General features: G+C 54.2%; 37 protein-coding genes (2 of these 37 only partly in view). 17 read left to right on the forward strand and 20 right to left on the reverse strand.

Annotated features, from left to right (window positions below; translation table 11 throughout):
* A protein-coding gene (locus tag HWX74_RS03205; protein WP_176012169.1) for a sigma-54 dependent transcriptional regulator crosses the window boundary here: on the reverse strand, window positions 1–717 show its start. It extends 795 nt beyond the left edge of the window; only the first 717 of its 1,512 coding nucleotides appear in the window; its start codon is at window positions 715–717; its stop codon lies off the left edge, out of view.
* Between the two features lie 245 nt (window positions 718–962).
* Here HWX74_RS03205 and HWX74_RS03210 point away from each other — a divergent pair, with 245 nt between their 5' ends.
* Window positions 963–1,244, forward strand: a complete 282-nt coding sequence (locus tag HWX74_RS03210; RefSeq protein ID WP_176012170.1) for a hypothetical protein — start codon at window positions 963–965, stop codon at window positions 1,242–1,244.
* Between the two features lie 187 nt (window positions 1,245–1,431).
* On the opposite strand, the gene HWX74_RS03215 is transcribed toward HWX74_RS03210, so the two are convergent.
* From HWX74_RS03215 to HWX74_RS03230, 4 genes are all read right to left on the reverse strand, one after another.
* Complete coding sequence (locus tag HWX74_RS03215) at window positions 1,432–3,018, reverse strand: glycoside hydrolase family 16 protein (RefSeq protein ID WP_176012171.1); 1,587 nt, start codon at window positions 3,016–3,018, stop codon at window positions 1,432–1,434.
* Entirely contained in the window at window positions 3,015–5,471 is a 2,457-nt protein-coding gene (locus HWX74_RS03220; protein ID WP_176012172.1) for a DUF4091 domain-containing protein, read from the reverse strand. The genes HWX74_RS03215 and HWX74_RS03220 overlap by 4 nt, the downstream gene beginning before the upstream one ends.
* A gap of 50 nt (window positions 5,472–5,521) precedes the next feature.
* The gene (locus HWX74_RS03225) at window positions 5,522–6,301 is read right to left on the reverse strand and encodes a hypothetical protein (protein ID WP_176012173.1); all 780 of its coding nucleotides are present in this window, start codon (window positions 6,299–6,301) and stop codon (window positions 5,522–5,524) included.
* Between the two features lie 116 nt (window positions 6,302–6,417).
* Window positions 6,418–7,524, reverse strand: coding sequence for a substrate-binding domain-containing protein (locus tag HWX74_RS03230; protein ID WP_176012174.1), 1,107 nt, complete (start codon window positions 7,522–7,524; stop codon window positions 6,418–6,420).
* A gap of 441 nt (window positions 7,525–7,965) precedes the next feature.
* On the opposite strand from HWX74_RS03230, the gene HWX74_RS03235 reads away from it, so the two are divergent.
* The 3 genes from HWX74_RS03235 to HWX74_RS03245 all read left to right on the forward strand — a co-directional run bounded on the left by HWX74_RS03235 (window position 7,966) and on the right by HWX74_RS03245 (window position 12,750).
* Window positions 7,966–8,658, forward strand: coding sequence for a type II secretion system protein (locus tag HWX74_RS03235; protein WP_217704834.1), 693 nt, complete (start codon window positions 7,966–7,968; stop codon window positions 8,656–8,658).
* 136 nt (window positions 8,659–8,794) lie between these two features.
* The gene (locus HWX74_RS03240) at window positions 8,795–10,234 is read left to right on the forward strand and encodes a CehA/McbA family metallohydrolase (RefSeq protein WP_176012176.1); all 1,440 of its coding nucleotides are present in this window, start codon (window positions 8,795–8,797) and stop codon (window positions 10,232–10,234) included.
* A gap of 56 nt (window positions 10,235–10,290) precedes the next feature.
* A complete protein-coding gene (locus tag HWX74_RS03245) occupies window positions 10,291–12,750 on the forward strand; it encodes a glycoside hydrolase domain-containing protein (RefSeq protein ID WP_176012177.1) in 2,460 nt (819 codons plus the stop codon).
* A gap of 239 nt (window positions 12,751–12,989) precedes the next feature.
* Here the strand turns inward: HWX74_RS03245 and HWX74_RS03250 are convergent, their stop codons facing one another.
* The 5 genes from HWX74_RS03250 to HWX74_RS03270 form a co-directional block, all read right to left on the reverse strand.
* On the reverse strand, window positions 12,990–14,312 hold the full coding sequence (locus tag HWX74_RS03250; protein ID WP_176012100.1) for an IS1380 family transposase: 1,323 nt from the start codon (window positions 14,310–14,312) through the stop codon (window positions 12,990–12,992).
* Between the two features lie 467 nt (window positions 14,313–14,779).
* Window positions 14,780–19,798, reverse strand: a complete 5,019-nt coding sequence (locus tag HWX74_RS03255; RefSeq protein ID WP_176012178.1) for a DEAD/DEAH box helicase — start codon at window positions 19,796–19,798, stop codon at window positions 14,780–14,782.
* Window positions 19,791–20,693: a hypothetical protein gene (locus tag HWX74_RS03260; protein WP_176012179.1), complete on the reverse strand. Its 903-nt coding sequence runs from the start codon at window positions 20,691–20,693 to the stop codon at window positions 19,791–19,793. The genes HWX74_RS03255 and HWX74_RS03260 overlap by 8 nt, the downstream gene beginning before the upstream one ends.
* Window positions 20,694–22,430, reverse strand: a complete 1,737-nt coding sequence (locus HWX74_RS03265) for a hypothetical protein (RefSeq protein WP_176012180.1) — start codon at window positions 22,428–22,430, stop codon at window positions 20,694–20,696. It abuts the gene before it with no gap.
* Window positions 22,411–24,021, reverse strand: a complete 1,611-nt coding sequence (locus HWX74_RS03270) for a hypothetical protein (protein WP_176012181.1) — start codon at window positions 24,019–24,021, stop codon at window positions 22,411–22,413. The genes HWX74_RS03265 and HWX74_RS03270 overlap by 20 nt, the downstream gene beginning before the upstream one ends.
* A 647-nt stretch (window positions 24,022–24,668) precedes the next feature.
* Between HWX74_RS03270 and HWX74_RS03275 the strand changes: the two genes are divergently transcribed.
* The 3 genes from HWX74_RS03275 to HWX74_RS03285 all read left to right on the forward strand — a co-directional run bounded on the left by HWX74_RS03275 (window position 24,669) and on the right by HWX74_RS03285 (window position 27,597).
* Window positions 24,669–25,274, forward strand: a complete 606-nt coding sequence (locus HWX74_RS03275) for an inovirus-type Gp2 protein (RefSeq protein WP_176012182.1) — start codon at window positions 24,669–24,671, stop codon at window positions 25,272–25,274.
* A 435-nt stretch (window positions 25,275–25,709) separates the two neighbouring features.
* A complete protein-coding gene (locus HWX74_RS03280; RefSeq protein ID WP_176012183.1) occupies window positions 25,710–26,174 on the forward strand; it encodes a hypothetical protein in 465 nt (154 codons plus the stop codon).
* A 100-nt stretch (window positions 26,175–26,274) separates the two neighbouring features.
* Complete coding sequence (locus HWX74_RS03285; protein ID WP_176012100.1) at window positions 26,275–27,597, forward strand: IS1380 family transposase; 1,323 nt, start codon at window positions 26,275–26,277, stop codon at window positions 27,595–27,597.
* Between the two features lie 493 nt (window positions 27,598–28,090).
* On the opposite strand, the gene HWX74_RS03290 is transcribed toward HWX74_RS03285, so the two are convergent.
* The 4 genes from HWX74_RS03290 to HWX74_RS03305 all read right to left on the reverse strand — a co-directional run bounded on the left by HWX74_RS03290 (window position 28,091) and on the right by HWX74_RS03305 (window position 34,680).
* Window positions 28,091–29,350, reverse strand: coding sequence for an autotransporter strand-loop-strand O-heptosyltransferase (locus HWX74_RS03290; protein ID WP_217704835.1), 1,260 nt, complete (start codon window positions 29,348–29,350; stop codon window positions 28,091–28,093).
* Window positions 29,351–29,438: 88 nt separating this feature from the next.
* Complete coding sequence (gene pepF, locus HWX74_RS03295) at window positions 29,439–31,238, reverse strand: oligoendopeptidase F (protein WP_176012185.1); 1,800 nt, start codon at window positions 31,236–31,238, stop codon at window positions 29,439–29,441.
* A 12-nt stretch (window positions 31,239–31,250) separates the two neighbouring features.
* Window positions 31,251–33,632 (reverse strand): hypothetical protein, encoded by a 2,382-nt coding sequence (locus HWX74_RS03300; protein WP_176012186.1) that lies wholly within the window; start codon window positions 33,630–33,632, stop codon window positions 31,251–31,253.
* Between the two features lie 31 nt (window positions 33,633–33,663).
* A complete protein-coding gene (locus tag HWX74_RS03305) occupies window positions 33,664–34,680 on the reverse strand; it encodes an IS110 family transposase (protein ID WP_176014518.1) in 1,017 nt (338 codons plus the stop codon).
* A 534-nt stretch (window positions 34,681–35,214) separates the two neighbouring features.
* On the opposite strand from HWX74_RS03305, the gene metG reads away from it, so the two are divergent.
* The 5 genes from metG (at window position 35,215) to HWX74_RS03330 (ending at window position 41,334) form a co-directional block, all read left to right on the forward strand.
* Window positions 35,215–37,131 (forward strand): methionine--tRNA ligase, encoded by a 1,917-nt coding sequence (gene metG / locus HWX74_RS03310; RefSeq protein WP_176012187.1) that lies wholly within the window; start codon window positions 35,215–35,217, stop codon window positions 37,129–37,131.
* Window positions 37,132–37,278: 147 nt separating this feature from the next.
* Window positions 37,279–38,307, forward strand: a complete 1,029-nt coding sequence (locus tag HWX74_RS03315) for a rod shape-determining protein (protein WP_176012188.1) — start codon at window positions 37,279–37,281, stop codon at window positions 38,305–38,307.
* Window positions 38,308–38,434: 127 nt separating this feature from the next.
* Entirely contained in the window at window positions 38,435–39,127 is a 693-nt protein-coding gene (locus HWX74_RS03320) for a response regulator transcription factor (RefSeq protein ID WP_176012189.1), read from the forward strand.
* Window positions 39,090–40,688, forward strand: a complete 1,599-nt coding sequence (locus HWX74_RS03325; RefSeq protein WP_176012190.1) for a HAMP domain-containing sensor histidine kinase — start codon at window positions 39,090–39,092, stop codon at window positions 40,686–40,688. The genes HWX74_RS03320 and HWX74_RS03325 overlap by 38 nt, the downstream gene beginning before the upstream one ends.
* 130 nt (window positions 40,689–40,818) lie before the next feature.
* Window positions 40,819–41,334 carry a hypothetical protein gene (locus HWX74_RS03330; protein WP_176012191.1) on the forward strand — a complete coding sequence of 172 codons (516 nt, stop codon included), beginning with the start codon at window positions 40,819–40,821 and terminating at the stop codon, window positions 41,332–41,334.
* A 78-nt stretch (window positions 41,335–41,412) separates the two neighbouring features.
* Here the strand turns inward: HWX74_RS03330 and secD are convergent, their stop codons facing one another.
* Together secD and HWX74_RS03340 are read right to left on the reverse strand one after the other, a co-directional pair.
* Complete coding sequence (gene secD / locus HWX74_RS03335) at window positions 41,413–43,983, reverse strand: protein translocase subunit SecD (protein WP_176012192.1); 2,571 nt, start codon at window positions 43,981–43,983, stop codon at window positions 41,413–41,415.
* Window positions 43,984–44,200: 217 nt separating this feature from the next.
* A complete protein-coding gene (locus HWX74_RS03340; protein ID WP_176012193.1) occupies window positions 44,201–44,617 on the reverse strand; it encodes a hypothetical protein in 417 nt (138 codons plus the stop codon).
* A 550-nt stretch (window positions 44,618–45,167) separates the two neighbouring features.
* Between HWX74_RS03340 and HWX74_RS19960 the strand changes: the two genes are divergently transcribed.
* From HWX74_RS19960 to HWX74_RS03365, 5 genes are all read left to right on the forward strand, one after another.
* Window positions 45,168–45,935: a type II secretion system protein gene (locus tag HWX74_RS19960; RefSeq protein WP_217704836.1), complete on the forward strand. Its 768-nt coding sequence runs from the start codon at window positions 45,168–45,170 to the stop codon at window positions 45,933–45,935.
* Window positions 45,932–47,920: a hypothetical protein gene (locus tag HWX74_RS03350; protein ID WP_176012194.1), complete on the forward strand. Its 1,989-nt coding sequence runs from the start codon at window positions 45,932–45,934 to the stop codon at window positions 47,918–47,920. The genes HWX74_RS19960 and HWX74_RS03350 overlap by 4 nt, the downstream gene beginning before the upstream one ends.
* A gap of 117 nt (window positions 47,921–48,037) precedes the next feature.
* Window positions 48,038–49,060 carry a LacI family DNA-binding transcriptional regulator gene (locus HWX74_RS03355; RefSeq protein ID WP_176012195.1) on the forward strand — a complete coding sequence of 341 codons (1,023 nt, stop codon included), beginning with the start codon at window positions 48,038–48,040 and terminating at the stop codon, window positions 49,058–49,060.
* A gap of 155 nt (window positions 49,061–49,215) precedes the next feature.
* Complete coding sequence (locus HWX74_RS03360) at window positions 49,216–49,800, forward strand: LemA family protein (protein WP_176012196.1); 585 nt, start codon at window positions 49,216–49,218, stop codon at window positions 49,798–49,800.
* A gap of 10 nt (window positions 49,801–49,810) precedes the next feature.
* Window positions 49,811–50,527 (forward strand): YgcG family protein, encoded by a 717-nt coding sequence (locus tag HWX74_RS03365; RefSeq protein ID WP_176012197.1) that lies wholly within the window; start codon window positions 49,811–49,813, stop codon window positions 50,525–50,527.
* A gap of 110 nt (window positions 50,528–50,637) precedes the next feature.
* Here HWX74_RS03365 and HWX74_RS03370 read toward each other — a convergent pair whose 3' ends face one another.
* The 4 genes from HWX74_RS03370 to HWX74_RS03385 all read right to left on the reverse strand — a co-directional run.
* Entirely contained in the window at window positions 50,638–54,456 is a 3,819-nt protein-coding gene (locus tag HWX74_RS03370; RefSeq protein ID WP_176012198.1) for a glycoside hydrolase domain-containing protein, read from the reverse strand.
* A 263-nt stretch (window positions 54,457–54,719) separates the two neighbouring features.
* The gene (locus tag HWX74_RS20415; RefSeq protein ID WP_303048082.1) at window positions 54,720–55,472 is read right to left on the reverse strand and encodes a type II secretion system protein; all 753 of its coding nucleotides are present in this window, start codon (window positions 55,470–55,472) and stop codon (window positions 54,720–54,722) included.
* Between the two features lie 13 nt (window positions 55,473–55,485).
* Window positions 55,486–56,601, reverse strand: coding sequence for a substrate-binding domain-containing protein (locus HWX74_RS03380; RefSeq protein ID WP_176012199.1), 1,116 nt, complete (start codon window positions 56,599–56,601; stop codon window positions 55,486–55,488).
* A gap of 771 nt (window positions 56,602–57,372) precedes the next feature.
* Window positions 57,373–57,671 carry the 3' portion of a hypothetical protein gene (locus tag HWX74_RS03385; RefSeq protein ID WP_176012200.1) on the reverse strand. Its footprint extends 145 nt past the window's final position, so the window shows 299 of its 444 coding nt (coding positions 146–444); its start codon lies off the right edge, out of view; it ends in the stop codon at window positions 57,373–57,375.

Raw genomic sequence — 57,671 nt, forward strand, 5'->3', positions numbered from 1 at the left:
ACGCAACGTGGCCGGATCGAACGGGATATACTGCGAAAAAGTGATCGCCCGGGCGACCAGCTCCTTGCCGGTACCGGATTCGCCGGTGATCAACGTGGTGATATCCTGCATTCCGGCATACAAACTGCGGTTATAGCGGTGAATGTCGCAACTGAAGATGGATTGCCAGATGGCGGCCCGCAGTTGTCCGGCCTGCAGCGTGCTGCCGATGATGAATTCAAAAATATAGAAGAAAGCGCGATGAATCTGGAAAAAAATGGCAAAGGTGCGCTCCGGCGTATACTCCTGCTGTTTGGCCGCCGGCAGAAAATGCAGCAGCCGCTGAAATTCGGCGAGAAATTCCCGGTAGAACTCGAACCGGTCCGGAAACGGTTGCTCACTGTCCTCCGGCGTCATCCTGCTCCGGTAGGCTTCGAACAAATGATAGAGCGCCACTTCGGCGTAAATCGCCAGTTCCGCTTCCGTCGCCCGGCACCCCGCCTGTTCCAGCCGCCGGTGAAGCGAAGCGGTCAGCTCGGCGGCGCGCTCCTGCAGGCGGGAAATGTTGCGCCGGGGTTCCCGGCTGCTACGGCGGCTCCAGACCGGACCGGAAAGCGCTTCCGATCTGCCGAGAATTTCTTTCTCCAATTCCAGCCGTTCCGGCATGAACGGATTGGTGTAGTTCAATTTGCCGATGGCGACGGCATTCTGGCGTTCCGTATCGTTGCAAAACAGCATGGCATTCTCCCCGCCGGTAAAATTTACGGTATCAACAGCATTTACTATAATTCAATATACATAAAATGTCCAGCATGTATACATAAAATGTATACAACCAAAAACAAAAACCTTTATCCTCCTTCTGCTAACCGATTCGCCATAAGCATATTGCTTCAGGATTGAAAAATATGGCATGCCGGATGCTAATACTTATGGCAACGGTGAAAATGATTTCGCCGCCGAATGAAAAAGGAATCGAAAAAATGAAACGAGCGATCAGATGGCACAACCGGTTGTACCGCTGGGGAAAGAACGGGCGCCTGGTCTGGATTGCCGCGCTGCTGCTCGGCGGCTGTTATGCCGGGCTCGGATGGCTTGGCCTGGAAATTCCGTGGTTGGCCGCCGGCCTCGGAGAAATCAATACAATGTGGGAAATGCTGCGGCAAGGACCGTCAATCTGGTATCTCGGCGGGTTGGGAGCGGTTGCGTTGGGCAGTTTGATTTTATGCAGTAACGTCGCCGAAAAGCGGCGAATCGACGGATAAGTCTGGGTTGCCATAAGACGTGCAAAACGAAAAGGAGGTTGTTTCAACGCCAAATATCACCGATGGCCGACCGGGCAAGAGAACGGGAACCGCACTTGGCTCAATGCCAGCCTGCCAAGCCGGTTTCAGGACCGTTCCGAACACTTGCCCGGTCGGCTGTCCGTTTTTATGAAACAGCCACCGGCCTTCACTCGTAAACCCGGACATAATCGACCAGGAACCGGCACGGGAAAGCGTCGTCATCAATCCCGCGGCTGCCGCCCCAGGCGCCGCCGATCGCCGTATTCAGCAACAGAAAGACCGGCTGGTCCGGGGTAAACGGCCACGGCGTCCCGCCGGAAGCACTCCCGGCCTGAGCGGCGGAATAACGCATGTAGACGCGGCCGTCCACCGCCAGCGCCAAACCGTTTTCGTCCCATTCAATCGCATAGCAGTGAAAGGTCAGATGCGGTTTGTCGACGACGATGCTTTCACCGTAAGAAGCCAGTTGCTGCGGTTCCGGCGTGCCGGCAATATGAACGGTGCCGTAAATCCGTTCCGGTTCATAACCGACATTCTCCATGATATCGATCTCGCCGCAGGCGGGATAGCCGACCGCATCGATGTTGTTGCCGAGCAGCCAGATCGCCGGCCAGGAGCCGCGGATGCCCGGCAGCATTGCCCGCACCTCAATCCGCCCCCTGCCCCAGTAAGCGCGGTTTTTGCTCTGAATACTGCCGGAAGTATAGGCGATGCGGTCCGGCCAGGGGCCGCCCCAGGGAGAAATTTTGGCATCGGGCGGCAGCGGCAATTCTTCCCGGCGCGATTCGATGATCAGGCAACCGTCCTCGATCCGGACATTTTCCGGCCGGCCGGCCATATAATACTGCTGCTCCTGGTTGCGAACAAACCCTTCCTCATAGCTCCATACCGTCGGGTCCGGCACCTCGCCGGACGCAAACTCCTCCGACCAGACCAGCTTCAACGTCCGGCCGTCCAGGCCGCGAATAACTTTCGGAGCCGGTTCGGTCTCCGGCCGGCGCAGCGCCGGGTCGCAGATCGCCGGGTAGTAACGGTCGCTGTTTTCCAGCTTCCAGGCCGCGAAGGTGTTGAGCAGCCGGTGCGCGTCCCCGGCCGTCGCCGGCTCCAGCTGCCGGCCGGCCTCCTGCAGCAACTCCCGGTAACGGTCGGCCTCCCGGCGCAGTTCTTCCGTCAATCCATCGGCGGCGGCAATCCCGCCGGCCAATCCGGCCGCCTCCTCCAACTGTTCGGCAAACGGTTCGCCGGTCAGCCGAACCCGATAAAGCACATAATCGATCGGCCGCTTCGGCCAGGGATGAAACAACGTAATTTCGGCTATCTCGCGGCGGTCGAACCGGACGCTATCCAGCGGAATCGACAGCACTTGCCGTTCCGCCCCCTCAATCCCATCCGGCGGCAGGTTGATCCAGCAGGATTCCCCGGCGGCGGAACGCACTTCCAGTTTGCCGCCAAACGCCTTGCCGAGCGGCGTCGACAATTCCAGTTCGACGGCCGAATAAACCGAAAAATCGCGATCAGGCAGCGAACGGCAATCGATCGTGACGCCGGGAAATGCTTCCGCACCGATGACAAACGCCGGGACGGCGACTTCGGCACCCCGTTCCGGCACCAGCGTCAATTCCGTCGACGCCCGGGCGACCAGCGGTAACGTCGCATCCTCCGAGATGTCGAACAGGGTCAGTTCCGGCGCCGGAGCGGCCGCACTGCAAACACCGCCGACCACCGCCAGCCACAATCCGAGCCGCCATTTCATTCTGTTTCCTCCAGCCGGTAAACGCTGCTCCCCCAGATATCGAGCGAACCGTCGTCAAGGTCGGCGATCCGCAGCGGAGACTGTTCGATCAATTCGGCCAGCGTCCGGCTCCACGCCTCCAGAACGGCCGGCTCGCGGTTGAATTCATACAGCGAAGGGACCAGCGTCTCCACCTGCCGCAATGCCGCCCGGGCGCGGGACAGCCATTCGGCATGGGCCGCACGCGACACCGGCTGCCGTTCGACGCGTTCGGCCATCAGCCGCAGCAGGGTGAAAAGCGTGTAGTCGTTCAAGCCGGCCCGGAAATTTTCCAGCCGCAGCGACGGCAGGAACCGGCCGTCGGCGGCCGGATAAAACCAGACGCCGTCGGCGTTGTAATCCTGAAAGGCGTGGGGATTCCAGTCCAGATAAGGGCCGGCGGCAATTTCATGGTTCTTCCCCCAATAGGTCGTTTCATAAAAGAGGAATCCGTCCGGGCGGTACCGGGCGGTCATCGCCCCCATCAGCAGCCGCGCTTCCAGCGGCTGGTCCTCTAGCTGCATGCCGGCGAACGGCGCCGACGGATCGCAACTGGTGTACCACCAGACCTGATCGCCGGCGGAGCGCGCCTGATCGACCAATTCCGGCCGGAATTTCGGCGTCAGCGGACACCACCAGTCGACCGATTTCAAATCGCTGGCGGTGCCGAGGCTGTAATCATAGGCGGTGGTCATGATTTTCAGCTCCGGAAATTCCCGGTGCAACGCGGCGGCGACTTCTTCGAATACTTCGAAATACGATTCCGGCAATTCGTCAAAACCGTACAGATAAGCGTGCCCGAGCAAACCGGCTTCTTTCAGCGCCTCGTAGTGCGGCCGGATGGCATCGATCAGATACCGCGTCTTGGCTTCGGCTTCGTCGGGGGCGGCCTGAATGTAACGAATGCAGATGCCGCCGAGCAGATTGCGCGCCTTGAGCTCCTTCAAGAGTTCCAGTTCGTTCGGTTCGCCTTTGTAGAGATGGTCGAGACCGATCTGATAAGCGGCCAGGAACTCGGCCACCCGGCGCCTGGCGGCCAGCGTTTCTTCCGGCGTCAGCTCTTCGGCCGGATGCGGCTTCTGCGGATAGGTCGTGGCAATGGCCAGCGGCAGCAACGCCCGGTCCGGCATCGAGAAATCGTAAACCCGCACCGACAACGGCAGTTCGGCCAGCAGCCGGTCTCCGGACTTGACGGTCACCAGGCCTTGATAGAAACCGGCCGGCTGATCGGCAGCGGTCCGGCAATCAAGGTAGAAAGCCTGGGCGGCGCCGGCTTCGACATCCGCCGCCGGCAGGGTATTCAAAATCGGATCGGGCGTCCAGCCGAGGTAACCGTAACGGTGTCGGGAATACGCCCCGACATTGACGAAGCCGACCGGCCCGATCGTAAAACAGTCGTCCGCCAGTTTATTGCCGGCCGCATCGGCCAGCTCGCCGACCGTCACGCTGACGTCGTCGCAGGCGTCGGCCAGCGGCAACACGACGACCTGTATCCCGGCCTTGTCATGGCGGGCCAGCCGCAAATCCAGGTCCACCGCCGGCGGCAGCGGCAAATCATGCGGATAAACCCGGTCCATCGCCGACGCGGCTTGAACGACGACGGGAGCGGCATCCGGCGGCAATTTTTCCAGCAATCGGGCCAGCCGGTCGGCACGGGCCAGCAGCCGGCCGGTTTCGGCGGTCGCCGCGCTGCGCTCGGACAGCGTCAGCGAAACGTCGTCCGTCCGGCGGCGCATGGCATCGAGCCCTTCGGTCAAGGCGGCGACTTCACGCCGCTGAAACGCGTTGACCGCCGCGTTGCCGGCAAACCTGGCCCGCGGCTCCCGGACGGCGGCCAGCTGCCGCGCAAGCGTTTCCAGCCGGCTGCCGGCAAGAGCCGATACGGCCTGTTCAAACGCCGGCGGCACCGCCACCGTTTCGTCGGCCGAACGCAAAGCGACGCGGTCAAGATACAGTTCATACGGCACCATCGGGCATTCGGTGAACAACGTCAAATGATCGACCGCAGTCCGGTCGAAGTTTTCCGGCAGTTCGGCGAAATCGATATCCAGTTGCCGATAGGAAAATGGCGCCAGTTCAAAGCTTTTCTTGAAGCCAACCTCTCCACCCGCAAATTCGACGATCAGTTTGCGCGGCACGGCGCCCGGATTGACCGCCTCAAGCGTCAAGCCGCCAAAATCACGCCAGTCGGACGGCGTCAGGTCATCCATATGGAACGCCGGCCACTCATACGGGTTTTCCCCCCAGCGCGGTGCGGCAAGGCGAAGCGCCGATGTGCCGTCGACAGCAAAGAGCGGTTCGCGGCTGAACTGCATATTGTCGGTCAGGCGGTATGACCGGTCCTGCTCGAAATCGTCCACCACCGTGAAAGCGCCGGCGGACAAGGCGGTAACCGCACAGGCGGCAACCGGCAGAAGAAAGGATGTGCGAAACATGGAAATTCTCCTTTAGCGAGATGTGAATGGTGATATTGTCAAGTTCCGGTTTATTCGGCCGGAACGTTTCCGGCCGGCGGCGACGCCTCGGGCAGCGCCGCCAGCCGGACCTCCTGCAGCTTCGCCCGATAGCGTTCCCATTGAACGACATCAAAGTGGCGGGCCGCCAAAATCGTGCCGTTCTCTTCGACCAGAAAGCCGCAGCCGGCGTCGAAATCGTACAGTTTCACCAACTTGAACTGCTCGTCAACCAGGGCGAACCGGTTGTCGTAGCAGCCCAGCAGATAGCCGTTTTCAGTGGCTTTGATCGACTGGACCCCGGCATAGGTCGGGCCGGTCGGAACCGCATGCCTGGCGATCAATTCGAAGTCGGGCGTATATTCATAGACCCAGTTGACTTCGGCCTCCGGATCATTGAAATCGGGCGCGACGGCGAACCCGGCCGGCGTATTGACGATGCCGTCGATGCCTTTGGCGTCGGAAAATGGATATTTTTTCACAAAAGCAAGGTCTTCCGGCCGGTAAACCAAAATTTCCGAATAATCCGCGCCCTTCGACCAGTCGGTGATGTAACAGACCGAAACGTAAAGCAGTCCGTCCCGAATGGTCAGGCCGCCGTGATGGCCGGGCACGGCGATGCCGCAGAGAAAATTGCCTCCGGCGTCGGTTTTGATCAGGCGATTGGTGAAGCTCCAGTAAAGCGAACCGTCGGCGCCGCGGCAGAGATCCTGCAAGTGCTGCGGATAAGTGCCCTCGCAGGTGATCTCTTCAGCCCCGGCCAGCAGCGGCGGCAGCAACAGCATTCCCAACAGGATAAGCCATTTTTTCATATTCATTTTCCTTTTATTTTCAGTTAACTCGGCAAACGCGGACACAACAAGCCCCCTTACCCGGAATCCGGCAACGCAACGCTCGCCGGAGCCAAGGTCAGACAGAGGAAAAAAATTCAGTTGGCCGCCAGCGCAACCGGTTCCGGCACCGATTGCGCCACAACCGCCCCCGGCGCCGGCGCCGTCGACTCCCGCCGGATGAATTGCGGTGAAATCCAGATCGGCTTGCCGTCGCTGTTCGGCTGAAGCTGCCGCATCACCGCGTCGAGAATCCGGTTGATATCGAGCCGCAGCGTCGTCAGCGGCGGCTTCAGGTAGCGGGCGATCGGGCAATCATCCATGCCGATGACGCTCAAATCTCCGCCGACCTGCCGGCCGCTGTCGGCCGCCGCCTGGTAGACCGCCTCGGCATGCTGGTCGCCGGAAATCACCGCGCTGACCTCCGGATGCTCCTTCAGAAGGGCGCACATCCGCGGGTAGACTTCTTCGCCAATCCCGCCGGCATCGAGGACATATTCCGGCCGGGCCACCAGGTTCCAGCGCCCCATTTCCTCATAGAAACCGAGCAGCCGCTGATACTGGTCGCGCTGCCAGAACTCACCGGGTTTGACATAAGCGATATGGCGGTGGCCGAGTTTGACCAGATGCTCCATGCGCAACCGGCTGATCAGCCGGTTGTCGTTCAGGATCGAGTGCGGCACATCATGCCAGAGATCCGGAAACAACAGCGCATAGCGGATATGGCTCTGTTCGAGGAATTGCGATACTTCATACTGCAGCAGCATGGTGATGACCAGGCATTGCGGTTTCAGCTTGCGGATCAGCGAAAGCAGATACTCCGACGACGAAAAGGTCGGGACGGTCGTCAAACGCAGATGCATGCGCCGTTCGCCGAGGTACTGGTTGAGCACCGTCAGCAGCGTTGGATAAAAATAGCTGCTGGTGAAGCGGTTGTCGACATTTTCCTCCGGCACATCCGCCGAAGTGATCAGGTCGATCGTATCGCAATTGAAGTCGTCGTCGGCCGCTTTGTACAAACCGCGCCCGCCGGGCTGCTGCTGGACGAAACCGCCGGCGACGATCAACTTCAGGGCGGTATCGACCGTCGCCTGGCTGACGCCGTATTGCGCCATCAGCACTTTGACCCCCGGCAACGGCATGCCCGGCTCAAGAGTCTTCAATGTTTTCAACAGCTCCTGAACGAGCCATTCGTATTTTTTCATTCTTTCAGCCTCGTTTCTGTCCGATGATTTGTTTTACTGTTTTAAGTATAGCGAAAAAACCGGAAGAAGTCAATAGCGGAATCCTAAAAAATCGATATTTTTTATAAAATCGATATAATAGAAAGCAATTGCCGTTTTTTCCTCACTTAAACTGTAAAAAATATCAATGCACCCTCCAGAAAAAGAAACGAACTATCAACACAATATATTTGTTTTTAATGAATTATTGATGAGATATCCGAGAGGGATGGATTTAAAAATATAATATTATCGATATTTTACAAAAAAAAGCTGAAACAGGGGTTGACTTTTCGATTTTTTTTTGATATACTTAAAAACAGCAATAATTAATCGGCGAATCAAAACGCCGGGAAATCATCAAGCAAGAGTATTTGAAAACATTTCATGACTCTGCTCAAATCAAAAGAAAGGACGATGAAGATGAAAAGAAGAATTTTCACCCTGATTGAACTGCTGGTCGTGATCGCGATCATCGCCATCCTCGCCAGCATGCTGCTGCCGGCGTTGGCAAAGGCCAAAGCGGCGGCGATGAACATTAAATGCGTCGGCAACCTGAAGCAGATCATGCTGGCCCAGCAGATGTACGCCGACTCGAACAACGACTATCTGGTCCACACCTTCAGCACCTGGGCCCATGCGCAGCCGACGGCGGAATTGATCAACGGCTACTGGTTCACCGCCCTGGCTGAATATGCCGGCACCCAGAAAATCACCTGGAACGACCAAAACAAGCTTCCCGGTACGATTTTTTCCTGTCCGCTCGCGGATGGCGGGGGTTTCCTTTCGTACAGTTTGAATGTCTATGCCCATCCCAGCAGCAATTATTCGCCGGGACAAGCCGATTTTAACAGTCGGTACATCAAATTGACGGCGGTCCGCCGCCCGACGATTCAGGGATCAATTGTCGACGGCAAGGCCCCCAACGGTTACCTGAGCTACAAACAGGCCGGCGGTGACGGCTACGATGACGGCAAATACTGGGTTTCCGATCGGCACGCCGGCTACAATTCCGGTTACTTCGACGGGCATGTGCAATCCCACCGGGGACTGATGCCGTTCACCTGGGACCCAAGCATAGACTGGATCTATCCAATCACCAGCGACACCTGGTAAGCCATCCTTTTCTGACAGGTTCTTTTACAAAGCATCGGAGGCGGCCGTTTCGTCCGGCCGTCTCCTGATTAAAATATCGAAAACGGATCGATATCAATGAAACTGCATATAGAGTAAAAAGAAAGTATGGCGAGATATGTTTCCCATCAAGAAACTATTGGCTTGGGCGGTATTGGCGGCGGTTGCCGCAGCCGTTTCCGGCAATCCGACGCCGCCGGACCGGGATTTCAATGCTTATCCCCGGGTGTTCCGCACCGGCAGCACCGGACAATTGACCATCGAATTCGCGCCGGGCGTTCTGCCGGAACCGACCGAATCGCTGCGGGTTCGCTGGGACCGGGAGGATCTTTACCACCCGGATCAGCCGGAACATTACCTGGGCTGCTGGCTCGGCAATGGTTTCCTGCCGCTGCCGTTCGAACGCGAGGGTGACCGCCTGACCGTGCCGCTGCAACTCGACGACGCGGAGCTGGAACGCCGCATTCTGGTCGAACAACTCGACGGCGACGGCGCCATCGCCCGGCAGCTCGCCAGCTTCCCGCTCTACGTATTGAAGCCGGATCTGTTTGCGCTGCGGCCGTTCCGCGGCGACCTGCACCTCCACAGCCGTCGTTCCGACGGCAGCATCCAGCCGGAAGAGGCGGCAAAGCGCTGCCGGGCGGCCGGTTACGATTTTTTCGCCCTGACCGACCACTACACCCAGCAGGGTTCGCGCGATGCGGCGGAAGCGTTGAAAAAATATGATACCGAACTGGTTGCCATCCCGGGCGAAGAGGTCAGTCCCTATGAAATCGTCCCGGATCTGTTCGGCCATTTCGCCGCCCTGAATGCCGCATCCGGCATTTCCGACCGGATCAAGACAGCTCCGGATGCCTTTCGAAACCGCGTCGCGGCGATCATGGCGACGCTGCCGCCGGAATGGCCGGCCCCCACCCGGCGCCATGTAGCCGGATGTGAAGCCGTAGCCGAATGGATTCATGAAGCCGGCGGCGTAGCGGTATTCTCCCATCCGTTCTGGGTCACCACCGGCACGAAATTCAACAGCCCGATCGAAACCACGCTGGCGGTGATGCGGCGCGGCAAATTCGACTCCATCGACATTTTCAGCGCCCGAAACAGTAAGGCGGCGGTGCTCGGTTCAAATTTTTATACCCTGCTATGCCGGGAAGGAATCGATATTGCGCCGAGCGCCAGCAGTGACGAACACGGCACGATGCAGGATGGCTTCGGCGTGGTTTACACCATTCTGTTCGCGGCAGCCAATACGCCGGACGAGTTGATGAAAGCCCTCAAGAACGGCAACTCCGTCGCGGTCAGAAGCCGGGCGCTGTTCACCCGGGAGGACGGTTCGCCGGAACGGCCGGAAGAGGTTTTCGACATCCCCCCTCAGCTCGCCGGAGAGTTCCGGCTGGCCAAATATGCCGAATTCCTGCTGCGCGAATATTTCCCGGAGCAGCGCCGGATCACCGCCTGGGAAAGTCTCAACATTTTCAAGCTCGACGCCGGAACCGCGCCCGGCCGCCCGCCGGCTTCGTCGGTATCAGAACTGCAGCGGCGTTTCTGGGCCCTGCCATAATCGGAACGGACCGTCGCACATTATTTCCCAAACAATCCATTTCACAGGACAACAGAATGAAAATCCGATTTTCGAGACAGAAAACGGCATTCATCGGAATAGTCGGGCTACTGCTCTGGTCATTGGCGGCCGGTGCAACGCCGGTCCAGAATAAACTGGTGCCAGGTAAAAACGGCGGCGCCGCCCATTTCGACGGCCTCGGCGACTCCCTGGTAATTCCGGGCAGCGAAACGCTGGATTTATCCGGTTCCTTTTCGCTGACAGTCTGGGTCAAGCCGGATCGCTGGATGCATGAAAGCACCATGATTCACCACGGCACCCTGTCGCTGGTCAAACGGGGCTACACCTCCGGCAGCATCTACTGCTGGGCACAACTGGGCGGCAAAAAATTAAGCCTGGTCTGGGCGCCGGAGGAGTTCCCGCTGCCGCTGGGCGAATGGAACCATATTGCTGTAACCTATGACGCGGAACAAGCACTGGCGATCGGTTATTACAATGGTGAGGAAGTAACGCGGATGGCCCTGGCCGAAAGCAATCCGGAGTTGACCACCCATCGGATCACACCGGGACATGTGCCGCTGCAATTCGGCGACGGCCTGATGCCTTACGAAGGGGCGCTGGACGGCATTTATCTCTATGACCGCCCGCTGACGCCGGAAGAGGTGAAAGCGACGATGACGGAACAGGGGCCGGATGGTGCGCTGGCAGTCTATCTTTTCAACGATACGCCAGGAAAACCACCGACGGACAGTTCCGGCCACGGGCGCAGCGGAAAATGGCTTCCGGGCGTCCATGAACTGGACTTGGACGAGCTCGGCCAAAGCTGCCGGACGGAAGCGTTATATCAGGATGAAACACTGACCGTCTGGCCCAAACACGCGCTGGACAAGGCAATGAAAGGCGACCGGCCGGCGGTCACCGCCATCAGGAATCCGGAAAATCCGTTGCTGCAGCTGGCGCGTAACGAAACGGAGTCGTTTCAGATATTGTTGACGCCGGAACGGCAACTGGACAATGTGACGCTGACCGTTTCTGATCTCAGCGGACCGGCCGGAGCCGGTCTGCCGGCGGCGGCAATAACGATAAACCGGGTGGAATACATCCCCGTCAACGAAATCAGCCGCACGTCCACCGACGGCACGGCGGTGAAAGGCGAAGCGGCGGTCGCCTTCGACGTCAACACCGCCCGTCCAGGGTATTATCCGGATCCTCTGCTGCCGCAGAAGGCGCCTTTGACGCTACAGCCGGGCCGCAGTTACGCATTTTTCCTCACGGCAAAGACCACCGACACCACAGCGGCAGGCATCTATCGAGGCACCCTGCAGTTGGTGACAGCAACGGAAACGCGGCACATTCCGTTCTGTATCGAAGTGTGGGATTTTGCTCTGCCCCAGGAATTTCATACAACCAATACCGCTTACTTTTCACCGTGGCGCACCACGATGGACGAAGATGTCGTCTACCGTTTCTTTGCCGAACGGCATCTGGCCAATACCCCATTGCGCGGTGAAGTGAAAGCAACAATCGCCGGTGATGGCAAAGTCCGGATCGATACCGCCGATTTCGACCGTTCGGCACAACTGGCCATTGAGAAATACGGGATGAAAATGCTGCAATTGCCGCTGATGGGCATTTATCAGATGCCGAAAGCGGTCAACGCGGTACGAACTCGCTGGTGCGGAGTGGAAATTTCTTCCGAACACGGTCAATTAACCGAAGAATTCAAACAGGCGTTCGGCGATTACCTGGAGCAGATTTCAGCACATCTCCGGGAAAAAGGCTATCTTGAACTGACCCGGGTAACGCTGGTGGATGAACCTTGGACTTGGCAGGATTTCACCTTAAGCGAACAATTGTCGGCATTGATCCGCCAGCGGGCCCCGGAACTGAAAATCATGGTGACCAAATGGCCGAAAGAACAGTTGTACGGTAAAGTCGATATCTGGTCACTCGGTTTTTTTCAACCCGATGAGATGACCAGAGCGCTGGCACGCGGCGAAACATTGGAATGGTACCCGAACTGGCATGTGATCATCGACCGGCCGTTGATGGATGCCCGGATGCTGGGCTGGGCGATGTGGAAATACCATTTGAGCGGGCTCTTCCTCTGGCATACCGCTAACGGTTGGGACAAAGCGGCCAAAATTTATCAGGCACCCCGCAGCGTCTATTCAGACGGACGGCTGATCTGGGGCCTGGGATTGCTGGTTTACCCGGACGAAAACTTCAACCCGTGCTCCTCGCTGCGGCTGGAAGCGGTACGGGATACGCTGGAGGATTACGAGTATTTATATCTGCTCGAACAGGCGAGCGCCGGCACGGCCGGGCAGCCGGAAACCCGGCAACGCGCCCGGGAATTGCTGACCGGCGCGGTCGAAGCAATCGTACCGTATTACGAAGCGGAAGCAAAAGAAGAAAAATGGAAGCAGCTTCAATGGGAAACCGACTGGCGGAAACTGGCGGAATTCCGGCAGCAGATCGCCGTAATGATCCTCGCATTACAATCGGAACAATAAAATGCAAAAAAATTCGGAGCAATAAAATGGCAAAAAAAATCTTGATCTGGTTATTATTCGCCGCCACAACCGGCATCCTAGCCTGAATGTTGCATGAAACTTTCGAATCGTCGAGAAATGTTCAGAAGATTCGGAAGTTTTTATTTTCAGAGTCGGATATTGTCGTTTTTTTGCAAATTGAGCATATTCCCCCTTTCCCCCGTTGTTGTTCGGCGAGCCGGGGACAGCTCTCCAAGGTTTTATTCCCAAGCGATGATTTTCGCAGCGATCAAGCGGAGGAGTTCCTGATTTGGACAAGCACTTGAAAGAGCAACATAAATTTTTCTGGTATTCCGCCGAATAATGGCACCGATTTTCACCAGGTATAAGCGAATGCTGCCGCAGGTAGCCTCGGCAAATTGAGTTCCTGTCAACAACAATGCCCGAAACCGTTCCATGAGAATATAAGCCAAACTTGAAAGCAGAAGCCGGAATTGATTTGCCGCAAAGTCATGGCAGCTCGTCCGATCAGCGAAAAGATCCAGCTGCTGTTCCTTGATCCTGTTTTCCATCTCACCTCGGGCGCAATAGACTTTTTCATAAAGATATTGTCCATCATCATCAAGATTGGTGACGATAAAACGATTATTCGGTCCGGGGGAGTTGAATTCCGCTTTGGCAATCACCCGGCGCGGGTATTTCCAAGTTCCTGCCGCATATTCGAACTGAGTAAACAGTTTTGCTTTTTCATGTGTTTCGTTGTAAAGTGCTTCCGCTTTCACTTGAAGATCTTTTGATAATTCCAGCAAACGTGGATTTTTCGCCAATCCGACAATATATTTGACCTCATTTTTATCACACCAGTTCAGCATTTTCTGCCGACAAAAGCCACTGTCTCCCCGGAAAATAATCTTAACCTTCGGCCATTTCTGCCGAAAGCGCTTTACCAGTAGCGAGAGAATCGCCCAAGCATGCTTGGCCGCATCAATTTTTGATGGACGCAAATAAGCCACAAGCAATTGATCCCCGCAGAAAACATACAACGGCAAAAAGCAATAGTGGTCATAATAGCCATGAAAAAAGCGATTTTCCTGCATCCCGTAAGTGAGGTCATCGGTAGCATCGAAATCAAGAATCAATTCTCGAGGCGGCGTGGAAAAACTTTCGATAAAGAATTCGACAAACAATCGGCTCAAATCTACGCAAGCACGACGATCGATTCCATTTTCGAATCGACATAAAGTGCTTGGAGTGGCGAGTTGACGATCACGACCGACAACAGTTTGAATCAGCGGATCAGTTCGCAATTCATGATGGTCATTGAGATCTTCATGGCCGGCAACCAAACCAAAAACTCGTTGACGAAGCATGCTCAGATAGGAATGCTCAACTTTTCCGGGCTGTCGAATATCAAAAGAATCCAGCAGGTTACCGGCGCGCCGGGTCAAACCGAGTTTGCGGTCGAATTCTTTCACAAAAAGCAACCCGCCGTCACTGCTGATATCTCCACCGGCGAAATTGAATTCAATTTTTCTGCTTTTCGGACCTTGAAAGACCGGAATCGAAACATTACATTTTGTCATTGGCAGACCTCGGCGTTATATTGTGATGTAAGATATTACAATATAATACGTTAGTCGAGAATCTGCCTCTTTGTTTTTGAAAATTTACGCAATATTCAGGCTAGGCAAAACCGATCGGGCTCTTTCAATATCATCGAGAAAATTAAAAAGATTGGTGGGCGATGAGTGGGCGACTCCCACCTGTAATTTAAGCTCAAAAAAGCGGCAACTCGCCCTTCTTGAACTCACTCCTGGCACTTTATGGCACTCCGTCAGCAGAAGCCCGACTTCCCCTTTTTGGGGAATTCACGGGTCTTTTTCCGTCGAAATGGGGAAAAAGTGGGGAACTTTTTTGAATGCAATTGAGCCATCAGCCAGCGGGATAATCACCAAGATTTTCCCTATAACCAACTGACAGAATAATGTAGCATCGCGAGTTTTTGATTACAAATCGGAATCGTGTTTCTCTCTGAACAAATACCGGTAGATTATCTTTCGTGAGAATTTTGGACAAAATCTTTCCAATTCTTATTTTCCGCAATAAACGTAAAGATCGATTCCGGGGAATAATCCGTCAGGCTGTTTTGATGTTTCAATTCTTCAATATACTTATTAGACCATAAAGGATGAACGATAACCGTCTTGCTTTGCTTGATTGCTATCGGCAGAGAAAAATCTGTTACCGATGGGAAATACCGGCGAATAAGTTCCTTCCAATGCGGCAAATCGAACCCGATGAAACAAGAGGAATCCTGAGCCAGATAAATCATGTCGAGCCCTAAGCGCCAGTTCAGATATTCATGGTAATAAAGATTGCTGTAATCTTTTATGCAATCGTAACAGGCCAAAAAGCAACCATGAGTATCAAATAACTTCTTCAAACCGGATTCAGACTTATCGGTATTAAAAACATCAAGCAGTTCCTTCTTCAGATGCGAGGCGTTATGAAATAAAAAATCACAAAAGCCGGAACCATTTTCCAGGGTATCCGATAAGAATAACTCTCCTACGGCCTTTTTACTTCCCTGGTTGCTCAAAACAACTCGATAATCGACATTCAGTTCTCCTAAATCAATGTCCAAATAATTACATGCTGCTTTTCTCAGTAAGTAACCCATTGAAATATAGGCCGACCGAACTGCCGGCTTCATCGGATCTAAGTCCAGTAGGTCTGGATGTTCGATAAGTCGGATGCACAAAATACCGGTGGTTCTGCTTGCCAGCAATCCGGCCTTTTGAACTTGATTGATATCGTAATCCGCGCTCTCGCCTTTTTGATTGTTATGGATACTTGGGACTACCCAGCATTTTGAATTTTTATCTTCAGCAAATTCAAATAAATCTCCCGCATTATCATTGAGCAGATAAATTTGAGCTGATGTGTTGGAGTAAATTCCCAGACTGGTTTCTGGTACCTTGTCAAAGCTTGTATCTTCTGTTTTGAATTCTAATTGCGTCGTGTAATTTTGAGCAACCCAATCGCCACCACCGTTATAGTTTTGAGGTGCCGCTTTAAAATTAACACAAAAACCCAACGGGGTAAATGTGATAATGGTCTGTTTCGACTTTCCGCAAACCGGACAGGTAAATGATTCATGTACGTCTTTTGTCAGTTCTATATAGCCGCATGGACACGAAAAAACATTGCGAATATATCCGCGTCCATCTTGCGGTAATATCTCCATGCGTTCCCGCCGCCAAGCTACCAAACCGGTGACAGTATGCAGAGCTTTGTCTTTTACGATTTGACTGCCTGGAGCGAATGAATTTATCGCCATTTCCAAGTTGCGGTCAATGGTATCATCTTGAGGCGGTAATTGGCGTGGCTTCTTTAAATAGAGGCTTCTCACTTTGGTTGGGAATCCGAACATCGGCAATACTCCGGCATTAGCTAGGCGTTCGCTAAGTTCCAACTGTGGAAATTCCTCCTTACGCTCCACGATATCGGAGATTTTAGAACACAAGCCATTTATGATGTAACTGGTAATGTCATTGCGAATACTGATGGATAAGGATGCTCCATTGGAAATGATATCAACCAGATTTCCAATGTCTTCAACATGCCGATTCAGATAATTTTGAATGCCATCCCGATAATTTTCCCATTGGTAAGCCTTCCCGAACTCGCCGTGAACCGATGTTCCATCAGATTCTACATCCAGATTTCCAAAAGCACGCCGCAAGATTTCCTTGGCGACCATCCGTTGGATGATTGTTTTATTTTCAATATCGATATAAAGCGGACTTTGCGGAGCCGAAATCATTCTCTCGGGCTCAATGAAGTGTGCATAATCGTGCGAGTTATTGCGGGCTACGGACAATGCGAAAGCCCAGGCATTTCCGCGTCGTCCGGCACGACCAACGCGCTGCTGATAATTAAAGCGTTGCGGCGGAATATTGCCCAGCATAACTGCATTCAGAGAACCGATATCGACTCCTGCTTCCATCGTGGTTGTAACACTGAGCAAATCTATGCTGAAGGCTTTCGCGGCAAACTGTTCATCATCTAAAAAAACATTTTGAAAGTACCGTTGACGCTGGATCGCATCCAAACGGTCTGTCTGTCCGGTAAGCTCTTCACAATGGAGCCGGAAATATTGTTTATTATGCGCCATCGCATAATAATAATTGTCTTCCATTCTCTCGTTGCGTGCCGCGTTTCCTGTTTTCGGCAAATGTTGTGTACAGTTGAGACAGCGGCCATTGTTGGAGTGCAGATGTAAAGTTCTGCATTGTGGACAACGCCACACCTGGCCTTCGGTCAAATTTAATAGGTTTACAAGCAAATTTCTGCCGGTTAAGACCAATGGATCAGCCAGCAGTGTTCCATCGTTTATCAATTTATCTTTCAGTTCGCTGAGTTCGTGTCTGCCAACTCCTATCATTTTAAAGTAGTGTGTGATATCGCGAGGAATTCCACTTGAAGCACGATCATTGCCACGCAGGCGATGCCTTTCTCCCAGCATTCGAATTAAAGTATTTGCTTTGGGGTCGTTCGGCATATTCCGATGTCGGACCATTCCCAGGCCAAGACCTTCAAAAGAACGGCGGGGGGCGGGAAACAGAACTGTCAATATTTCTTTGGACAGTTCTGCTTGCAGATTCTTTTGGTAAGTATTCAACTCTTCCGAGGAAGGAATGTCGCGATAATAGCAATCTCGCCAAGTCAAAGTATTATGATTATAGAAACTCGGTTTCGGTCCGGCTGGGCATATCCCTAATTGGGTCAAAATTTTTGTAATGGGGATAGATAACTCTTCGACAGATACTTCAGTAAGTTTTTCTTTCAGTGTCTCAACTGCAGTTGTATCATGATCTAACGCGCGCTCAAGGATATCATCCAATCGTTTTTCGTTGAAATATCGAACCAATTCACGTTCTTCCGACCGCGAAAGATCGTCAATACGTTCAAGAAATGAAGTATACTTCTGGTTTTGTGCTAAAATGTCTTTTGTCGATTGATAAACCAGCTGTCGCAGCAAATCACGGAAGTGGTCCAATTCGATTCCAGCTGCAAGTTTCGCTGCTCCTTGTCGGCTGTCTGAGAATAAAATCAATTTTTCATTTCGATTGGTAGAATCTTGCAGAACTGAATACAGTGAATCTGCCATAAGCTGATTCACCTTCTGCACACCGGTTCCATGCTTGTAGAATGGAGCCATCTGTTTCGGACCTCTTTTTTCCGCCTCACAGGATGGGCAATATTCCGGAAAATGATCATTGGAATCTCCGGAACAACTGATTGCCAGATAATCTCCTTCGCGACGAGATTCGGCGGGTTTTACTTCTCCGGAAAATGGATCGAATGAGCAACGTTTCCATTCTCTCAATTCCAACGTTTCTGAATCATTCGGCAGAGGTAAAAGGAATCTTTTCGTATACAAATGGTTTTCGCCCGGCGGAGCTGCGTCGATCAGTTCGCCACTTCGGTCTAAGCCTTCCAGGCAGACTTCCCCACAGGTTCTGCATATGGCCAGGGGATAGACCCGCCCGCCACACCTGCATCGTTTGATTGGTGACAGGTATAAACGACCGAATTTGCGGTTCTCATAACGGTATTGTTCGTCTACTTCGCCGCATTCCGGATTGCTGCAAGCGTACAGCATATCAATATTGCGGAAAAAATAGTGGATACGCAAGGGGATTTTGTTCGATCCATTCTCGCTGGATATCTTAGTCAGGCGCAGCAGCACCTGAAAAGCTTCTATGCCAAGTTCGGTATCATCGTCGAAAATGATTTTTGCTAGATCGGATAAAATGCGCGGAACATATTTTTCGCCGCTCCAGAAAGCGCTCCTTAGAATGGCCTCCAGGCGATGCTCACGAAACAGTCGGAGCGCCATATCCGAAGTAATATCCTGATTACGCAGTTCTTTGAATACAGTCGGATCAAGCTTGTCGGTTTCAGCAGGCGCTTGGATAACCGGGTTTTGAATAATAGAGAATTGATCAATCCCGCAACCGAAAAAATCACATATAAAGTCATAATTATCTTCCGAGAGCGATGCACTGGTTGCCAGAAAGCGAACTTGCTTTGAGTCGGATGCAATTCCCAGGCGGTGGATCAGCAGCCGCAGCAATTGAGCGACTTCCGTCCCCGGCGTCCCCCGGTAAGTGTGTAATTCGTCTATAACCAGGTAGAGAACATTTTCCGGCGATTCCTTCAGCCACGCCTTTGTCGCATCAAAAATGCACTCTTCTTTTTCGCGCATCAGCATAACATTAAGCATGGAATAGTTGGTGATCAGGATATCCGGAGGAGTACCTAGAATTTGGGCTCTATTCCAAAGTTCAGCCGAGTCGTTGTCGGTATTGATGAAGCGGGATATCCAGTCTTTTTGTTCTTCTTCCGTTTTTTCCGGAAGGCTCTCTTTTATTTTCTCCCAGGTTCTCTTTAAATCCTTGGCTTCCTGCTCCGTTTCCGTCTTGGGAGTTACGCCTGTATAACGCGCGAATGTCAATAAATTACCATTGCAATGTCCGGATATCCAGTTTCGGGCCACCGGAGTGTTGCATGCCTTGCGCAACCGGCCCAGTTGATCTTCGACGAGAGCGTTCAAAGGGTAAAGCATAATCGCCTTTACGGCATTCGCGGAAGCAGAACGCTGCTTTTCCCGAATCAGTTTGGCAAATAGGGGAAGCATAAAACACTCGGTTTTTCCGGAGCCGGTTCCGGTGGTTACAACGATATGCTTTCCTGCTTCCACCGCGCAAAGAGCATCTCCCTGATGTTTGTACAGGTTCTCGGGGAGGAATAAGCCAAGTTTTGCAAAATCTTCGAAACTTTTCGGCAAACCGTCAAGCTGAGACAGCTTTGCTCCGGCAGGATAAGAAGTCATCAGCTCGAAATAGGGTTGATGCCACAGGGTATCCATATTTTTCTCGATGTCATGAAAAAGCGCTTCACGCTCATCATCCAATTTGACGTTTGATAACGGGATGCCGGTTTTCAGATATCGCAAGTAATTACTCTTCAGATCATTCCAGATAGAGACGGGATCAGTCATGATGTTTTTCTCCTTCGAACTCCGATATGCAATCGCAGAATATGCGTTTTAATTCTTGCAGATGCTCTTCCTCAACATTTCCGTATTGTCTCGAATTTACATCGAAACGGTGAAAGAGTTGATTCTGGAAAAGGACGCGCCCCAACATAAAGGGCGGGTCAATAAGAAAATCCAACTCCTTGTCCTTCTTTGAATAATGCGCTACAGGGATTTCGTGATCAATGCAATGCATGATTTTAGACCAAAATTTATCGTCAATATCTTTTCCCAGACGATAGGTTTTTCCTGAGCGAAAATAAATCTGCCTGGAATAGACTTCTTCCGACAGACGATATAATCCCTGTGGTCTATCTTCAGAAGATAAAAAACGCCAGCCCTTGGAAGAAAATATCTGTGTATAAACAGAGATATTACTGTAATCCTCCTCAGCAAAGATATCGGGGGTGCATACAGGAAAGCATTTTAACAGCACGCTTGTCGATGGCGAACTGACTATAGGCAATTCCTCTCCTTGCTCTGCTTGTGAAGTATTCCAACGTACGACAGTAGCAAGTTGTTCCATGTCGTCTTCAACGAGGTCGGCGGGAATGCGGTCTTTCTGGCTTTCCGTCAGATTGATTCCAAGCCAGGAGCGGCCACCGGCCGAATCTTCGAAGAATACCATTGGCGGGGACAGTCGCCATACCGTTTTCCTGCCGACGATTCCGCATTCAACAATCCCGGCGCGAACCAAAGGGTAGAAATATAGATACAAAGAGTAATTATCGCGAGTTTTCTTGACTGACAAAACAGTTGCATTGCATACATCGCGTAACCTTTCGTGGCTTACCGCCTCGGATTGAGCGGCAAGCCATAACAAAAGTATATTCTGAATTTGCAATGTTTCGTTTGCCATTTATTTTACCGGATAAAAGTAATCTTCATTTACAGCCAGACCTTCTTTCCATGTATCGCAAAAATCATCCCAGTGCTTGTCCCACTTCTCCGAAATATTGAGTCTCTTCCAATTTTTCGCAATGTTGGTAGGAAGGCCAAGGTGGGACTGATCTTCCGATTCACTTTCGGCGAGGGACACAATCACGCGTAAGTTTTTGGGGAACTTCGAATTTGCAGCATAAGGAATTTGCATAGCTTTGCAGTCAAAAATATTCCATAGCGGCTTTCCCCAGCATTCCGGCAGGGCAATATTAAAATTTTCGATCAATAGAAAATGCCAGATATCCGGATGGGCATGTGCCGAATTCCAGATGACTTTTAACACCTCATACCAGAAATCTTTAAATTCCATCCATTGGGGAGAGGGTTGGCTGAGCAGGGAGATGCTATTCCCCAATACTGTAGAGAGGAAGAGACCTGTCCGTATATCATCGGTGACAAACGAATCATACTTCCTGATATCTTTAAGCAGTCGTTCCGTCATGAAATCTAACCCTAAAAGACCATTGACCTCATTTAAAAACTGCTCTCTGTTTGCCGAATTTACCGATTCTGCGTTCGGATTTCTCTCCACTCGCTCAAGCGGGTAGGAAGCTGTGGAATACTCCGGTTCGCGACAGGAGGGGGCAATTTCAGTCTGTATTTTGATCAACTCAATCACTTCATCGCACCGTTTGTGCAAACTGGTTAATTGTTCTTCTTTCACGCGCAATTCTTCGCTCCGGCAACTGAGTTGTTGCTGAAGTTTTTCCAAGTCCTGCGTCAGTTTCTTTTGAGCCGCGCCGCATCGTTTCCGTTCTTTCTCTAGCTCCGCAGTCAAATCGGCCTTGGCTTGTTCCATTTTCTTGCGTTGCTGGATCGCTTCAGGCTCTGTTTGTAAGATAGTGTCGATATTTGCTTTGACAATTTCATCGATCGTGATTTTAAAGCCTGGAACTCCTCGAAGGTTCTGAATTTCTTCCCAATCCAGTCCCAATGCAGTCAGGGAACGCCTGATTCTGGCAAAGCGATCTTTGGAGAGCCGTTCGTTTTCGTCGCCTGACTCGATATTTTTGATTTTAGCCTGAATCTGCTTTAATTCGTCGGAGCTCAAACAATTGGAAACTTTTCCTTTCAGCCACTCTTTCAATTGAATCGCAGTCATGCAATCTACTTGAAATTCTGCAGCTTTTTTCGTAAATTCCGTTGGTTCTATCAAATACGATTTTTCATTGATCGAAACCGTGTCGTAATTTGATCGAAATACCCACGCATTTACTTCTTTCCCTTTCAAGGGAGACAAATCGGAACTATGTAACGGACCGCAAATATAAGAAGTCGCCCCTTGCTTGCGGAAGAAGTAGATATGGTCTTTTATATCCGGATACCCAACGCGATTGAAAATATTCTCCGAAAGAAGTTCTATCACTTGCGGACATCTCCAAACCCGACCGCCTTCATTTTTGCGTGGAATGATGAATGCATCATGATCTTCCCGCTCGGACAATTTTTCGTTTTCTTTATAGTTGAAACAAATGATGTCATCAGCAGCTATTTCAGGGAAATCAGTACTGAAACTAGGAGCAAATACCTTGCCTGTTCTTGGAAAATGCTCCGGAATTGCCGCGGAATTCCAAAAACCGTTTTTCGGGTATGATAAAACTTCAATTCGGGCATGGCCAGTGACATATATTACTTTACCGATTGCGTATTCCATGCTTACCCCTCCTCAAAACTTGATGAATCAAATTTTCGTTGTCAATTTTTTCAACCGCTTGCCCAGTAGATAGCCGCAACCATTGCCGAATCGGGTTCCCTGTATTTGGAGAAGCAGCATATACCTTCAGTAATTCCGGTGGAATGCCGGAAAAATCAAGTCCTCGGATACAAGGAGTATCGGAAACATGAAAGCCATTCTCTTCCAATGCCCAGCCAAGATTGGACCAATCCGCATTTTCATATGGCAAAGGAGAGGCGATTTTAAAATGGATCAAAGCCGCATCCGGACTATATTGCAAAAAATAACGACCTTCTTTCAAATGAACGAGAGGCTGTTCCGAAATCTTCAGGGTCTTCCACTCTTTAGGGGAATTTTTTCTCAGGCAGCCAAGTAGAATGGATTCTCCCTGATAATGATCTGTGTCGATCATTGGCCCGGCATTTTCCATCCATATCCGATATCCCAATTTTATTCCCCCGGAAAGCCGTATCGCAGGTTGGAATGCAAACACATTTGGAAGAAATGTTGCCAAAATACCGATTTGAGCAGATGATAAAGTGTAAACCCTCAACGATTCATAGCAAAACGGCTCTATATCGAACTGCTCTTTCAATGCCTCGGTCAGTGAGGACGCAGTTATGCAAACGAAAGCATATTGGCGATCATTTTCGCTTCCGACTTGCTTCTGGGGTAGCAATTGCCAGTCTTTGGGATATCCCGGATCTTGAACAAAAAAACAGCCTCTTTTGTTCAACCCAGGGATATCCCGGTAAGGTATTTCTTTGTCATTACATAAAAATTCCGGGCAAGGCTCATCTCCCGCTGCCCAATACATTCCATATTCCCTGGCTTGTGTGGGGTTGTGTGATTTCCGCTTTTCATTCGTTTCAGCATAGTAACCGTCCCAAGACAAATAAGCCGCATACATTTGCTTCAGGGCGGCCTCTTCCCGGCCTTTATCAAAGCGCAACCATTTTCGCTGAAGCGGCGAAAAATTACGAATGCGATTACGAACAATTCTTTGAAACCATTCAAAATCAATTTCATCATCTGGAGCCAGCTTGCAGTCATGAAAAAAAAGTCCTAATGACTCAATATCTTTCCGATGCAGTAATGCCAAGCTCAAGGGATATTGACAATACCGGCCGGGACCGGATGTTATTCGACGGGATAAATAAATGGCCAGACTATGCCGGTTGCACCATTTTTCAAAATGGTCATAAATCCTATCTTGACCTTCTCCATATCTTCGCTGAAGTATATTGTCTGTTATGGAGAGCTTTTCCCGTAAACGCGGATTATAGGCGCTTGCAGAACATAGTTCATCATCCTGTCGAGCGGAAGCGGCCAACAGCTGAATTGCGACAAGCCCCAGATAGAGAGGAATTCCATCCTTCTGAAATCCGCATAAATGTTGCCAGTCACAAGTAGCCAGATAGGCATATGCATCTAAAATATTTTCATTCCCATTCGCTTTATCGATATCGATAAATACAGAGGCGACACTCGAGTATGACCCCAGGGCATGTTCAAAATACTCTTTGAATACCCATGTGTTAAAGTTTTGGTATCCTTCTATATTGATCATGCCTTAATTTTACCTGTTCCACCAATTCTGTTATTTTTAATCCATTTTCATATCCGCAGTTACATATGCAACAGTATTATACATGCTTGAGACCTTGAATTCAAATGCGCTTAGTTTAAAAATAGCCCTCGATTAAGACATTTTAATGGTGTTTCTATTATGCCTCCATCTCCATGATTATAACGTTCAATCGACTCAAATAGAGGCAATGGTATTATTTCGGATTTTGTGTACGGAATATGATTTCAATGATCAGGACGCGTTTCCATTGTTTCTGTCACAGCAATTATCTTGCCTAAGAGAGTCGGAAAGGAAGTGCTCTGAAACGTCCCTATCGCTATCTACAGAAACAGACTGAAATCGTTTTCTTGTTAAGCCTAAGTTAATTTTTACTCCCGGCTTCTACTATCCTATACAGTACCTAACTGTAAAATCCATGACCCCCTGTATCGCCGCATCCTGCGTCACGGAAAACGGCGGCAATACAGACGATATGTTTTCTCCTCCAAGTCGGTTATTAGAAATAGCATTACCTGTTTTATAGCAATACCTAAGAGTTGATTCCTGGCTATTGTTCGAGTTTACGAGGAGAACAATAATTGAACAGGAATCAATCATACAATCATTCAATGAAAGAGAATAGAATCATGCCGAAGAGACACCGCCACACGAAAAGCCAGTTAAACAATTTGTCCGTCAACGCCGATCCACAGCATCCCGTTTACCGGGAGGCCATGACCGCAATCCAGAAGCGGTTGCAGTATATGACGGATAAGCATTGTCAGGTGTTTGTGGGGCACCTGGAGTTTCGTTTCCCTCCTGAAATGGAACCTCAGGATAACAATCAACATATTTCCAATGCGATACGCAAATGCCGGATGAAGCTGAAACGGGAAAAGATCGACACCCAACTTGTTTGGGCCAGAGAACAGCGGACGTCCGAGCAGCCGCATTATCATTGTTATCCGATCTGCGACGGCAACGAGGTTCAGAGCGCGGTAAGGATCGCGAGATTCTTCAATGACGTCTGGGCTCGTGAGATTGGTTGCCCGTCTGATTCCAATTACGTGCGGTACTGTCCACCGCAAGGCCAGGCTGAAGGCGGAACCGGGATACGAATTCGTCGTAATGCACCGGATACGGAGAGTCGACTGAACGATGCTTCCCACTGGATGAGTTATGCGGCGAAGGTAAGCGAAAAAGAGAAGACTCCAGGGGGATGCCGAATGTTCGGTTTTACGGAGATTCCGTGAAGGTGAAGCGGATGTTCCGCCTTTGACGAACGAAGAACATCACAGAAATATTTCTAATATGATGAACATAATGTGCCTCGGACACGCTGAGGTAAAGAACCATTTAACGCCCCCCAGAAAGACAACACCCCGAAGCATCAATACGAACTCTTCTCGTCTCGGATACCAAAGGGATATCGTGCTGCTCTGAAGGAACGGCGTTTGCTGTTTGCTCGGAGCGATTGTTATCTCAAGGCACTGTCTCAGTAAAAAATAATGGGCCATATAGATTATATGTCGGTGAACGACATTCGGTGTTCACCACCATAACAAGCTCAAGCAAAAGGAGACGAAAATAAGCAACGATTACATTATCAAGTAGTAACACAAGCGTACACGTGAGGGAAGGACACGGAGTCCTTCCTAAACTCTAACCCCTCAACGAGGAACATTAACATGAAGAAAAACAGTAAGATCACTCCTGCGGAAAACGTCAACAATGATGCCGACGACAATCAGGTTCATAACACGACTGTTCCGACAGCCGCTTCACAAGAAGACTCGGGAACCGTTCCTGAATCGCCGGTCCGCGAGAACACGGATTGTTCCAATCACCGAGTTGAATTCGTCATGCAAATGCCCGATTGTGTGGTTGATCCAGCCAAGCGGGAACAGGCAATCCGTTACTTTCAGGAAGACGCAGGGGGAACCCAGTGTTGGAATGAAGTAAAAGAGTTCCTGAAGACTGCGGAATGTACGGTCGATGAACATGGTAACCCGCACTTTGTCAGCACGGTAGGCAATATGCAAGAATTGATGCTGCCGGAGGCCATAGACCAGCTCGATTGGGCTTGGCGCAACACCATGTTCGATGTACTTCTGAAGTCCGGAATGGTCAATCTGTCCGTAAAGCCCAACTAACCTGAATATTGCGTAAATTTTCAAAAACAAAGAGGCAGATTCTCGACTAACGTATTATATTGTAATATCTTACATCACAATATAACGCCGAGGTCTGCCAATGACAAAATGTAATGTTTCGATTCCGGTCTTTCAAGGTCCGAAAAGCAGAAAAATTGAATTCAATTTCGCCGGTGGAGATATCAGCAGTGACGGCGGGTTGCTTTTTGTGAAAGAATTCGACCGCAAACTCGGTTTGACCCGGCGCGCCGGTAACCTGCTGGATTCTTTTGATATTCGACAGCCCGGAAAAGTTGAGCATTCCTATCTGAGCATGCTTCGTCAACGAGTTTTTGGTTTGGTTGCCGGCCATGAAGATCTCAATGACCATCATGAATTGCGAACTGATCCGCTGATTCAAACTGTTGTCGGTCGTGATCGTCAACTCGCCACTCCAAGCACTTTATGTCGATTCGAAAATGGAATCGATCGTCGTGCTTGCGTAGATTTGAGCCGATTGTTTGTCGAATTCTTTATCGAAAGTTTTTCCACGCCGCCTCGAGAATTGATTCTTGATTTCGATGCTACCGATGACCTCACTTACGGGATGCAGGAAAATCGCTTTTTTCATGGCTATTATGACCACTATTGCTTTTTGCCGTTGTATGTTTTCTGCGGGGATCAATTGCTTGTGGCTTATTTGCGTCCATCAAAAATTGATGCGGCCAAGCATGCTTGGGCGATTCTCTCGCTACTGGTAAAGCGCTTTCGGCAGAAATGGCCGAAGGTTAAGATTATTTTCCGGGGAGACAGTGGCTTTTGTCGGCAGAAAATGCTGAACTGGTGTGATAAAAATGAGGTCAAATATATTGTCGGATTGGCGAAAAATCCACGTTTGCTGGAATTATCAAAAGATCTTCAAGTGAAAGCGGAAGCACTTTACAACGAAACACATGAAAAAGCAAAACTGTTTACTCAGTTCGAATATGCGGCAGGAACTTGGAAATACCCGCGCCGGGTGATTGCCAAAGCGGAATTCAACTCCCCCGGACCGAATAATCGTTTTATCGTCACCAATCTTGATGATGATGGACAATATCTTTATGAAAAAGTCTATTGCGCCCGAGGTGAGATGGAAAACAGGATCAAGGAACAGCAGCTGGATCTTTTCGCTGATCGGACGAGCTGCCATGACTTTGCGGCAAATCAATTCCGGCTTCTGCTTTCAAGTTTGGCTTATATTCTCATGGAACGGTTTCGGGCATTGTTGTTGACAGGAACTCAATTTGCCGAGGCTACCTGCGGCAGCATTCGCTTATACCTGGTGAAAATCGGTGCCATTATTCGGCGGAATACCAGAAAAATTTATGTTGCTCTTTCAAGTGCTTGTCCAAATCAGGAACTCCTCCGCTTGATCGCTGCGAAAATCATCGCTTGGGAATAAAACCTTGGAGAGCTGTCCCCGGCTCGCCGAACAACAACGGGGGAAAGGGGGAATATGCTCAATTTGCAAAAAAACGACAATATCCGACTCTGAAAATAAAAACTTCCGAATCTTCTGAACATTTCTCGACGATTCGAAAGTTTCATGCAACATTCAGGCTAAATGTTTCCTTTTCTACCCGAACGCCTGGAAAAAGTGAAAAAGCGCTTGATATATCGGACCATAATGATTCCTAAAAAATCATGGAGCTGTTCTCGTAGAAAATATCAAATCGCTCTATTGGCGTTTCGCCTATCCACATCACGGAACCTACCGCCCTCCTTCGCGCCGCGGTTAATCCCCATATATTACTCGCAGGCGATTTCTCCTCCGCTAGAAAAATACCCCGATCAGGCAACTCCGGACAGCCTTTGCCGGCACACTCCCGGCTGACGGCAAGTGCCCGCAGTGACGGTCTTTCTTCGATGTTACAATCCATGCCGACGTCCCTCCGTTACGTCGGCGACAGGCAAGCCGATTGAGGCGCGGGCGGCACTTTTACCTGATCACCACTCGCGGCGATATGCCGTTGAAAGGCCGGAATTTTGCGAATTGTCGAAATGACCTGAAAAGCGGAAATCAGCCGGGTACATTCGAATTGACGTGCCGTACCCTTGTGGCGCGGGCACCACAGGAAATCATAGTGATCGAAATCGATGCGCATGTCATTCCAGCAACTGTGGCAGGTGTGATAATTGATGACCCGGTAGGGCGTCGCGAATTCGTTGGTCGGATGTGTGAAACCGGAAATCATCACCACCGGCACACCGCAGCCCCAGGCAATCCAGCTCAATCCGCTGGACAAACCGATGAAAAAGTCGGCGTCTTTGATCAGATTGACCCGTTCCTGCAACGGCAGCGCCCCGGTGAAATCCTCGGCGCCATAGGGGATGAAGTTGTAATGGATGCCGTTGCCGTGCACCGCTTCCTTGTCGATGCACAACACCCGGTAACCGTTTGCTTTCAGAAACTTCACCACTTCCATCCAGCCATGCGGATTGTTCCAGTATTTCGCCTGGCTGGAGGATTGGGCAGCGATGCAGACATAAGGCTCGGCAATCCGGCGCGGCGCTGTCAAGTCGAAACGCGGCGGAATATCCGACGGATCGACGTCGAGAATGTATCCGGCAGTACGGTGCAGTCCGATATAACGAAAATCCACCGGCTGGTTGTCGACATTGCCGTGAAAGAACAACCCCATGTAATAGCTGGCATACGGGCGGTACTGCAGCGTTTCGTCCACCGTGATGAACCGGAAATCCGGATACTGATCGCGGACCAGATCGGCAATCCACGGCGTCATCACACAGACGATCCGGCACTGGTGCTTCTGTTGGAAACGCTCGATATAGCTGAACCAGCCGATCGAATCGCCGATCGTGCCGACCGGAAGCTGGATCATCACTTCACGATCCTTCGCGTCGTAATCGTGGACGAAAATCGGCTCCTTTTCGCCTTTGCGGAAAATCTGCAACCGGAAACGGATGAAGAATTTCTTGATGCTGGTAACCAGAGCGCCGGGCACCGTATCGGCATTGTACAATACGATGCCGGTATCCAGGTCCTCGAAGCAGACCCGGTATTCCCGGTCATTGTGCGGAAACGCGATCCGGATGCCGTCATTGAAATCGAAACGGATGCCCTCCACCGCTTCCAGTGTCGGAATTTCCGCAATTTTGCCGTAGGTGGAAGACGGCGGCGGGTTCACCGCCATCCCGGACGTTTCCGGCGACGATTCGGCACTTCGGCTTGAAGACTCCTGTTCCTGCATAAATAATCCGGCTCCTTTCCGGTTCGCTTGATCAATTCAATTTTTCCGCCAGCTGATCGACGACTTTTTCAAACTCTTCGAGCGCCTTTTCAATCGCCTCCGGGGTCGCCAGGTTCACTCCGGCATCGGCCATGATGTCCAGCACATCCTTGGAGTCGCCCGCTTTCAGGAACCCGAAGTAGCGCTCCAATTTTTCCGGATCGCCGCTCAGGATATTCTGCGACAGCTTCAACGCCGCCGACATGCCGGTGGCATATTTGTAAACATAGAAGTTGTAATAAAAATGCGGAATCCGCGCCCACTCCATCGCAATCAATGGATCGGACTTGACCGCGTCGCCGTAATAGAAGTCATTGAGCGCCTTGTATTCCTGCGACAGCCGGTCGGCGCTCAGCGGCACCCCCCTGGCGCTCAATTCGTGCATCAGCAGTTCAAATTCGGCGAACATCGTCTGCCGGTAGATCGTCCCGCGGATCTCGTCGATCAGATGGCAGAGCAGATAAGCCTGAAACTGCCGGTCGGCGGTATCGCGGTACAAATAATGGTGCAGCAGCAATTCGTTGGTCGTCGACGCCACCTCCGCGACAAAAATGCTGTAATCGGCATAATGATATTCCTGATGCCGGTTGGAATAATAGCTGTGCATCGAATGCCCCAGTTCATGCGCCAGGGTAAAAACATCGTTCAAAGTACCGTTGAAATTCAGCAGCAGATACGGATTGGTGTCATAGCAGCCGCTCGAATAGGCGCCGGAACGCTTGTTGCGGCACTCCGGCACATCCACCCAGCGCTCCCGGAACGCCCGGTCCAGCACCTGACAATATTCTTCGCCCAGCGGCCGCAGCGCCGCCTTGACCAGCCGGACCGCCTCCGGCCAGCTGAACTCCCGGCGGCAGTCGGACAACAGCGGCGCATAGATGTCGTACATATCCAGTTTCCGCAGTTTCAGCACCCTAGCGCGCAACTTCAAGTATTTGTGCAGCGCCGGCAGCTTGGCGTGCACCGCCTTGATCAGGTTGCGGTACACCTCCGCCGGCACGTTGTCATCGAACAGCGCCTGCTCCAGCGCCGACGGGTAATGCCGCAATTTGGCGCCGACGACATGTTTTTTGACCGTGCCGTCCAGCGTCGAGGCGAAGGTGTTGCGCAATTTTTCATAAGCCGTGAACATCGCCTTGAACGCCCGGCGCCGCACCTTGCGGTCGCCGCTCTCCAGAAATTTGATGTAATTGCCGTGGGTCAGTTCCACCTTCCGGCCGGCGGCATTGGTGATTTTCGGAAAAACCAGGTCGGCGTTGTTCAGCATCGAAAATGTTTTCGACGGCGTGCCGAGTACATCGGACAACGCGCCCAGCACACTCTCTTCCGCCTCGGACAACGTATGCCGCCGGCCGCGCAGCAGTTCTTCCATGCTGCGCTTGTAAAAGGCCATCTCCGGACTGTTCAGCAATTCCTCGATCCGCTCCGGCGCAATCGCCATGATCTCCGGCTCGAACCAGGCGGTTTTGGCGGAAATTTCGGCAAACAACGCCCCCGCCCGCTCGACCAGCGCCCGGTTCCCGCTGTTGGCGGTGTCTTCATCCGATTTCAAATGGCCGAAAACATAGACCTTCTCGCCGAGCCGCTCCATATCGTCCATCGCGGCGATCGCCGCCGCCAGCGTCTCCGCCGAGTCGGCCAGATGCCCCTTGAAGGTCATCACCTTGTCGACCAGCGGCATAATCTTCCGATAGTCGGCTTCCCATTCTGCCAGATCCCGGTAAACCACCGACAAATCCCAGGTCAACTCCTCGGGCAGTTCGGCCCGGCTCAACAGTTTATTGTTGCTCATCCGTACAACTCCTCAATTCTGATAACTGATCTTCCGGGCCGGACCGCCCAAAACATTCAACGGCCCGGCACCGTGTATGACAATTTCTTTTTCTTCCGGCAGGGCGATGAAAACCTGCTCCGCAAACGGCGCCAGCGGCGTGACCGCCAACCGGCCACCCGACTCCTCCACCCGGCAATTCAAGCCGATGACACCCAGCTCCGGCGACAAACCGAGCCGTTCCGGCGCAATCAGGGCAAACGTTTTCAGCCAACTGTCGACGCTGCGCGGCCACAGGTAAAAGGCCAGGCTGTTGTCCGGTTTTTTCGGATAACAGTGGCACAGCTCGAACCGGCGCGGCCGCTGCGGAAGGTAATCCGGCGTGAAACAGGAGTAACAGGTGCCGTCCGGCATGTATTTGCACAAATTGGTCCGGTAGCCGTTGTAGGAGTCCAGCAGCGCTTCGGGATCGTTGTCGCTCAACGCCAGATAAAACAGCGCTTCGGCCTGCCACAAGGTCCAGGCGTGGCCGGCATTGATCGCCCGCCCCTCTCCGTCATTTTCCCACTGGGTCTCCCAGTAGCGGTAACTCGATCCCTCCACCCGGGCGTCCGGCGCCGTCAACTGCCAGATGCGGTGAAACTCCATCACCCGGCGGGCCAGCTCCAGATAACGAACGTCCGCTTCGACATAGTGGTAAACGAACAGCACCGACAGCGCGGTGCAGGCGATCGAACCGTCTTCCGTCCAGCGCAGATGGCAACTGCACCCTTCGGTCGGAAATTCCAGATCGCGGGCCACCAGATAATCGGCGATTTTCAGGCAGATTTCCCGCAGCCGTTCCGACCGGGCATCCGCCTTGCGGCACATCGCCAGATACAGCTCCACCAAAGCCTGCAGCGGCGCGATGACCGTCGTGTAATCGATCGACACCCGTTCCCACTCCCGGACGCAGCGCAATGAGCCGTCCGGCGCCAGATGATCGGCGATCATCGCCTCGGCCAGGCGGATGGCATGCTCATAAAAGCCGTCTTCGCCATAGGCGTCGGCCGCCAGCAGGTAGGTTTGAATCAAGGCAAACTGGTCCTGAATGCGTTCCCATCGATACAGATGGAACGGCGCGTGCCTGATGCCGAGAAAGGTGTGTTCTTCCGGACATGGGACATACATGAAAAATTTCTCGCCGGGTTGGTAGACCGGATAATCCGGCTTCCCGGCCGTCAGCCGGCGCATCGTCTCCTCCCGCGGCGGCGCCGGCGGATTGGCCGGCGGTTCCACTCCCTGCATGCCGACCAGGCACAAAGCATCGTGCAGATAGTCGTCGATCCGGCGGTCCGGCCCGAACCAGCGCCGGGCCAGGGCGAATCCCTGCGCCCAGTACCAGCCTTCGGCACAGGCGCCAAAAGTCGGCTCGGCTTTCCGGCAGGCCCGTTTCAGCGTCTCCAGCCAGGGCAGCGACGCCTGCAGCACGATGTCCAGCGCGCCGCCGGCCCGGCTCTGCAAATGAAGCAGGTAAAAGCCGGGGTCCGGCAAACGGATTTGCCGGCAGTCCGGCGGCAGCGTTTCCAGCCGGCCATCCGGATGGCGCAGCGTCAGGCCGGCCACTTCACAGCCGGGCAGGAACGGCAGCGCGCCGCCGGCTTCGGTCGACAGCAGCGGCAGTTGCGGCAGCGGCATCCCGTTTTGCCGCTGCAGGCGATCCAGCGCCGCCGTCAGCGACGCCGGAAACGACACCCGCACCGCGAACTTGACCGGCTTCCCGGCCTCGGCGGCATGGGCGGCATCCAGCCGGCTGTCAAACCGCCGCAGCATCTGCAAACCGCGCACGACGAAATCGCCGCCGTAGCCGTAGAGCAGCCGCCAGCCGGCACATTCGGTCAACGAATGAATGAACATGCCGCAACCGGCCAGCTTGGCCAGATAAACGTAAGCCAGCGACCGGTCCTCGGCCACATAGAACGATTGCGGCGTGAACTGATATTCCCGGGCGTCGGTCTGGCGCAAATCCATAAAGGCGACATTCAAATCCAGGCCGATCTGGTCGGCGTCTTCCAGCGCGCACTCCAATTCGATGTCGAAATATTCCTCATGAAAACGATAGGTGACCGCCAACTGGCTCAAACCGTTCTCGAACCGGAAGGTCCGGCCGGACGCCGACTGCAGATTGGCGAACGAGCGGTATTCCCGCAGCCGGACGCCCGGCACGCCGATCGGACTGGCATATTCTTCAAAGGCCGGCGTTTCGCTGCGCCTGGTATAAACCAGATTGCCGAATCCCGCTTCGGCGTCGATGTGCGCCAGATTGACAAACTCCGGATCACCGGCGCCACGCATCGAGCCGATGGTGCCGGAACGGGGATTGAGACTGAGCCGATAACAGCCGGTCTGAATATCGATCATTAAGTGCGCTCCCATGATAAATTTCCACTTCGATGTCGAGAAAAACTCAATTTTTTACGAGCTTGAATTGAGTAAAATTCTCAAACATCCAATTGTTTTTTAATGTTCTATACACGATATCGAGGAATTTGCGAGCCAAGGCGATATTGGCTTTCGCACCTCCCCGCCGACTTTTTACCGATTCATGAAAGGCATTGAGATACGGGCTGTAGCGTTTGGCGATCAAAGCGCATTGCACCAAAGCGGTTCTGGCGATCTTGCTGCCGCTCTTCGTGATTCTTCCGTGGCAAACCGTGTCATTTGAATTGCTCACTCTGGGGACGATTCCGATATAAGCGGCCAACTGCTTTGCCGATCGGAAATCAGCGATATTGCCGATGGTTGCCAACAGGATCGCCGCACCTTTCGAGCCGATTCCCTTGATGGATTTCAGGTTGTCGAAGCCGTCCATCTTGCTGCCGTGATCCTCAATCGCCTTATCCAGTTTTTCAATGCTTTTGTTCAGACTGCGAATCTGTTCGACAACCACCAGCATTTCCGTGTCGGTGATCGGGTCGAAGTGATAACTCAATGCTTTCAAAAGCCCTTTCTCCGTGGACAGTTCTTCCCGTTTCAGCACGATGAAGTTAGCTGCTAACAGATTGTTGACTTTGTTTTTCAATACGGTACGCAACTGAACCAGTTTTTCCCTGGTCTGCGTCAGACTTGAAATTTTCGCCTGCAAATCGTCTTTCACTCTTACCTCCGGAAGCATATCCTTTTCCAGGAACTCCGCCAACACTTTTGCGTCATGTTTGTCCGTCTTTTTGGTGGACATGCTGATGACTTTGAACTGTGATGGATTCACCACCACCAGTCGCCCGACATGAGCTTTCAGCGAGCTGCAAAACATGAACGTATTTCCGGTCGCCTCCACCGCCATCGCCGTGTTCGGACCGAGCATTGCGGCAAAGCCCTTCAGTTCGGTAATCTCACACTTGCCGATTTTCCGTTCTTCCCCATTTACCCGGATGCAATAAGTAAAATTGTTCCGGTGCAAATCCACTCCAACAAAACTTGTCATCATTCTCTGCCTCCATTCGTTTTTCACGAATCGAAGCGGAACTGCTGTCACGGCCTCACCATCCTCCCATACAGAGTAGTCGATTAATCAGTCGCTCTCTACGGTGGCGCTCTGGTTTACAGATCTGACTAATCTCCTTTCCGGGGTCGTCATCGTTTCTGATGCGCCTCATTGAAACATTCAGTCTGCAACCTGTCCGCTTCCAAACGTGTAAGTTAATCGCCATAAATTACACGCAGAAAGCTGATTCCGCGAACGTCAGTTATTTATCATACCATCTCCTTTTTGACGGTTCCGAACCAAACGTTCATTTTCAGAAAGTTAATGTAGGTTTATCCGCAGGCAATGCCAAGCTGCCAAGCGCTTTTTCCGGGAAAAAAATGCCGAAACCGCGCCGCCGGCCGGCCGGACAGGCGGTTATTTGCCGGGAATGGACTTTTCACGGAAATTTTTGAATTGTATTTTTCCGGAAAAGACGGTAGAGTATCAGAATTGTATTGTAATATATCATTTTTGAAGGAAAGAGCATTTTATATGAATCCCGATAAATTTTATGTGACCACGCCGATTTATTACGTCAACGACAAACCGCATATCGGCCACGCTTATACGACGGTGCTGGCCGATGTCCTGGCCCGTTATCACCGTTCGCTCGGCATCCCGACTTTTTTCCTGACCGGCACCGACGAACACGGCCAGAAGGTGCAGCGCGCCGCCGAGCAGAACCACATCACGCCGCAGGAGCAGTGCGACAGTACCGTCGTGCGGTTCCAGGAGCTGTGGCACAAGCTCGGCATCACCAACGACCGCTTCATCCGCACCACCGGCGATTTTCACAAAAAAGTCGTCCGCGAAGTATTGCAGGACCTCTATGACCGCGACCTGATCTACAAGGCCGAATACAAAGGCTGGTACTGCGTGCCGGACGAGCGCTTTTTCACCGAAAAGGACCTCGTCGACGGCAAATGCCCGGAATGCGGCCGGCCGGTCACCGAAATCATCGAGTCGAACTATTTTTTCCGGATGAGCAACTATCAGCAATGGCTGATCGATTACATCAAAAGCCACCCGAACTTCATCCAGCCGGCATTCCGCGCCAATGAAACGCTCGGTTTCCTGCGGCAACCGCTCGGCGACCTGTGCATTTCCCGGCCGAAGGCCCGTTTGAGCTGGGGCATCGAGCTGCCGTTCGATCCCGATTACGTCTGTTACGTCTGGTTCGACGCGCTGATCAACTACATTTCCGGCGTCGGCTACCGGCAGGATGACGAGATGTTCCGCCAATGGTGGCCGGCGTCCTACCACCTGATCGGCAAGGATATCCTGACCACTCATACCGTTTACTGGCCGACCATGCTCAAAGCGATGAACGTCGAACTGCCGGAGAGCATCCTGGCCCACGGCTGGTGGCTGACCGGTCGGGAGAAGATGAGCAAATCGCTCGGCAACGTCGTCAATCCGATGGACATGATCAACCGCTGCGGCGTCGACGCCTTCCGTTATTTCCTGATGGCGGAAATGTCGCTCGGCCAGGACGCCTCGTTTACCGAAGAAGCCTTCGTCGGCCGCTACAACAGCGATCTGGCCAATGACCTCGGCAATTTGCTGAGCCGGGTGCTCAAGATGACCTTGCGCAATGGCGGCGGCGTCATTCCGGCGCCGGAAGCGCCGGACGCCGACGCCGAAGAGCTGCTGCAGACGGTCCGCGCGGCGCGGGAGGCGATGCGCAAGGCGCTGGCCGAAATGCGGCTGGAACAGGGTTTGGAGAGTATCATGAACGCGGTGCGCGCCGGCAATCGCTACCTGGAAAAAACCGCGCCGTGGACGCTGGCCAAACAAGGCGAAACCGGCCGGCTGCGGACTGTTTTGTATACCGCGTCCGAAGCGTTGCGGCAAATCTCGGTGCTGCTCCATCCGGTGATGCCGGAAAAAATGACCGAATTGCGGCTGGCGCTCGGCTTGAACGCCGCGGAAGCGGCCCACTGCTCCATCGTCGAACTGGAAAATGACGCCAACGTGCTTTCCGGACGGCAGGTGCAGGACAGCGCCGGATTGTTTCCGCGCATCGTCGATGAACCGGCGCCGGCAAAACCGGCGCCGGCCGCTCCGCCGGCGGAAAAGCCGGTCAACCTGATCACCATCGATCAGTTTTTCCAGACGGAGTTGAAAACGGCCAGAGTGCTGGCGGCGGAGAAGATCGACGGCGCCGACAAACTGCTGAAGCTTCAGATCGAAATCGGCGCGGAAAAACGTCAGTTGGTCGCCGGCGTCGCTCAGTTTTACACTCCGGAGGAGATCGTCGGCAAAACCATCGTCGTCGTCGCCAATCTGAAGCCGGCCAGGATCCGCGGCATCGAATCGCAGGGCATGTTGCTGGCGGCCAAAAAAGGCAAGGAACTGCGTCTGGTTACCGTCGACGGCGAAATCGGCTCGGGCGCTTCGGTCGGCTGAGTTTTGCCGGACAATCCGGCAACCAAAAAGTCGCTTGAAAACACCATTGCAGTGTTGACTTTTCGTCAAATGGTTCTTTATTAATAGTGAATGGAGTAATTTTCCAAAATTTAGCATGAATTTTACAGAATAAAGCAGGGAATTTTGATGTTTACGCAACGGTTGGCCAAATTTTTTACGACGGACATCGGTATTGACCTGGGTACCGCGAACTGTCTGGTTTACGTCCGAGACAAAGGGATTGTCCTGTCCGAACCATCCGTGGTGGCGATCACCGAAAACACCAAAGAGGTTCTTGCTGTCGGCGAAGAGGCCAAGCGCATGCTCGGCCGGACGCCAAGCAACATTCAGGCCATCCGCCCGATGAAGGACGGCGTCATCGCCGACTTCGACATCACCGAAAGCATGTTGCGCTATTTCATCCGCAAGGCGATCAATTCGGTGCCCTGGCGGCAGCAACTGCTCGGCCCCCGGGTGCTGGTGGCGGTGCCGTCCGGCATCACCGAAGTGGAAAATCGGGCGGTCAAAGAGAGTGCCAAACGAGCCGGCGCCGGCGTGGTATCGCTGGTCGAGGAGCCGATGGCGGCAGCGGTCGGCGTCGGGCTGCCGGTGGCGGAACCGTCCGGCAGCATGATCGTCGACATCGGCGGCGGCACGACCGAAGTGGCGGTCATTTCGCTTTCCGGCATCGTCGGCGCCAAAAGCGTCCGGGTCGGCGGCGACGAACTGGACGCCGCGATCGGCCAGCATATGAAACGGGTTTACAATTTGATGATCGGGTCGCGGACCGAAGAACGGATCAAAATCGTCCTCGGCAGCGCCTATCCGACCAAAGATGACGCCGAAATGGAAGTCAAAGGCCGCGACCTGGTGTCCGGCCTGCCGAAAACCGTCCGGATCAACGCCGGTGAAATCCGGATCGCCCTGCAGGAGCCGATCACGACGATCATCGAAGCGTGCCGGGCGACGCTGGAACGCTGTCCGCCGGAATTGGCCGCCGATTTGATCGACCGCGGCATTATGCTCGCCGGCGGCGGAGCGTTGCTCGACGGCCTGGACCGGCTGCTGGTCGAAGAAACCGGCTTGCCGGTGTTCGTCGCCGAAGATCCGTTGCTCGCCGTCGCCAACGGGACCGGCATCATGCTGCAGGAAATGGACAGCATCACCCAGGCTTGAGCGGAACTTGCCAAGGCGGGATGGACTGGAAAGCGGGCGCCGGTTTCTCCGGCGCAATTTTATTTTATGGCGGTTTCCATCAAACGATTTCATTTTTTTCATGCAAAAATGCTGATCGGGACAATTTATGAGAATTCTTTTGGTCGAGGATGACGCCAGAACGGCGGATTTCATTCTCAAGGGCTTGCAGCAGTCCGGCTACAATACGATCCATGCCGCCGACGGGACGGACGGCCTGTTCAAAGCCCGCACGGAAAGCTACGATCTGGCGATCATCGACGTCATGCTGCCGGGGCTGGACGGCTTCACGCTGGTCGAAAAACTCCGTGCCGGCGGCAACAGCCGGCCGATCATCATTCTGAGCGCCAAAAACTCGGTGAAGGACAAAATCAAAGGACTGGAAAACGGCAGCGACGACTATCTGGTCAAACCGTTCTCCTTTTCCGAACTGCTCGCCCGACTCCAGGCGCTGTTGCGCCGGGCCAACACCAACCTGGAACCGACGACGCTGAGGGTCGGCGACCTGAGCGTCGATCTGTTGAGCCACAAGGTGTATCGCGGCGATGTCCGCATCGACATTCAGCCGCTGGAATTTTCCCTGCTGGAATATCTGGCCCGCAACGCCGGCAGGGTGGTTTCCAAAACGATGATCATGGACCACGTCTGGGAATACAATTTTGATCCGCAGACCAACATCGTCGAAACCCGCATGTGCCGGCTGCGAGAAAAAATCGACAAACCGTTCGACAGCAAATTGATCCATACGATCAGGGGATTCGGCTATGTCTTGGAGCCTCAGGCGGATTTCGAAAACCGTTAAATTCCGGATTGCCGTCTGGTACGCCGCTCTCTTCGCCATTTCGGCGATTGCCGGTTTGGCCTTGCTCTACTTCTGCCTCGGCCGCGCCCTGTACGACGCGGTAGACCGGCAACTGAAAAACAGCGCCCGCGAACTGGTCTATGAATACCTGACCGGCAAACGCTTCCAGAAATTCGACCGGGAGCTGCCGCTCGCCGCCGTCAAGCCCGGCACGCTGCAGCGTTTCCGGCAGAAACTACCGACCCTGCAGCCGCTGGTGGCCTTCGAACGCAACGTCTCGGACGACCAGTTTCAAATTCTCTACGGCTGCGCCGACGGCAAACTGTACGAATTGCGGCTGGGGGCCGACAATACGGTCTATTCTCAATTGCTCGATCCGGCCAATCATCTCGCCGCTTTGCAGAAGACGTTCGAGGACCGGGAAGTGTCGGAGGGACGCAACAACCTCGTCCTGCGGCTGTATGCGGCGGACGGACGGCTGCTGGCCCATTCGCTGACCTCGAACCTGTCGGAATCGACCGGCCCGCTTTCCCGGGAACGCTACAGCACCGTCTCCGGACCGACCGCCGACTTCCGGTTGCTGGAACTGCCGTTGTTCGACGGCAGCCGTCTGCTGATCGGGCGCAACCTGCAGCCGACCCAGACGCTGATGCACCAATATCTGTTGATCTGCCTGGTCACTTTCGCCGGCATTCTGCTGGCCGGCAGTCTGTGCGGCTGGTTCATCGCCAGCCGTTTTCTCTGCCGGGTGCAACGGGTCAGCGCCACCGCCCGGCAAATCGCCGCCGGCGATTTCAGCCGCCGGGTGCCGGTCGGCAACGACGGGACGGAAATCGATGAGCTGGTCCACACCTTCAACCGGATGACAGCCAATACTGAAAAATTATTTCTGGAACTGCAAAGCGTCACCGACGACGTGGCGCATGATTTGCGGACGCCGCTGACCCGTATTCGCGGACTGGCCGAAATTACCGTCAGCGGACGTCAGGAGTTGTCCGCTTACTGGGAAATGGCAGCGATCGTCGCCGAGGAATGCAATCAGATGTTGCAGATCATCAACACCATGCTGGAAATCACCCGGATGGAAGCCAATTGCGATAAACTAACCAAGGAAGAGTTCGATTTGAACCGGCTGCTGGCCCGGGCGGGCGAATTATTTTCCGCCTCCGCCGAAGCCAAGTCGATCGAATTGCACCTGCATCTGCCGGCAACACCGGTGCCGATCGTCGCTGAAAAACTCAAAATTCAACGGGTTTTCGCCAATTTGCTGGATAACGCGCTGAAATTCACCGCCCCCGGCGGCAGCATCGACGTGGAGCTGACCACCGCCGGACAGGCCGTCGTCACCCGCATCCGCGACAACGGCTGCGGCATCAGGCCGGAAGACCTGTCCCGCGTCTTCGAACGCTTCTTCCGCAGCGATCCGAGCCGCAACTGTCCCGGCAACGGCCTGGGTTTGGCGTTGGTTCGCGCCATTGTCCAGGCCCACGGCGGCACCATTCAAGCCGACAGCAAATTCGGTCAGGGTACCGAATTTACCGTCTTTTTACCGCAAAAATAAGTCTTTTTCGGCCAGATTGCCAAATTGTAATCTTCCGGCAATCTTCCGGTTATCTTCATTGGTTATACTATTGGGTAAAGAAAGCAACCGGAATAGGCCGGCTGCCGAATCCAAAAAAGGAGTTTGAAAAATGAGACAAATCATCTGGTCAACCCTGGCCCTGGTCACGGCTTTCGCCGTCACTTACACCGTTGCCAGCGACCTGCCGGACGCTGCCGCCGACCCCGTCGCCGCTGGAGACAGCACCGTCTGCCCGGCTACTGCCGGTCAGGCGACCGTGACCCCGACAGCGGAAGACGAGCCGGCAGTGGCCGAACCGGCAAACGAACCGGCAACGAAGAATGAAGCGGAAACGGCAGTTCAGCCGGAAGACGCCGAAACAAACGACAAAGCGGTGGAACCGGCGGCGGATGCGGCCGGAACGGATGACGAAGCGGTCAAGGACGGCAACGACAAAGCGGTGGAACCGGCGGCGGATGCGGCCGGAACGGATGACGAAGCGGTCAAGGACGACAACGAAGAGACCGACGAAGTCAGCATTGAGGCCGAAGTTCCGGCCGAAAGCGAGGAAACGCCCGAAACGAACGACGACAATGGAGCGGACCAGCCCACCGAGGCGCTCTATTTCAACGATCTTGCGCTGTAAGCGTTAAGATATTCCCGTTTTCCCTAATCCCGGCGCCCGTCATCCGTTGAGTGCGGATGGCGGGCGCCACTTTTCAGTTTACTTTTCCCGGGCGACACGCATGCCGATTTTACGGTGCCAGAACGACACTATCGGACTGGCGATAAAGATCGAGGAGAAGGTACCGATGACAATTCCCAGCATCATCACCAGGACAAAATCGTTGATCGCGATGCCGCCGAAGCAGAACATCACCACGACGACCAGCAGCGTCGTCACGCTGGTCAAAATGGTCCGGCTCAAGGTCTGATTGATGCTGATGTTGATGATTTCCGAATAGGTTTTGTCCGGAATCAGCTTCACTTCTTCGCGGATGCGGTCGAAGATGACGATGGTATCGTTGATCGAATAGCCGATGATCGTCAACAGCGCCGCCACCACCGGCAGCGACAATTCCCGGCCCATCAGCAGGAAAATCCCCAGGGCGATGAGCACATCGTGCGCCAGCGCGATCATTCCGGCGATCGCGTAGGAAAATTCGAAACGGAGCGAAACGTAAATGATCATGCCGACGACAGCCAACACGATCGACAGCAGCGCCGACTTGCTCATCTCCCAGCCGACCAGGCCGCCGACGGTGGATTCCTGCCCGTCGGACAACTGCAGTTGCGGGAAATCCCGCGACAACTTCTCCAGCACCCGGCTCTTGATGTCCGTCGCCTGCTGATCACCGCTCAGGTCGATCTCCCGGATCAGGAACTCCACTTTGCGGTTGTCCGACATCGAGGCATTGGCCTTGTAACCGATCCGGGCCTCGAGATTGGCCGCTTGCAGCGAAGTTTCCAACTGTTTGACCGGCACTTCTTCGGCGTAATTGAACGACAACATGGTGCCGCCGGTGAAATCCACCCCCAGCATCGAACTGCCTTTGACCAGGCAGACGATGACACTCAGCACCAGCAATGTGCCGGATAACGGAAACGCCCAGCGGCGCGCTTTGATGAAATTGTAGTTCGGCTTGCTGAAAAAACGGCACATTTTCAACGTCTTCCATTGCCGGAACCGCAACGCATAATCGAAGATCAGCCGGGTCATGAACAACGCGGTAAACATGCTGCTGGCAATACCGATCGACAAACTGACCGCGAAACCTTTGACCGGCCCGCTGCCGAAATACATCAGAATCACGCCGATCAGCAGCGTGGTGACATTGCCGTCCAGCACGGCGGAGAACGCTTTCTCATAACCGAGCGGAATGGCGGCCGCCAGATTCCTGCCGCGGTTGAGCTCTTCACGGATCCGCTCGAAGATCAACACGTTGGCATCGACCGCCATCCCCAAAGTCAGGATGATCCCGGCAATCCCCGGCATCGTCAGCGTCGCCCCGAACGCCGCCATCGCGCCCATGATCAACACGACATTGAGCGCCAGCGCCAACACGGCGATCACCCCGGCCCGACGGTAATAGACGCACATGAAAACCGTCAGCAGCGCCAGCGCCAGCAGACCGGCCCAAATACCGTTCCGGACGTTGTCCGCCCCCAGCGACGGCGCCGTGTCATACACGGCGTTGATCTTGATCTGAAACGGGAAACTGCCGGCCGTCAGCGCGTCGGCGATATTCTGCGCCTCCTCATGGGAGAAACTGCCGGAAATGGAAGCGTTGCCGTCGACGATCGCCGCCCGGATATACGGCGCGCAATACAATTTGCCATCAAGCACAATCGCCAACTGCCGGTTGATATTTTCGCTGGTAATCCGGCCGAACTGTTCGGCGCCGGCGGCATTGAACGACAATGAAATCCGCAACTGTCCGTAACTGTCCTTTTCCGCCGCCGCGGCAACGATGTCCCGGCCATCCATCTCCGCCCGTCGGGACACAAAGTAGTAATTGACGACCTCGGTATCGGCATCCGGTATTTTTTCCGTGCTGCTCAACAGCATATAGCCGGGCGGCGGCATGAAGTTGGCGGGATCGCGCCGGTACTCTTCGACCAGCCGGTCATTGTCCGGGTGGACCAGCCGGAACCGCAGCTTGCAGCTCATCTGGATGATGCTCTGCAATTTGTCCTTCTCATCCTTGGAGACGATCGGCGCCTTCAAAGAGATTGAACGGCTGCCGAACGGCGAAATTTCCGACTCGAAGATATTCTGGGTTTCCAATCGCTTCCGCAGCGTTTCGATCGCCTGGTCGCGGTAATGATTGAACTCCCGCTCAATGCGCTTCTCCAGTTCCGCCCGGTCGCTCTTATCGCCGTCATGCTCGAATTGCGCCAGAAAATCCGCATCCGGCACCAAATCCAGCACAAACTCCACACCGCCGTTCAAATCGAGCCCCAGCCGGATCGAGCCGGAGGCCTTTTTGCGGATCATCGCGACGACGTCGCTGTTGTCGCCGCCCTTGGCCCCCTCCACCAGCCGGTTCAACTTCACCTGCCTGGCCTCGGCCACTTCCAACAGCGCGACCGCCGGATTTTTATCCGGACTGTTCGTCTGCAATTCCCGGGCCTCCACGATCAATTCTTCGCCGGCTTGCCGGTTGGCGGCATTGAGCGTCTTCCGGAACGTTTCGTAAAAATCCTGCGGCGTCAACGGGTAAATCGCCCAGGCAAATATCAGTGTGACCACCGCCAGAATGGTGGTTCTCAGCTTGAAGTGCATGTTATCCATCAATGATTCTCTTCCTCAAAACAATTTCGGCATCCCCGGATCATGGTCGATAACCGCCGGCAGTGCCGGCTTCCCCCGCTCCGGAGTCCCCGCGATACAATCGGAAGCTCGAACCGCTTCCCAGACGGGAAACATTCGAACCAGCAAGCGCAAGGTACCGGTGTCACACCGATTCAACGGCGCGACCGCATCAGACGGCGCCGCACCGGTACCGGGATCAAGCCGGCGGACCGGCCCGGACGATGATCTGATCGGCCAGCAAAGTTTGAGGTTGGAAGATAAATTCACCCGGACGGGCGAAAGCGCAGTAAATTTCAGGCGGAACCGGCAGCATCCGTTCCGGCGGCAGTACCGGACTGCGCACCGGCGGCTTGCCGCAGGAGCTTTTCATCGGCACCCGCTTGACGGCGAAACAGTGCTCGCCGCGCACCGGCGGTTCCCAATACGGTTCCGCGCTCACCGGGCTGTCCTGGCGCAGAATCGTCGAATTCCGGAAGCTGTCAAACGGCTGGAACAAGGACGGCAACGGCTCGTTCCCCGCACCGATTCCGGGCGCCGAAGCCCCCCAGAGTGCCGCCGCTCCGCCTCCCAGCGTCAGCAGCAACAGCAAAACCAGCCAGCTCGTTTTTTTCATTTCATTCCGTCCTCGTTCAAAGATTGGCAACTAATATACGCAATTCTCCGGAAAATACAATCGCCAGCCCGGCAAATTCCGCTCCAGTTTCTCCCGCCGGTCAACTCCCTTGCCATCGGTTTTCCGCCGGCCGGTAAAAATTTGGCCACTTAAAAAAATAAACGCACATTTGTCAAATTACCCCCCCACCCTCAAAAATTTGTGCATTCAGTTAGCCTAAAAGGTTGAGATGATTATTTTCCGCATGTCCCTTCTGCCAGGAAGAATAGGGATTGCAGTAAAAGATTCTCGTGCGCGGTTTCATATTGTTACGCCATCGCATTTGTCAAACTTCATAAATGCAAGCTGTCTATTTTCTGCGGTGCGTTTACTTTTTCAATTGACCCAAAGAAATATTTTTCAAAAAAATGCGGTTGCCCTATTGACTTTTTGGGAAAAATTCAGTATAATTAAATCATGATTGATAGATCGGTTTATCAAAATGTTTATCAAAAGAACGGCGCGGCCGGAAATGATGGTCGCGGCAAAATTGAAAAAAAAGGAATGGAACATGAAAGTGCGCAAAGGGAAATTTCAGAGATTCACATTGATTGAATTGTTGGTCGTGATTGCGATCATCGCCATTCTTGCCAGCATGTTGCTGCCGGCGCTGAGCAAGGCCAAGGAGAAGGCGGTGGCAATCAAATGCACCAGCAACTTCAAACAGCAGGGATTGGGGTTTGCTTTGTATGCCAACGACTACAACGACAATATCATGACGATGTGCTGGGACAATTCCTGTACGTTTTACTGGGCGGATATTTACGCGTCGGAGAGTTCGATCGCCGGGGAAGGCAGCAACTTTATGAAGTATTTCCAGGATCAGGGGTATCCGGTGATGCTCGGCTACTCCAGCACCAGTGATAATTTCATTTTTTGCGGGCAGACTTCGGTAAGAAATCGTGGAACCACTTATGCTGCGGCCGCATTCTGGCAATCCACGCCGGAAACCTGCCGGATTTCCAATATCGACTCCAAGGGATTTGCGACGATGGGATTGAAACAGGGGGCGATGCGCAATCCCTCCGCCGTGATCATGATGACCGAGGCGGCGAATGCCAGTGGCGGTTCGGTCAACTGGTTTTATATCACCGATGCCAGTGATTGCGACAATTTGATCGATTTCCGGCATTCCGGACGCGGATTGTTCCTGTTCGGTGACGGGCATGCTGCCGCCGGCGGTGATGAAGCCGTCCTGGGGACGGTGGATGCGCAGGATTATTTCTGGGAAAATACGCGTTTTGTCTACAAAAACGGCGGGCGGAGAAAAGTCAATTGAATCGGGACTGCTTGACCATGATGAAACGGTTGTTGCGCGGAATATTGTTGGGGATGCTGCTGAATGCCGCGGCGGTTGCCGGAGAGAACCTCTTTCCGGCGGCCGCGCTGCGACAGGCCGAAGCCTGGTACCTGCCGGAAGGCTACCAGTGGCGTTTGAGTGAAGGCAAGGATGGCAGCGGGGCGGTATACTATTGCCGTCCTTCGGCGGATTCCTATGTGCTGGCGACCGTCGAATTGACCGGTTTGCAGCCCGGCGAACTCTATGAATATGGCGGTTGGGTGAAAGCAGCGCAGCTTGGCAACGGCGCCGAGGTTACGGCGGCGTTCTGTGTGGAATTTCACGATGCCGACGGAAAATACTTGACCGGTGATTATGGCGCGATGGCGGCGGGAGAACGCGATTGGACGCTGCTGAAGGGTGAATTTGCCGTTCCGGAAGAGGCGGTGACGGCGACTTTCACGCCCTATTTGCGGCCGGATACCACCGGCGAAGCCTGGTTTTCCAACTTTTTCCTGCACCGGAAAGATGAAGTCCGCTGGGTGACGGCTCTGCGGGATTATCGCGGCAGTCTGCCGGTCAGGCAGGCGGCGGTTCATTTGACCGGCACCGTTTACAATTTACCGGAAAATCTTCGAAATCAGCCGTTGACCTGCAAAGCATCGTTTTTAAATGCGGCCGGAGAAGAACGGCAATCCCGGTGTTTCGAATGGTCGGAAGGGGTGACAGAACTGGCATTGCCCGACGATTGCGAACTCCTGGCGCTGGAATTGTATGCGCCGGACGGCGCGACCCTGCTGGGCAGGAGTTCCCATCGGTTGCGGCGGATCGATTCGGAGCGGCGGCCGGAAAATGCCTGCTGGATCGATGAACGCGGACGCGCCTGGGTCAACGGGGCGAAATTCCTGCCGATCGGGCTTTATATCGACCGGTGCGGCGGCCGGAATATCGGTGCGGAGATTCCGGCGATTGCCGCCGGCAGTTTCAATTGCGTCATGCCGTATGATACGTTGGTCTGGCAGTCGGATGACGGTGCGGCCGGTGCAGCGGCGATTCGCGGCGAACTGGACCGGTTGGAAGCGGCGGGATTGAAGATCATTTTTTCACTGAAAGATATCCGTGACAACGGTTGGATCCGGGAATGGGAAGGCACGACCGGCGAGTTGGCGGTCCTGGATAAGGTGGTCGAAACGTTTCGGAATCATCCGGCTCTGCTGGCCTGGTATATCTGCGATGAGGACGGACCGGAGATGTATGAACGACTGAAAGTGCGCCGTGAGCTGGTCAACGGGCGCGACCCCTGGCATCCGACCTGGTTGGTGACATGTCACTACGACACGCCGAAGGTATATATGGCCGGCGCCGATGTCTATGGCATCGATCCTTATCCGATCGGCTATGCCGGCAGCGACATCGCCAGCGTCGAATCGGTGTTGCGCAGGACCGTGGCCGGGCTGGGGGAAAATATGGCGCTCTGGGCGGTGCCGCAGATTTTTAATCAGGGCGTCTATTGGGCCGGTGCCGATTGGGAACGTTACCGGAAATATGTCGATCCGACCGAAGAGGAAATGCTGAGCATTGTTCTATTGGAAGCAATTTACGGAGCCAAAGGCTTTGTGATGTATTCTTACTTCGATTTGAAACGGGGACCGGATCGGGAACTGTTCGACCGTCAATGGCCGAAAGTCTGCCGGGTGGCGGCGGAATTGGAAAAACTGGCGCCGTATCTGCTGGGCGATCCGGCCGGGCCGGCATTTGACTGCCGCATGCTCGATGGACAGCTTGCCGTCCAAAGTTTCACCGCCGATGACGGCCGGCAGGCGGTGGTCATCGTGGCGCCGTCGAAGGAAGGCGGCCGGGCGGAACTGGACCTGCCGGAATCCGGGCGTTTCCATTCCCGCTTCGGGCGGACCGTCCGGCAGCCGGACGGCAGTTGGCGTTTTGCCAGTGAAGGAGTCGGGTGCGACATTCTCTATGCCGAATAGAAGAATTCGTCACAAAGTCAGCGGCAAGGATTGAAAAGCGGTCCCGGCGCCATTAAAGTATTTTCATTGAATTGGGTGGAAACAGGGCGCCGGGTGCCGCGGAAGAAGAAACATGTTATGGAGACGAAAGTTAGATTAGTGGATATTGCCGAACGGGCGAAGGTTTCCCGTGCCACCGTCAGCCGGGTGCTGTGCGGCGGCGGCAAGGGGTCGATCCGGGTTTCGGAGTCGACCCGCAAACGGATTATGGATTTGGCGAAGGAGATGAATTTTTCTCCCGATCCTTCCGCCCGGTCGCTGGCCGGCAAGAACAGTTATATCATCGGTTGTTTGATCGACACCCAGGCCTCTTTGCAGAAGAACGCCATCCTGTCCCGTATCGAGGAGATGCTCAACGAGCGGAATTACCGGCTGATGATCGGCCAGGCGCACGACAGCTACCGGCGGCTGGTCAAGTATCTGGCAGATTTCCGTTCTTACCATGTCGACGGCTTGATCTGCTTTGCCCATGACTATCAGGAATTTTCCCTGGCCGATTGTTTCCGGCCGGAAGACAACGTCGTCTTCATTGACGAGCCGAATGTGCCGATCAGTCATTTTGTCTCGTCGGATTTTCACCAGTGCTATCAAAATCTGGTTCTGCAACTGGTCGATGCCGGCCGTTCCCGGATCGGTTATACGACCTTCTACAGTTCGCTGCGTTGCAACCTGAGTAAGATCTGGGGCTACCGGGCCGGCATTCACGCCCGTCGGCTCGAATCCTTTGAACTGAATATCGAACAGATTATTTCACCGAAAAAACTGGCCGAGCAGGTGGTCGCTTATGTCCGGCAAACCCAATTGGATGCGATGATTCTCTTTTGCAACGATCTTTTCGCCATGGCGGTTTGCCGGGAGTTGGCCGCCGCCGGTTTCCGGGTGCCGGAGGACGTGGCGGTGATCGGTTGCGACAATTCGGCGTTCTGTGAATATTCGACGCCGCGCCTGAGCTCGGTCGAACTGTTTCCGGATACGCTGGCGGAGGCGGCGGTCGAGCTGCTTTTTTCGGTCATCGACAAGCGGCCGGTGCCGCCGAAAGTGTTGGTGGCGCCGGAGGTGATCTATCGGGATTCGACGCCGGAATCGCTGAAAAACGGCTGAAAGCAAATGCCGGAATTCCCGGTGTTCGCTGCGGAAGTGACCGGGCGCAATTTTTTTCTTTCAAAGTTGTATTCCGTGAAAAGGTGTTTAGATTATGCGCTGGATGGCGCGTAAGGAAACGGCCGGCAATTTTCAACCAGAATTGGAGAAGGAATATGACGCAGACGGCAAAAATCAGTTTGGCGGTGGTCGGCGGTTTGATTGCCCTGGTGGTGATCGGGGCGATTTTCGTGATTTCGGTGCGGAACGGCCTGATCGACCGGCAGGAACGGGTGAGAGAGAATTGGAGCCAGATTGATACGCAATTGCAGCGCCGGGTGGACTTGATCCCGAATCTGGTGGAGACGGTCAAGGGATATGCCGCGCACGAGAATAAGATTTTCTCCGAAATCGCCGAAGCCCGCAGCCGTTTGCTGACCGCTTCCGGCCCGGAGGCCAAAGCCGAGTCGGGCGCGGTGCTGGAATCGGCTTTGGGCCGTCTGCTGGCGATCGCCGAGAATTATCCGGACCTCAAGGCTAATCAGAATTTCATCCGGTTGCAGGATGAACTGGCCGGGACTGAAAACCGGATCAGCGTGGCCCGGACCCGTTACAATGATTGCGTGCGGGATTTCAATGCGGCAATCCGCAAGTTTCCCGGTTCGTTGTTCGCTTCCGGCATGGGGTTGACGGCGGCGGAATATTTCCAGCCCCCGGCCGGTGCCGCCGCAGTGCAGACGCCGCCGCAAGTGCGGTTCTAATGGTTTACCGATGAAATTCCGGATCATTTGGGCCGTCGTATTGATATTTGGTGCCTTCCTGCCGTCGTTGCAGGCCGCTTTGACGGTGCCGCCATTGACCGGCCGGGTGGTTGACCGCGCCCAGGTATTCTCGCCGGAAGGCGAAGCCGCATTGGAACAGGCGATTCGTCGACTGGAGAATGCGACCGGCGGACAGATGGCGGTGCTGACCATTCCGTCGCTGGAAGGGGACAATCTGGAAACGTTCGGCATCAAAGTGGCGGAAAAGTGGGAAATCGGCAGCAGAAAGGAAGCGAATGGCGCCATTCTGCTGCTGGCGGTCAGGGACCGGCAAATGCGGCTGGAAATCGGCTACGGCTGGGAAGGCGTCATCAATGACGCCCGGGCGGGAGATATCGTGCGGGGCATGACCGGTTTTTTGCAGGATGGCGACTATGATACGGCTGCCAGGTATGCGGTGAACCGCGTGGAAGAACTGGTGACCGGCAAGCCGGTGGCGGATCTGCCGGTGCCGCCGCGCCGGGCGAAAGAACAGGATGGCGGCGCCGGGTGGGGCGCAATTGTTTTCTTCATTATTCTGTTGCTGATCTTCAGCCGTTCGCGCGGTTTTTTCTTTTTTGGCGGCGGCGGCGGCGGATTTCGCGGCGGCGGCGGTGGTTTTGGCGGCGGCGGATTTCGCGGCGGCGGTGGCGGTTTTGGTGGTGGCGGCGCGTCCGGCCGCTGGTAAAAAGGGGGGATAAAAACATCGGTCACTCCCGTTCTTTTGAAGTGGCCGATGTTTGTTTGAGCGGTTTCGACCGATAGCCGTCAGAACTGAGGCTTTCGCGGATGCGTCGGTTATCGGGCGGACACGGTTTGCGCCGGACCAAGGGCGATCAGCCGGACGTCCCGGGCCGGAATGTCGATGGTGATTTTGCCGTCATTCACCGGCAGGTCCCGCCGCCATTCCATTTCGGCGGCGGAGAAGGTGTTGCCCGGAAATTGCAGCAGCGCCGGATCGATTTCCACCGAAACACTTTGCGGTTCGTCCGTCAAATTGCCGACGACGGCCAACGCCGATTCTCCCGCATTCAAATACAGACTGCAGACGATCCGCGGATCCTGCGGCGAAAGCCGGACCTGCCGCCGGTTGTGCCAATACGGCAGCCATTCGGCGTTTTCACAATTCATCCGGTCGAAAATCCGCCAGACCGGCACCAGCCCCTCTAGCGCCTCAAGGGTGAACGCACTGTAATTGATGTCGTGCAGCAGCGTGTATGCCAGTCCTTCCCGGAATTGGAACGGGTTGTTCAAATAGACCAGGAATTCCACCGGCGCACCGAATTGCCGTCCGTAGAATTTGGCACGGAAATCCGGCAGGTCGACCTGGAAGCCCGGTTGGTGAATCATGTACTCCTCGCCGAGCAGCAGCCGATGGCTCCAGGCGCCGGCCAGCGGCATCAGGTTGCCGGAATAGTGGTTGAAGATCAAGCCGTCCGCTTGACGCGACATCAGAATCTGATAGAGACGTTTGCCGTGCCGATGGAGTTTGCGCAGCGGGAAGCTGTCGCGTAAATTGCCGTCTCGGTCGATCCAGCCGCAGCCGTGGGCGGTGTTGCGGCAATCGCCGGAGAACATCGCGCCGTCATAATAATAGCCGTCGGTGCCGAATTCCCGGATCATTTTGTCGGCATGAAAGGCGATGAAATCCGTCCAGCAATCCGCGCCGACGCAACTGGCGGAAAAGGCGTGATCGAGGTAATTGATCCAATCGCTGTTCCAGTTGGAATCCGGCACCCAGCGGCTGTCCGGTTCCGACATCCACAGATCGTGGAAGTAACGGCTCATCGGCGCGTTGTCGCCGAGTCCACCGCCGTAATAGAGCCCGAGCTGGCCGCCGCGGCGGTGGAAGTGGTCGACCAGTTCATGCAACGCTTTGATGCGCCGTTCATCGGCCGGGTAGGGATCGCCGTAGTTTTTACCCCAGTCCTGATGCATATTAGCGTAGCGCGCGCCGCTGCCGAGCCGGTAATCGGTGAAGGTGTTGAACAGTTGCCAGCACTTGACGCCGTCGATTTCGACTTCGGAGAGCACGCCGAACCGTTCGCCGCCGCCGGGCGTCCGGTATTGCTGAAATGCCGCGCCGGCATTTTCGCAGAGGACGACGCCGGCGGTGTCCGGCGAGAGCTCCTGCCATGCCGCCGGTTCAGTCGTCCGGTTGAACAGCGCCAGGTCGCGCAATTGAAAGCTGCTGTCGGCCTGTACTTTGGTCGTGCCGAAGCAGAGCCGGATTTCGGTATTTTCCGCCGGGCGGCCGAACAGGCCGCTGGCCGCGGCCTGGCCGATTTCCCGGCCGTTCTCGTAAAGCCGGACCGTCCCGGCATCCCAGCAGAGCGCCAGCTGCGTCCACTGTCGGTTGATTCGATCGGCCGGCAGGCCGAGGTCCGCCGTATCGAACAGCAATTTGTCCCCGTCTGGCGTGGTCTGTTCGCCGACCCAACTGCCGGTGCCGCCCTGCCGGAACAGCCGGAACAGGCTGCCGTGGGAGTCGGAAACGGAGAAGATTTCCGTATTGCCGCCGGGGAATTCCGGCCGCAGCGTCATGACCAGCGTTCCGGCTTCCGGATTGAACTTTTCGGCGGGGGTGTAGACCAGGGCGCCGGTGCCGAGGTGGTCGCGAAGGTTTTCGTCGTAACCGGCCCAATGGGTCAGCCGGCGGCGGCGTTCCCGCGCGTCATATGGCTTCGGCGGGGTGATCTGCAGGCCGAAACCGATCTTCAGCGGCCGGTCGATGACGGTCGGCTGATCGATCAGGGCGACGCTGAATACGCTGCCCTCTGCAGTCGGGCGCAATTGCAGCGGTTCGGCGGCGGCGCAATTCCAATTTTCCATCGATTCGGCATACCAGGCCAGGCCGCGGTCGTCGTTGTAAACCGTGACGACCGGTCTGAAGGCGGAATGCCAGTCGCCGTCCAGCGTCCGGGCGTAATTGTTCCAGGTGAAATCGATCGGATAGATGTATTCGGCAATTTCCGGGCGGAACGGAATCTGCAGCGCCAGGCGGTCCAGGGTCTGCGGCCGGTCCGGCAGGAGGGTCAATTCATACCAGAGAAAACCGTCCTCCTCCATCGACAGTTCCGCCCGGTAGGCCAGGCCGTCTATCGCGTTGGAGCCGGCCAGTTCGATCCGGTCCTCGGCGGCCTCGCCGGGCTGAAGTCTGCCGGCGGACAGGTCGATTGTGGCGCCGTTCCGGTCGGCCAGCAGTTGAATCGGAGCGGCCAGCAGCGGGACGCCTTCGCTGCTGATCTGGGTCGGCAGATTGGTGTTCCCAAACTGGTAACTGCCGGCCAGGCAGTGCAGCGCCTCGCCGGTGAACGTCACCGGCGTATAGGGCGGCATGACCTGATGGGCCAGTCCGCACTGGTTGCCGAGCCATTCCGGGTTTTTCAGCACCGGCAGCTCCTGGGAGAACGTCGCCGGGGAACCGTCCGGCAGCACCGCTTCCGCCTGCAGCCGGTAGTCGCCCCCTTCGGTCACGGTGACGGCGAATTCGGTTTCCCCATTGTGGTTGCGGACGGTGAAATCGCCTTCGGCCGCCGTTTGGCCGGAAGGGGTCAGCAACCGGTAGGCGACGACGGTCTCGTCGGGCAGCCGGCTGGAGGCGATCAGCCGGCAGCGGCCGGCCGGCAGATAGTTTTTCGCAACCAGCGAAATCGGGTAGTCCGGCAGATATTCCAGCGGCGCTTGGTAATAGAAAACTTCCCGGTTGCCGGTCAGGTCGGTCAGCGAGAGTCTGGCTTCGACCGGTTCGCTGAGCTTCAATTGCGGGGACAGTTCCAGTTGGGCGGTGCCGTGCGGTTCGACCGTCACCTCCCGGGTGATCGGCGGATAATCGTCGCGGATGATGCCGCTGCGGACGAAATCCAATGTGGCCCGCGCGGCGTGAGGACGGTCGTCCGTATTGCGGAGCTGCCAGGTCAACTGCGGCATTTCATCGGCAAAAGTGACCGGCTCCAGGCTGCCGGTCAGGCCTCCGGCATTAAAGGCAACGGACGGATAAGCGGTGATATTGTGGAAATTGGTCAAAGGCTGACTCCAGGTGTAGCTGCTGATTCCGCTGTCGGTCGTCGCATTGTGGACCACCAGCATCCTGGCGGTATCCGCCGGCGGCGATTCCAGGCCGAGCGAAGACCACGGAATGCTCAATTCCAGATTCCAGCCTTGCTCGTTGAGGGAGGTGCGAACTTGCCAGTCGCCGTTCCAGGCGACATCGTTGCCGCGCTTGTCGAAAATGATTCCGGCCGGATTGACGACCAGTTGGATTTTGTGTTCCGCCGTTCCATCGAAGGCGAGGTGCAGTTCCATTGATTCTTCGGAATAAATTGCGGCGTCGCGTTCGGTCAGCGAAGTCGATATTTTGGTCGGATTCTGGCCGGAGGTTTGAAACGCGAGATAGAACCGTTCGGCATCGGCGGTCAGCCAGGCCCGCTGGCGTACCGCGCCGGCCGGGTGGAACGCATTCAGTTGGCCGGATACCTCCCATTCGCCGGGAGAAAGTGTCCCGTCGATCGTCGGTGGTTGCGGTGATAATGGAACGGTCAGGAAATTTTCGGCGGTTGCGGCGGAAATTCCGCACAGTATCAATAAAACGGCAATGCAGCTGGCAGGATTTGTCATAGTCATGGTTCCGATTGTTCGTTGGAATACACCAACCGGGCAATGTTGCTGGGCGATTTGAACGTTACCGTCAAGCGAGTGATAACCTGGCTGTGGCGAATGGCCGTAGACGGAACGGAATGCTCCTGGCGATTTTCATTTCATTCTTGAAAATCGTTTCCTATTGCCCGGCAGGCGGAAATATCGGCCGCTCCGGCTGAAGCGAAGTGGCCGAGGTTTTTGTATGTGATTCCCCTGTGTTGTTCCTTTTATCTGATTGAGAATTACCAGCGGTTCAGTTTATAAGCGCCGGCGCCGCCGCCGTCCACCCAGGGGGCCCAGTGATAATTGATGTCATCATTGCCCCAATAAAGCACATCCTGCGCGGGAATGCTTTCGGCATGGCCGTCGAAAGCGGTCATGTTGAGACGGTTTTCGTGCCGGGCGCTGACGGCGACGTCAATCCAGCCGCTCGGCCAGCCGGGCAGTACGCCGCCCTGGTGTCCGATGGCGTTGGTGACGCCGGTGGTGGCGCCGCTTGAACCGGAAACCGGCGAGTCGGCGAACACCATCAGTTTGCTCGACTGAGCCAGTGCCAATATCTGCGACGATTTGTGACCGTAAAAAGGATTGTCGCCGCCGCCGTAATTTCCGCCGCCCATCGACTGCCAGTTCATTCCGTAAGTCACTTTGGAGTTGAGAATCAGATTTTCAATGTCTCCGGCCGGCCGCTCCATCGGGCAGAACATCATCTCGTAGGGCAGGTAATTCAACTGATCGCCGTTGATACCCGGACCGATCTTGTAATTCCAGGCTTCCGGGGTATCCTTGCCCAGCACCCAGTCGTCGTTGTCCAGCATGTACAACTGGCCGGCCAGGCCGAGCTGCTTCAAATTGGAAATGCATTTGATGCCCTGCGCTTTGGCCTTGGCTTTGGCGAGCGCCGGCAGCAGCATGCTGGCCAGAATGGCAATAATTGCAATCACGACCAGCAGTTCGATCAATGTGAATTTTTTTCCGATTTGTTTGTTCATCATTCCGTCTCCTATTTTATGGGTTAGTGCATAATGGCTGGTTCTGCTTTGCCGGTGAAATATCTTTCATGCTGCTTCCGTCGATAAAGGCGTAAGGCGAAAAGTAGCTGCCGTAACGCAGTTCACCGAGCCGGATTTGCTCGACGACCTCGCGGACGCAGGCTTCACCTTCGGCGTTGGCGTTGGTGTCGATCCGGGCCAGATCCAAGATCCTGGCGTAAAAATCGAAACTGCCGCCGAACATCATCACACTCAGGTCCTCCGGAATGCGGATCCCTGCTTTTCGCAGTTCGTGATAGATTGCCAGCGCGTTGATATAACCGAACGTCACCAGCAGACCGGTATAATGCCCGGCCTGCCTGACAATGGTGTTGATATTGCTGTGGTTGATGCTGCCGGCATGGGTTGTGGTGGTAAAGGTGATGAGCAGGTCGTCGGAGAAGGGACGGTGATGGTCCTGGAAAATTTCTTCGACGAGTTTGCCCAGCATCGTTGAATTGCAGGCGATCATGATTTTTTCATGGCCGAAATCCCAGAATTTCTGCAGTGCCGCGGTGAGCACTTCCCGATCGTTGAGCCGGAAATCGACGAAACGGCTGCGTTTCAATGCGGCATATTCCCGGTACCAGCCGAGCGCGACGCACGGCACCATCGACGACTCCAGGAATTTGTGCAGTTTGACCGATTGTTCCCCGGTGATGATATAGCCGTCCGCCTTGATGCCCGGATGGAGGTAACTCAGCGAAGCGACTTTGTCGATCAAATTGGTCTCGGTGATCTGCCGGATGACCAGATTGACGTTTTCGACGCTGGCCTGGTGGATGGCGCCGGCCAGCATGTCGCACTGGTGCGGGTCCTGCAGGCCTTTGCCGACGGTGAACAGCACGATGTTGATGCCGGTGTTCCGGCGCCGTTCGAGCTGCTGCCGGATGGTGGCGTGGTTCAATACATGCCCTTTGGGAGAGCTGGTGCTGATCAGATTGCTGTCGCGCAGGTATTGGATGGCTGAACGGATGGTCGAGCGGGCGCAGATATATTTCTCCGCCAGGGTGCGCTCGGCCGGCAGCACTTTGTGATGAGCGAAATCATTGCAGATCCGCTCGGCGATTTCCTGAAACAAAAAAGACTGCATATTCCGTTTCCTGTACATTCCTGTTTTGGTATGTCGCAATACCAGTGCCATACCATCATAAAGTATATCAAAATATCGGCAGAAAGTCAATAGGCAATCGAAAATAATTTGAAAATTTTTACCGGGGGTCAATTGAAAAAGTAAACGCACCGCAGAAAGTGTTTCGTTTGACAAATACAATGGCATAACAAAGAAAATCGGGAGGGCCAGAAAATGTCGCATCTAACAGAACACTTTTTCCTGTAATTCTGACTGACAACGGTTCTGAATTTTCCACCCCCGGCACACTTGAAGGAAGCCCATTTTCGGAAAAGTACGAACGAAAACCTTTTATGGCAATCCCTATTCTTCCCGGCAAAAGGGGAAAACAATCATCTCAACCTCTGAAAAATGATTCCCAAAGAGAAAGGTCAGGAACCTCAACGACGTATCGGCAGCCATATTCTTCAAAGAACCTTGCGGAAAGGAGATTCTGGAAAAGTTGAGCACTGAACTCATCGATGAAAACATGATCCATTTATTGCCCGATTTGATCAATAAATGGTCCCTTCTGTTTGAGAAGGATTGTCAAATTCAGCGTATCCGTTTACAATGTCCGCCAACAGCCGGGGCATTACACTATGGAGAATGATCGTCTTTGGGTCAGAGTAAATACACGAAATATACGCATTTAGCTCGTAGAAAATAAAACTCCTTTTTAGCGATTCGGCGGATTACATCGAACTGCTATTTTTCGTCAACCGACCGGATGCCGCGATGAAATAATACCGTTTATTGCAGCGGTTCCAGGGTCGGATCGACCGTTTCCGGCTCCGATGGAGTGAACAGATAGACCGGGCCGTCATAGAAGACTTTTTTCAACAACCAGAACGGCGAACCAACCAGATAAGCGCCCGGCATCGCAAAATAACGATAGGTGAAATCCACCGGCGGCAGAAAAGCTTCACCGGAAAAATCCCCGGTGACTGCATTGAACAGCGCCTTGCTCGGCCAGCAAATCACATTGCCGACCGCATGAAACGCCACTCCGGCGGCATTGGCCGGAATCAGATAAAAGTAATCGGCCACTT

This window comes from Victivallis sp. Marseille-Q1083, assembly GCF_903645315.1.
GTDB lineage: Bacteria > Verrucomicrobiota > Lentisphaeria > Victivallales > Victivallaceae > UMGS1518.

Coding starts and splice junctions, on each gene's coding strand:
- HWX74_RS03210 (WP_176012170.1), top strand. CDS start 963: ATGAAACGAGCGATCAGATGGCACAACCGGTTGTACCGCTGGGGAAAG.
- HWX74_RS03215 (WP_176012171.1), bottom strand. CDS start 3,018: ATGAAATGGCGGCTCGGATTGTGGCTGGCGGTGGTCGGCGGTGTTTGC.
- HWX74_RS03220 (WP_176012172.1), bottom strand. CDS start 5,471: ATGTTTCGCACATCCTTTCTTCTGCCGGTTGCCGCCTGTGCGGTTACC.
- HWX74_RS03225 (WP_176012173.1), bottom strand. CDS start 6,301: ATGAAAAAATGGCTTATCCTGTTGGGAATGCTGTTGCTGCCGCCGCTG.
- HWX74_RS03230 (WP_176012174.1), bottom strand. CDS start 7,524: ATGAAAAAATACGAATGGCTCGTTCAGGAGCTGTTGAAAACATTGAAG.
- HWX74_RS03235 (WP_217704834.1), top strand. CDS start 7,966: ATGAAAAGAAGAATTTTCACCCTGATTGAACTGCTGGTCGTGATCGCG.
- HWX74_RS03240 (WP_176012176.1), top strand. CDS start 8,795: ATGTTTCCCATCAAGAAACTATTGGCTTGGGCGGTATTGGCGGCGGTT.
- HWX74_RS03245 (WP_176012177.1), top strand. CDS start 10,291: ATGAAAATCCGATTTTCGAGACAGAAAACGGCATTCATCGGAATAGTC.
- HWX74_RS03250 (WP_176012100.1), bottom strand. CDS start 14,312: ATGACAAAATGTAATGTTTCGATTCCGGTCTTTCAAGGTCCGAAAAGC.
- HWX74_RS03255 (WP_176012178.1), bottom strand. CDS start 19,798: ATGACTGATCCCGTCTCTATCTGGAATGATCTGAAGAGTAATTACTTG.
- HWX74_RS03260 (WP_176012179.1), bottom strand. CDS start 20,693: ATGGCAAACGAAACATTGCAAATTCAGAATATACTTTTGTTATGGCTT.
- HWX74_RS03265 (WP_176012180.1), bottom strand. CDS start 22,430: ATGGAATACGCAATCGGTAAAGTAATATATGTCACTGGCCATGCCCGA.
- HWX74_RS03270 (WP_176012181.1), bottom strand. CDS start 24,021: ATGATCAATATAGAAGGATACCAAAACTTTAACACATGGGTATTCAAA.
- HWX74_RS03275 (WP_176012182.1), top strand. CDS start 24,669: ATGCCGAAGAGACACCGCCACACGAAAAGCCAGTTAAACAATTTGTCC.
- HWX74_RS03280 (WP_176012183.1), top strand. CDS start 25,710: ATGAAGAAAAACAGTAAGATCACTCCTGCGGAAAACGTCAACAATGAT.
- HWX74_RS03285 (WP_176012100.1), top strand. CDS start 26,275: ATGACAAAATGTAATGTTTCGATTCCGGTCTTTCAAGGTCCGAAAAGC.
- HWX74_RS03290 (WP_217704835.1), bottom strand. CDS start 29,350: ATGGCGGTGAACCCGCCGCCGTCTTCCACCTACGGCAAAATTGCGGAA.
- pepF (WP_176012185.1), bottom strand. CDS start 31,238: ATGAGCAACAATAAACTGTTGAGCCGGGCCGAACTGCCCGAGGAGTTG.
- HWX74_RS03300 (WP_176012186.1), bottom strand. CDS start 33,632: ATGGGAGCGCACTTAATGATCGATATTCAGACCGGCTGTTATCGGCTC.
- HWX74_RS03305 (WP_176014518.1), bottom strand. CDS start 34,680: ATGACAAGTTTTGTTGGAGTGGATTTGCACCGGAACAATTTTACTTAT.
- metG (WP_176012187.1), top strand. CDS start 35,215: ATGAATCCCGATAAATTTTATGTGACCACGCCGATTTATTACGTCAAC.
- HWX74_RS03315 (WP_176012188.1), top strand. CDS start 37,279: ATGTTTACGCAACGGTTGGCCAAATTTTTTACGACGGACATCGGTATT.
- HWX74_RS03320 (WP_176012189.1), top strand. CDS start 38,435: ATGAGAATTCTTTTGGTCGAGGATGACGCCAGAACGGCGGATTTCATT.
- HWX74_RS03325 (WP_176012190.1), top strand. CDS start 39,090: ATGTCTTGGAGCCTCAGGCGGATTTCGAAAACCGTTAAATTCCGGATT.
- HWX74_RS03330 (WP_176012191.1), top strand. CDS start 40,819: ATGAGACAAATCATCTGGTCAACCCTGGCCCTGGTCACGGCTTTCGCC.
- secD (WP_176012192.1), bottom strand. CDS start 43,983: ATGGATAACATGCACTTCAAGCTGAGAACCACCATTCTGGCGGTGGTC.
- HWX74_RS03340 (WP_176012193.1), bottom strand. CDS start 44,617: ATGAAAAAAACGAGCTGGCTGGTTTTGCTGTTGCTGCTGACGCTGGGA.
- HWX74_RS19960 (WP_217704836.1), top strand. CDS start 45,168: ATGAAAGTGCGCAAAGGGAAATTTCAGAGATTCACATTGATTGAATTG.
- HWX74_RS03355 (WP_176012195.1), top strand. CDS start 48,038: ATGGAGACGAAAGTTAGATTAGTGGATATTGCCGAACGGGCGAAGGTT.
- HWX74_RS03360 (WP_176012196.1), top strand. CDS start 49,216: ATGACGCAGACGGCAAAAATCAGTTTGGCGGTGGTCGGCGGTTTGATT.
- HWX74_RS03365 (WP_176012197.1), top strand. CDS start 49,811: ATGAAATTCCGGATCATTTGGGCCGTCGTATTGATATTTGGTGCCTTC.
- HWX74_RS03370 (WP_176012198.1), bottom strand. CDS start 54,456: ATGACAAATCCTGCCAGCTGCATTGCCGTTTTATTGATACTGTGCGGA.
- HWX74_RS20415 (WP_303048082.1), bottom strand. CDS start 55,472: ATGATGAACAAACAAATCGGAAAAAAATTCACATTGATCGAACTGCTG.
- HWX74_RS03380 (WP_176012199.1), bottom strand. CDS start 56,601: ATGCAGTCTTTTTTGTTTCAGGAAATCGCCGAGCGGATCTGCAATGAT.